This is a genomic window from Yoonia sp. SDW83-1, assembly GCF_046762885.1.
Lineage (GTDB): Bacteria > Pseudomonadota > Alphaproteobacteria > Rhodobacterales > Rhodobacteraceae > Yoonia.
Window position 1 is genome coordinate 1 of record NZ_JBKQXO010000009.1, and the last position, 57,090, is coordinate 57,090.

Genomic DNA, 57,090 nt, shown 5'->3' on the forward strand with positions numbered 1-57,090 from the left:
CGCCACTGTCGATGATCTGGCCACATACGATCCAAGCGCCCAACACCGCAGAAGCCTCCCAAACTCAGATAGTTTCCACACAGCCTCTCCGCAAAAGAGACTTTGGTACTGAGATTTACTTTGTGGCTCTCCCTTCTTTGCCGGTGGTCTATCATGGTTTCACCATTGATCCGGGGATATCCGCGTTTCACCGCTGTTGCGGGCTTGTGCCTTTCAGCCGCTCGACGAGTTCTGCGACCTGTGTTGCTGTCCAGCGCGAGTGGACCCGTTCTTTGCTGGCCGGGTTGTGCCCAAGCCCGAGGGTCAGGCCAGCGCGATGCGCCCCTTTGGGCCGGATCGGGCGCGGGGCAAAGCCGCCGCCGCAGGTGGGGCAGACATTGTGCAGGACGGTTTCGACGCAACGGGCGCAATAGGTGCATTCATAGCTGCAGATGCGCGCCTCTGTCGCGTCGGGCGGCAGGTCCTTGTCGCACCATTCGCAATTGGGGCGCAGTTCGAGCATTATTCGGCTGCGACCCTTTGTGTGTCATCGCGCCCGATCTCGGTCAGTTCGGCGATGACGCCGTTCAGCACCGCCCGGAATGGTTCGAAATCCGCATTTGGCTCCAGCGTGCGTTCGTTCATGTAAAGCGCGCGGTCAATCTCGATCTGGATGGCGTGTTGCTGGCGCGAGGGGCGGCCATAATGTTGGGCGATGAAGGCCCCAGCGAAGGGCATGTTGCGCGCAACCCGCAGGCCCGCGCTGGCGAAGGCTGCCTCGATCCGTTCCACGACTGACGCGGCGGCCGTCGCCCCGAACCGGTCCCCCAGCACGATATCAGGGCGGGCAGCACCGGGAGGGCCGACATTTTCTAGCGCCTCATGCGGCATGGAATGGCAGTCGATCAGGATCGCCTCGCCAAACTGATTGGCGCTTTCGTCCAGCAGGGTTTGCAGTTGGTCATGATAGGGACGCCAGCATTTCGCGATGCGCTGATGCGCCTCGGCCAGGGTCAGCTTGCCGCGATAGATCTGGCGGCCATTGGCCACGACCCGTGGGATCACCCCCAGACCGCTGGCGATGCGCGGATTATGGGCCGACCGGCGCACCCCTTCGATCAGGGCCGCGTCCAGTTCATCGGGCCCCCGGTTCAGGTCCAGATAGGCGCGCGGCGCGCAGGCGGTCAGCAGGGGCGCGCCATATTCCGGTGCGCTTTCGAACAACTGATCGACAAACGCATCCTCTGACGACCGGATCTCGCTGGCGTCCAGGACGATCTGGCGCAGAAATGACGCAGGGTAGTCGCGCCCGCTATGCGGTGAGGCGAAAACGACGCTGGTGGTGCGTGACGCTGGACGGGCAAGATGATAGGCTTGTTTCAGCAAAGACTGCTCCTTCTGCACCCTAGATAGCCTGTTTTCGGAAATTTCCAAAAGGCCTTGATCCCCCTGACGACTCCTTTTATAGACCGAGCGACTGACGTGGGGTGCCCCGCGTCCTATTTCGTTATAGGGCGGGGCTGACACATTGGACATGGATGATTAGCTCAGCGGTAGAGCACTTCGTTGACATCGAAGGGGTCACTGGTTCGATCCCAGTATCGTCCACCATGATATTCGCTGGCCCTTTCGGGCCGAACTGTAACCCAAGGCGCAATCCGCGCGCCGCGACATGAAGGAACGGACCATGAAGGTACGCAACTCCCTCCGCTCGCTCAAGCAGCGCCATCGCGATTGCCGCGTCGTGCGCCGCAAGGGCCGCGTCTATGTGATCAACAAGACGCAAGGCCGGTTCAAAGCCCGTCAGGGCTGAACCTGCCAGCAGCAGAAAAATGAAAAGGGTCGTGCCGGTGGCGCGGCCCTTTTTCTTTGGGCGAGAATGGCATGAACTGACGATACCGCCATGGCCCACGCCATTTCTGATATTCGCCTTAAGGCATCGGGCGGCAGACCAAATCCACCTCTGCGTCTGAGAAGCCAAATTCTGCAACCATCTGCCGGTGTGTATCTGTTCCGAGGAAATCACCAAGAACGGCGTTTATGTCCCGCAACAGCGCGGTGTCGCCCAATGAGAACGCGAAAGAGCCGAATGCAGGTGGCTTTTCGTCAGGGTCAACCAACACCATCTCGACAGCCCAATCAGGGTTTTGATTGATGAAGCCGCCATGCGCCCTGCCGACACTTGCGTAGGCGTCCGTAATACCGTCACGCACTGTGCGGGCGGCTTGCGTGTAGGTATCGAAGACAACAATGCGGCTTTCCGGAACGCCACCAGCGACGGCGGACCGGTGTTGAATTTGATCACGTATGACAGCCAGTCGAGCTGTCAAATGCGCGGCGATTGAACGGTAGCCGCTAAGTTTCAGCGGATTGCCTGCCTGCACAAGCAGCCCGTCTGGCAGCGCCCAGATCGGACGGCTGAATTGCGCAGTTCGTTGGCGTTCATGCGTGCTGAACAGGCCCGTGGTCATACGCCAAAGACCCCTGTTGAGACCGGGAAGCAGCTCAGCAAACTCGGTCTCGACCGGTTCGAACGCCGAAACCCCGAGTTCGCGGCAAACATGACGCGCCAATTCAACGTCGGGCCCTGTGACGTGACCATTTGCATCCACATAGTTGAAGGGCGGTTCGATCAGATACCCGAATTTCACCTCCCCTCCCCTTCTTCGCCAAGACCATAGCTGGCGATTTTGATGGCGAGGATGCTTTCGCATTTCTCCAGGACCGCACGTTTGGCTTTCAATGCATTGGCGTGGTCTGAAAGGATTTTCCGACGTTCGGCGATCCCGGCGTCGCCCGACTTTGCGAGTGTTGTAAAACGCCGCATCAGCCTTAAAGGCATTCCGGTCTCGCGCAGCCAATAAAGGAGTGTCAGCCACTCGATATCACGCGGCCCGAAGCGACGGTGCCCGTCTTGCCCACGTTCGATGTCCGGCAACATGCCTGATTTCTCGTAGAACCGGATTGTATGTGCCGACAGCCCGCAAGCGTCGGCAGCCTCTGCAATTCTCATGCTGGCTTTGCTCCTTTGGTCCCTCGATAGCGGATTAGAGTAACTCCAAGTCAATGCAGATTTGAAATATGCGCGCATTGATAGGGTTCGGCACACTATCCCAAGTCGCTCAGACGCATCGGTCGACACAAAGCCAGAGAATTCTGATGCCGGGACCGGTTAAGTCTGGTCAAGGTGCCGCCTGATTGCATAGCATGCCCGCAATCAGAACAAGACTGACAAAGGACAATTTTGAATGCCATTCCCAAAAACAAGATCAGCCGCTCTGGCCGTTGCCATGCTTGGCCTTGCCGCACCCGCCCTTGCCCAGGATGACCTGTGTGGCGGCTCTGGTGCGGGTGGCCAATGGATCGGCGGTGATGAGGCCGCCTCGGACATCGCCACTGCGGGCAGTTACCAGGAGCAGATGGCGCTGGTGCTGGGGGGCAATGAATATGTCTCTCTCTTCTCGCTCAGCGAAGGGGCCGATGTGCGGGTCGAGGCCGCAGGGCGCGGTGCTGGCGACCCGATCATTGACCTGTTGGACAGCACCGGCGGGGTGATCCTGTCGGATGACGATTCCGGTGGCAACGCGGCATCGCGTGCGGAAACCTATCTGGATGCGGGCACCTATTGCATGTCGGTTCGGAGCTATGATGGCGGACCGATGACCGCCTTTGTCCGTATCGGGCGGATGGATCAGGAGCCGCTGACCGACGGCATCATCGAAACCACGGGAGGTGGCGCAAGCGGTAGCTGTGACGAGGCCGTGCCGATGGGTGGGATCGGGTCCGTGGTCACCGCGTCCTCCAGCGAAACGCCTTACTGGAGCTTTACGCTGGACGCCCCGACCGCTGTCAGCATCACAGCCGAAAATGAAGATGCCGACCCGGTGCTGACCCTTTTTGGCCCGGGTGAGGAATATCTGGATGAGAATGACGATTATGATGGGCTGAATTCGCGACTGGATATGTCGGATCCGCTGTCGCCCGGCACCTATTGTATTGCGCTGGAATCCCTGTCGGATGACAGCGCCCCAATCACCGTCAGCCTGACGGCGTTTGACCCCGAAGCCGCCGCACTGGCGCTTTACAACCGGGGTGAGGCCGCACCCCCACTGGATGGCAGCATCCCTGTCACCGATCTGGGCCTTCTGGAAACCCGGGCGCGGCAGGACGTGCAGGCCAGCACCGACGTGACCTGGTTCTCGTTCAATGTGGAAGAACCCGGTCTGGTTCTGGTCGAGGCCATCGCGGCAGGCGACAGCGACCCGTGGCTGGTGGTCTATGACGATCTGGGCCGCGAGGTTGGCCAGAACGATGATTACGGCAATGGGCTGGACAGTCTGGTGACGGCAAAGGTCGAACGGGGGAACACTTATATCGTTGGTGTGCGCCAGTATGACGGCGGCCAGGGCCTCGTCCGGCTGGTCATGGAACGCTACGTGCGGGCGCAATAGGCACGTCCGCGTGTCAAAAACCTGCACCCCGGTCAGGGGTGCAGGTCACGGGTATCGCAGCCCCTCACTAAGGCTCGCGATCAAGCCCGGAGAAATTCCCGATCACCAGTTCGTCGGTGGTGCTGCCGGCAAAAGCACCAACGATCCCCGAATTGAAACTGCTTCTGCTGTTGCCAAAGACCTGCCCCTGTAGTTCAGCATCGATCCCGGCAAAGGTCGCACTGCCCGACATGGCACCATCGGATGACAACACCCCCTGCATGGCAAAGATAGGCGCACCGCTGTCGCCATCGGTCCCGGTGCCGACAAAATCCAGATTGTCAAAATCGACATCCACCGACAGTGACCCGCTCACCTCATCGACCTGGCCCGCCGAAAAGACGCCATTATCGTCAATACCGATCCCGGTCACATGATCAAGAAATACCCCGCCCCGATAATTCACAGTACCGGCGGTCGGGATGTCACCGACAATCGACTCGGTCGATGGTCCGAATACCGCAAGACCGACCACCTCTTGCGTGCCGGGTAATTGCCCGAAATTGCGCGCGGCGGTCCCGGCTGAAAACGCATGGACCGTGCGGTTGGTTGTTCCCTCGACCACACCCAGCGCGTTCGTCTGCGCAAAGGCATCGGTGATGCCGGTGGTTGTGCCGATGGTCGTTGTGATGACCTGATCTGTGCTGACATCCGGCTGCGGTCCGCTTGTCCCGCCGCAGGCGGCAAGCGACGCCAGACCGGCAAGGGCGGTCAATCTGATCATTGAAAAATGCATTCCTGTATCCTCTCGTTGGATGATGGACAGGCATCAAAGACCCGCCGCGCGTGTGTCCCTTTGATGCAGGGATCGACAGGTCTACGCGGCAGGCCGCCATCCTATTCTCGCCGGTGCGGATTTTTTTGAGGATGCAAGGCGTACCGCAATCATGGGACACCCTTGCCAGCCGCCCCATCCCTTGCTCTAACCGCTGAAAGCCCGGGGGAACTGATCATGGTCGATATCGCCACACGTGTCTGGAACCACAAATGGAAGATCGACCCGATCGTCCGGTCGCTCATCGACACCGATTTCTACAAACTGCTGATGTGCCAGTCGGTGTTCCGCAACCACCCGGACACGCAAGTCACCTTTTCCCTCATCAACCGGACCAAAACGATCCGGCTCGCCGATCTGGTGGACGAGGGGGAACTGCGCGAACAGCTTGACCATATCCGCTCGCTCCGGCTGACGCGCGGGGAATCCACCTGGCTGCGGGGCAACACCTTCTACGGCAAACGGCAGATGTTCACCCCCGCCTTCATGGAATGGTTCGAAAACCTGGCTCTGCCCCCCTACCATCTTGAGAAAAAGGACGGGCAGTTTGAACTGACCTTCGAAGGGACCTGGCCCGAGGTCATGCTGTGGGAAATCCCTGCCCTCGCGGTGATCATGGAACTGCGCAGCCGGGCGGTGCTCAAGGACATGGGGAAATTCGAACTGCAGGTGCTCTATGCACGCGCCATGACGAAACTCTGGGAAAAGGTCGAACATCTGCAACCGATCAGCGACCTGCGCGTCGCCGATTTCGGGACACGGCGGCGGCATTCCTACCTCTGGCAGGACTGGTGCGTGCAGGCGATGATGGAAGGGCTGGGGCGGAACTTCACCGGCACCTCCAACTGCCGGATCGCCATGATGCGCGAGATCGAGGCGATCGGAACCAACGCCCACGAACTGCCCATGGTCTACGCAGCCCTTGCGGACACGGACGAAGCCCTGCGGCAGGCGCCCTATGACGTGCTCGCCGACTGGCACGAGGAACATGACGGCAACCTGCGGATCATCCTGCCCGACACCTACGGGACCAAGGGGTTTCTGGACGGGGCGCCGGAATGGCTGGCCGGCTGGACCGGGATCAGGGTGGACAGCGGGGACCCGGCAGAGGGGGCGGAACGTGCCATCGCCTGGTGGAAGGCGCAAGGCGAGGATCCGCGCGAAAAGCTGGTCATCTTCTCCGACGGGCTGGACGTAGACAAGATCATCGAACTGCACACGCAATTCGCAGGAAGGGTGCGGGTGTCGTTCGGCTGGGGGACCATGCTGACCAACGACTTCAAAGGGCTGGTGGACGGCGACGCGCTCGCCCCCTTCTCACTGGTCTGCAAGGCGGTCGCGGCCAACGGGCAGCCGACAGTGAAACTGAGCGACAACCCCAACAAAGCCATGGGGCCAGAGGACGAGATCGCCCGGTACAAACGGGTGTTCGGGGTTGGGGAGCAGGTGGAGATGGAGGTTGTGGTTTAGATCACAAACTCAGCAATCTTTTCTCCATTCTTGAATAGTGAAAGCGGGCCGTCTTCGGACACCTTTATTGCTAACCCGAAGTAAGATGCCACTTGTGCTGCTTGGGTCCTGCCTCCACCCTCGTAGCGAATTGTTTTGTCGGTGGCTAAATCTAAGATGTCACCGCTAGAAACAACTTCACCGTCCATAGACACTGTTGTCATGCCGTCTGATGTTAAAATACCAAAGGCCGCGCCGCTCGAAACTATGTCGCTGATCTTTCGTTGTTCGTTCACTTTGAAAATGTGTGTACTCAAATCTGACTTATCGATCTTTCCAATAAAACTAGGGATATTACTGCCCGACAGTACAAGAACTAACGTTCCAAACCTTAAATCTGAACAAACCATGAGAGCCGACAAAAGAGCTTCAGTCTCGCCGTCACTCAAGTACGTTTCTGACTTCAGGATATCGTAAATCATATCCATGTCTACAATCTTCCATGATAGCTTGGACCACCGATACATGGCCTTACCTTTGGAATAGATAACTACATCCGCGTTTCTCCCTACGAATGCGGAGAACATTCTTCCATTTGTGGTATCTAGGATCCCATTCACATGTCGAAACATTGCTCGATCATACAAAGAAAAGTCACCTGGTCTTTTGACTGTGGCAATTCCGTATATCCGTCGGTGATTATCGACGATATAAAATGAGTTTCTACCATCTACGTATCGATGTGAAATAGTACTGCTGAAAAATCCCGGCTCCAAATGAACGTTCCCGTCGAAACGCTCAACCTGAAAACCAGCTTTTTCAATTTGTTCAAAGTGTTCTTGTGGTTGAGAATAAAAGATAAAGCCCGAGTTGCATCGTGACCCTTCATAACTTTGCAATGCCAAGCCTTGTAATTCGCTTAACAACAGAGCCGGAGTATAGATTCCGGTGGATGTCGGGCCAGCGAGACTGTGGGCAACCAGCATTCCACCAAGGGAATACCTCATGGAGTAGCGATTGATGTTGTTTTGAAGTGTCGCACTTAGGTTCTCTTGGTTTACTTCACGAGAGTTTATGAGTGCGGGGCCGATCTTTCGAAACGACATAAACGGCAGCCATTCCTTCTTTGAAATGGGTGGCGCAGTCCTAGTCACTTCAAGAGCAGAGTATTGACTATCTTCGAAAAACCATATGACAAATCCTTTACCTTTCATTCTGAACGAACCACAGGTGGCCCGGTCCGATTTAAATTTAGCACTTGGAAACTGTCTTGAGAACGCGTCTATGGATTGAAAGAAAAACCATTCCGTTTTCGCGCCTGAGACAAGATCTCGTACCACTTGATGTACAGATTCATGTCTGTGATTATGAGCTGGCAACTGAGTTTTCTCCAATACTGAAGGACAATAATAAGATAGTATTACAGCATTCAAATCCCATCCAATCAACCCGCCCTGGCAATGCTTTGAACTCCGGTGCTTTCGTCTGGGTAAACTGAATCGTATTGCTACAAGCCACCAACATCCATCCGCCGATGCAGCAAGCGTAGAGTTCGCGTTTATGCGCACCACACATCATCAACCATGGTGCGCGGAATCCGCACACCCTACGGGCTCACAAAACACCCGTAAGGCGGGGTTCTCTGCCGCCGCACCGCTACAGTCGCTGCACATCCATGCTCTGGTGAAGCACCCTTACGACCGTTACCGCCTCATCATCCTCGCGGAAGAACACCACATGGCGTCCGGTCAATATGCGCCGCAGGCCCGGGCCAGCCTCTTCGGCTGACCGCGACGCTACCTCACCGGCTGCGATCCCCAGTACCTGCGCCTCCAGTTTAGCGTCATATGCAACGGCCTGCGCATGGCCCCAGTGTTCTTCCGTGTAATCCCAAATATCAGCAATGTCGTTGATTGCGGCGCGGGCATACGCAAGCCGCTTCACTCAGCCACTTTCTGTTTGGCCTCATAAGCCGCACGCTTCTGCGCACGAAATTCGTCCCAGTCAAAGTCATCCGCAATGCCGCTTGCATCGCCTTCGTCGATCAAGGCCCGCAACCGCTCCAGCTTGGCCTCGCGCTCTTCCAACAACCGCAGCCCCGCGCGCACCACATCGCTGGCAGAGTTATAACGTCCGGTCTCAACGCGGCTTTCAATAAAACCCATAAAGTGATCCCCGAGGGAAACGGACGTGTTGCGTGGCATGATTGACCTCACTGTACCAAGATTAGGTACAATGTAGATTGGACTTTACCCCATCACAACCCCTCCAAACCTGACCAAAGCGTTAACGCACCCTCACCCAACCGCCCGTTGGGGTCCGACGCTTTGCCGACGCAAGTCCGACGCAAATCCGACAGCGGTTTTACGTCTTTTTCCGGTCATCCACGACGTTCATCCCCGCCAGCCCGCTTTGCCCCAGATCGACCGATGCAAACGGTCCCCCGTGACACATATGGCCGGGGTCCCGGGGGTCCAGCGCGCCTGTCTCCGCCAGCACCTTTTCCGCATACACCTCCGCGTTGTCCTGCGGCCGGTACCCCAGGAAACTGGCCTTGCTGTTATCCACCGGACACCGGTCATTATTGGACACCCCGTAGATCACCGAAAACCCGGTCACAGGCGTGTCTACCGCCCGCTGCACCAGCTGCACTAAGTCATTGTAAGACAAGTAAGAACCAAGCGCGCGGGCGTTGTTGACCTGGGCGCAGGACAGGATGCGCAGATGCACCGATTCCAGCCCCCGTTTCTCCCAATACATGCGCCCCAGATCCTCGGTAAAACACTTCGCCAGCCCATAGAATGTGTCGGGCCGGTGGGGCACTTCGGTGTCGATGCATTCATTCTTCGGATACATGCCCACGGTGTGAATCGAACTGGCATAAACCACCCGCCGCGCCCCGGTTTTACAGGCCGCCTCCCACACATTATAAGACCCGATGAAATTTGGCCCCAGCAACTGTTCAAACGGCCCCTCATCCACAAAGGCTCCGAAATGTATAACCATTTCAGCACCTTGGATGATCGCCGCCATGTCATCCATACTGGCCAGATCACCCTGCGCATAGGTCTCACCCGGATAAAGCGTGCCGATATCATCCACGATATCGGTCGACACCAGTTCATCGCACATCGCCGTCAGCGGCTCGCGCAGATAGGATCCCAGCCGCCCGGCGGCCCCTGTGAGGACGATTTTCTTCATGTTATGTCTCCCTTGATCTTGGCCAGCAGCGTATCCGCCGCGCGGGCCAGTAAAACAGTGTCGATCCCGCAGGCCACAAAGCTGAAACCGTTATTCAGCAGGTCGGTCGCGAAATCCGGGTCAGTGACCAATGTGCCCACCGGAATACCCTTTGCGATCAACCGCTTGGCCGCAGGTTTGATCAGCGCCCAGACATCCGGATGCAACGGCTGCCCCAACAGCCCGATATCGGCGGCAATGTCGGCAGGCCCAAAGAATATCCCGCTGACGCCATCGACCGCCGCGATGTCTTCAGCCTGCGCAATGGCCGCCGCACTTTCGAGCTGCAGCAGCACGGTCGTTTCCGCCTCCACCCGGTCCAGATAATCCGGCACCCGCCCAAACCTGTTGGCCCGCGTCGCCCCGGACACGCCACGTATCCCGTTGGGCGGATAGCGTGTGGCCGCGACGGCCTGTTCCGCCTCTGCCACCGATCCGATCATCGGGAAAAGCAGCCCCTGCACCCCGAGGTCCATCAGTCGTTTGACGACGACCGGATTGTTCCATTCGGGCCGCACGATGGTGGTGGTCTTGGTCGATGAGAACGCCTGCAACTGACCCAATACGGTCATGTAGTCGTTGGGCGTATGTTCCATGTCGATCAGCGCCCAGTCGAACCCGGCATAGGCGACCGTTTCGGCGGCAAAGGGGCTGCAAAGGCTGATCCAGAGGCCCAGTTGCCGTTCACCAGCCTTCAGCCCCTGTTCGAAGTGATTGTCCATCAGATCACGGCCCTTTCAAGAATGGGCGAGTTGGTCATGATCCGTTCAAAATGGAAAGGCCGCAGATCAAGGCTGCGGTATGCGCCATAGGTCAGCATCTCGGCCGTGCCGCGCCCCATGGCGGGGGATTGCTGCAGCCCGTGACCGGAAAAACCGTTGAGGAAGAAGAAATTGGTGACCTCCGGATGTGGGCCTGCAATCGCGTTGTGGTCGAACACATTGTAGGCGTAGTGGCCCGCCCATTCGGATTGCACCCTGATCGCCTCGAACTGTGGAATGCGCGTCGCCAGTACCGGCCAGACATGATTTTCCCACAGGCTATGATCCATGGCAAAATCGTCATAGGCCACAGCCGGATCGATGTCGGAATGCCCACCCGCCTGATAGGTGCCGCCGCCGTTTTCGCGCACATGCACGCCAGACGGGTCGATCGTTAGCGGCAGGTCCTGATCAAGCGGTTTTTCCGCCGAGAATACCCAAGAGTAGCGCTTGCGCGGCTCGACCGGAATCTCGACCCCGATCATCCGGCTGGTTTCAACTGCGCGCGGCCCGGAGGCGTTGACGACCTGACCGCAAGCAATAACCTCGCCCGATTTCAGGATCACGCTTTCCACGCGGGTGCCAGCAGCGTTCCGGTTCATCGCAATGACTTCGTTATGGATGTATTCCATGCCTCGTTCGCGGGACTGGCGGCGCCACCAGTCAAAAACGGCGCCGCCGTCCCAATACCCTTCGTCGACCCGATTGATCGAGCCGAGCACGATGTCATCAACGTTGTAGAACGGATAGGTGGCCTTGATCTGGTCTGCCGTCATCAGTTCGGTGGCAGCCCCGGCGGCGTGCTGCACCTTGATATTCTCGCGCAGGACATTGGCGAACTCTTCGGTATCGGCCAGATACATATAGCCGAAGGACCGGATGGACAGTTCCGGCACCCGGTCGTCGCCTCCCATATAGGTCCGCAAGTTTTTCACGAAATCGGCGGCGAATTGGGAGATCCGTACGTTCAATTCTTCCGAGAATTGTTGGCGCATGCAGCTGTTGGTGTGGGTGGTCGACGCGAATTGGTAGGTCGGGTCCCGTTCCACCACCAGAACCCGCCCATCGAAATCGGGGTTTTCTGTCAGAAACCACGCCGTGGATGCACCCATGATCCCGCCACCCACGATGATCACGTCATAGCTATCGTGTTTCGGCGCTGGCATCAGATGGCCTCCTCCTTGGCAACGGCAGCCTGCACGGCGGCAATTTCATCCGCGCTGAGCCCGTAATCATCGGCGGCAGTCTGGGCCGAGATATAGCCACGCGCAAGGTCGCGCCTGATCAGGTCTTTGGGCCGTTCGGACGGGTTGCCGTAGCCTGCCCCGCCGGGCAGCCCCAGCAGCACGCGCCGACCGTGGGGGACGAACTGTTTGCCCTTGCCTTGCATCGCGGTCCCGTCATCCTGCGCGATGGTTGTCGGCGCGCCGGGTTGCCCGCCACGCCGCCCCCGCGCCGGATGATGCACCCGGTCGAACATCGCCTGCATGTCGAACTCATGGCCCTCCCGCGAGCCCACCTCCATATATTGCCCCAGCCCGCCGCGCCGTTTGCCAGCGCCACCGCTGTCAGGCCTGAGTTCCTTGCGCCAGATGATGACAGGGCCTGCATGTTCGGTCGCTTCAACCGGCATGGTCATGACGCCAGAGGGGAAGGCCGTGGCGTTCAGCCCGTCATGCTTCGGGCGCGCGCCGGAGCCGCCGGAATTGAAGGTCAGCACCTCAGCCCGGCGTGCATTGGTAGGGGCTGGTGCATCGGTGCGGGGGCGCAGGCTGACCTGAAAATTGCACAGGCACCCGGCACCTTCGGCGGGTACGACACCCGGCAGGATCTTGTCGAGCGCGTCAAAGACCGTATCCGGCACGAAATGCCCGACGATGTGCCGCAGTGCGACCGGGGCAGGATGCAGCGCATGTACGATGGTGTTTTCGGGTGCAACAACTTCAAACGGCGCAAGGCTGGCGGCGTTATTGGGGATTTCCGGCGCGATAGCCACTTTCAGGGCATAGCAAGCATAGGCCTTTGTATAGACCAGCGGGCAGTTGATGCCCTTCTTATCGACACCCGATGTCCCGGCGAAATCGGTGATAATCCTGTCGGCCTCGATTGTCAGTTTGACCTTCAGCGTGATCGGCGCGCTGAACCCGTCCACCGTCATCTCGCCCGTCGCCGTCTCGCGCGGCAAGGCGGCGATCCGCTCCAGCGTCGCGCGGCGCGAATTGTCGAGGATGAAACCGGCGATCCCGTCCAGATCATCCAGCCCGAACTCCTCCATCATATCAATCAGGCGCCGATGGCCAATATCGTTGCTGGTGGCCAGCGCGTAGATGTCGCCGATCAGCTGATCCGGTTCGCGGACATTGCCCCGGATGATCCGGACCAGCGTTTCATCGACCTCGCCACCGGCGGCGAATTTCATGATGGGGATATAAAGCCCCTCTTCATAGACACTCGCAGCATCCGCCCCAAAACCGCGCCCGCCTATATCGACCACATGAGCGGTACAGGCAAAGAAGCCGACGAGTAGTCCGTTATGAAAGGACGGGGTGACCATTGTGATGTCATGCAGGTGGCCTGTCCCTTCCCAAGGGTCGTTGGTAATATAGACATCGCCCGCCATGATATTCTGCCGCCCGATCCGCCGGATGAAATGGGAAACGGCATCGGCCATGGCATTCACATGGCCGGGGGTGCCAGTGACCGCCTGGGCCAGCATGCGGCCATGGGTGTCGTAAACCCCGGCGGACAGATCCCCAGCCTCGCGCACTGAGGTGGAAAAGGCGGTGCGCACCAGCGCCTGCGCCTGTTCTTCGACCACCGAGATCAGCCGGTTCCACATGACCTGATAGGCGACATCGGAATGGGTCATCGGTTCAGCCTTTCACAGTGATGTCGATACAGCCATCCGGCTGGCGGATGGCACGGCGCGAGATCGGGATGATGATCGTCGTCTCATCCTCGGTGATAGCGGCAGGGCCTTCGGCCGTGGCCCCGGCCTCCATAGCATCGCGCTGGATGATTGCAGCGTTTTGGTAGAGGCCCAGCGCAGGGTCAAAGATTTGGCGGTGGCTGGTGACCGGCGCGCTGCCCGTGGTTCGGCTCACCGCGATGGGCGCGACCGCCTCGGGCGGCGTGGTCGCGTTGACAGCCCAGACGGTGATTTCGATATCGAGGCCAGCGACGGTGCGGCTGAAAAGCTTGGTATATTCTTCCTCGAACAACCGCTGGAATGTGGCCGCGTCGGGGTTCATTGCCTGCGCTTCGGTCAGGGTGATAGGGATTTCCCAACCCTGGCCGGTATAGCGCATGTAGACCTTGAATTCGCTCAGGATATCAGCCTTTGCATCGCAATTGCGCACGAACCCTGTTGCTTCGGATTGCAGGTCGGTCAGAAGGGTCTTGATCTGCTCACCATCAAAATCCGACAGACGCATATAGACGGACCTGTTCGCCTCAAAACTGAAGGGCGCGCGCAGAAAACCAATGGCAGAGCCGACCCCGGCACCGGGCGGCACCAGCAGACGATCAACGCCAAGTTTCTCGCACAACCGCCCGGCATGCAGCGGCGCTGCGCCGCCAAAGGCGATCATGGTGTAATCCGACAGGTCTTCGCCGTTTTCGACCGCGTGGACGCGGGCGGCGTTGGCCATGTTTTCATCCACGACCTCGGCCAGTCCAAAGGCGGATGTGGCGGCGTCCATGTCCAGAATGTCCCCCAGATGCGTGGTCAGTGCAGCCTCAGAAATACCCTCTGATAGGGTAATACTGCCGCCCGCAAAATTATCCGGGTCCAGCTTGCCCAGCACCAGATCGGCGTCCGTCACAGCGGGCCTGTCGCCTCCGCGCCCATAGCAGGCAGGCCCGGGTTCGGACCCCGCACTTTCCGGCCCCACCCGTATCTGGCGCATCGCATCCACATGGGCGAGCGAGCCGCCACCGGCCCCGATTTCAACCATGTCGATCACCGGGATCGAAATCGGCATGCCCGACCCTTTCTTGAAGCGATAGGTGCGCGCAACCTCGAACACGCGGGATGTCTTGGGCGTCTGGTTCTTGATCAGGCAGATTTTGGCGGTGGTGCCGCCCATATCGAAGGACAGCACCTTGTCCAGCCCATAGCGGGCGGCAATATGGGCCGCGAAAACGGCACCACCTGCAGGGCCGGATTCAACCAGCCGCACAGGAAATTCCGCCGCACTTTCGATGGAGATGATCCCGCCACCGGAATGCATCAGAAAGATATTGCAAGCGGCCCCTTCATCGCGCAACCGCCCCGCCAGCCGCCCCAGATAGGATTTCATCAGCGGCTTGATATAGGCGTTGGCGACGGTGGTATTGAACCGTTCGTATTCGCGCATCTGTGGGGACACTTCGCAGGAGATCGACACCATCGCGTCCGGCATCCTGTCGGCCAGCACATCGCGCACCAGCCGTTCATGGGCGTCGTTCAGATAGGAATGGATCAGACCAACCGCGACGCTTTCATACCCCGCCACAGCGATCTGATCGACCACCGCCTCGACAGCGGCGCGGGACAGCGGCACCAGTTCTGCACCCGTCGCATCAATGCGGCCTGGCACAGTGTAACGCATCTGGCGCGGCAGCAGCGGTTCGGGCAGCTCAAGGTTCAGGTCATATTGCTCAAATCGGCTTTCGGTGCGCATTTCGATCACGTCACGAAAGCCTTCGGTCGTGATCAGCGCCGTCTTCGCCCCGCGCCGTTCAATAAGGGCGTTGGTGGCCAGCGTCGTGCCGTGAATGATCTGGCTGATCTGATCGGGTCCGATCCCGGCCTTGCCACAAACCTGATGCATCCCGTCGATGATGGCGTTTTCGGGGGCTGCATAGGTCGTCAGCACCTTGGTCGAAAACGACGCTGCACCGGTTTCCAGCACGACATCGGTAAAGGTCCCCCCGATATCTACGCCAAGCCGCACCGCATTCGCTGTCATGTCCGATCATCCCCTTTCACTCGGTCCAGTTTTGACCGGTCCGACAGATAGCTGCAAATTATTATTATTGATCAGAGTGATCGCTTATTTTTATCCTCTGGCCTTCTGATAATCCGCCAGCGCATCAATCGCCAGTGCCGCGCAACGCGCCACATATGGCGCGACCCGTTCCGCCTGATAGCGTGCGGCGAACCGCAGCGGTGATGGGTGCCAATCGACATCCGCCACCTGCAACGATCCTTCCGCGATCTCGTTTTCCACCAATGCCAGCGGCAACAAGGCCACACCCATATCGTCCTGCGCCATCTGAACACAGGACGCCATGCTGTTTGAGGGCGCGATGCGCGCCATTGACAGGCCGTTGGCGGCAGCATGGTCGGTCAATTCCTGATAAGCCTGCGTGTGCCGGGCATGGGTCAGGACGCTGTGCGGCAACAGATCCGCGACCACAGGGCAATCCGGCAATCCCGACAGGATTGCCTTGGTGCCAACCCAGACATAGGGAAAATCACCCAGTTCGACGACCCCGCTGGCGGGCGACGCAAAGGGCGCCGTCTGCACGGTCAGGTCCAGCGCGCGACCGCTGAGTTCCTTGTCCAGATTGCGCGACAGATCGACCGTAAGTTCGACAGTGACGCCGGGATAGGCCGATTTCAGGGCGCGCAGATAGGCGTGCAGCCATGTGCAGGCGACCAGTTCGGTCACGCCCAGCCGCAACCGGTCGGCGATCAGGTCAGGGCGGTCGACAACCGTGACCAGTTGTTCGGCCTGACGCAGTGTTTCGCGCGCGGCTGCCAGTATCTCGCGCCCTTTGTCGGTCAGACGGACAGCCCCTGCATCGCGCTGCATCAGGACAACGCCCAGCGTTTCCTCCAACCCCGCGATGCGGGATGAAATATTCGGCTGGGTCGTGTTCAGATGTGCGGCGGCTTTGCGGAAACTGCCAAGGTCGGCGACCCAGACCAGCGCCTCCAACTGTTTGAGGGTGAAGGCGTGCCCGATCATAGATCGTAGCGCTTGCGCACCCGGTCTACGACAGTGCCGTCGCGCAGCGGGATCGCAACAAGGCGGTCGTAATCCACAAACCCCAGCCCGCTGTAATAACGCAGACCGGGCACGTTGTCGGCGCGGATCGTGGCGTCGATGGTTTTGACACCTGCCTTGATGGCCACCGCTTTTGTGGCCGCAAACAGGTGTTGTCCCACACCCTTGCCCGCCGCAGACGACGCAACAAAGCTGGCAATGATGGCCCAACCTTCTGGCATTGGATCGTCTGGATCGTCGGCCCAGGCCAGGTACTGAAAGCCAAGCACGGCCCCATCCAGTTCAGCAACCTGAGACGAAACAAGGCCGGACCGAGCGATACAGTGGTGCAGCATACGGTCGGTATCAAAGGGGGTTTGATACGCCGTCGGGCCACCCATCGCGATGATCTCATTCAGGAGATCGGTCATTTGGGCAGCATCGGCGGCAGTTGCATCGCGAATGATCATAAGGCCTCCATCAGGGTCTGGTGCAGTTTCGTGAAATCGTCCCGCACCTCGGTCGGGGCGCGCAGGCGAATGGTCAGGCTTTCAGTCAGGGCGGGGTCCTGTTTGCCAAAGAATTTATCCGCCTCGGCGCGGGTGAACCCGGCGATCTGCACGGCCTCCAACCAGGCCGACAATTTGTCGGCCCGCTTGATCTGGCGTTTCACCGTTGCGGGGATCTGGGCAGGCAAGCCAAAGCGCAGATGGATCGCCGCCGTCAGCCGATCATCCAGCGCGCCATAACCGGGGCCGACCGCGGCCTTGACCGGGCTGATCATGTCACCGATCACGTATTCGGGCGCGTCGTGCAGCAGGGCGGCCAACTGCCATTTGACCGGCGCGTTCGGTTGCTGACGACGAAAGATATCGACCACCAGCAGGGAATGTTCGGCGACGGAATAGGCAAAATCACCCTTGGTCTGCCCGTTCCAGCGGGCGACAAAGGCAAGGCCATGGGCGATATCCGCAATCTCAATATCCACCGGGGTCGGGTCCAGCAGGTCCAACCGGCGCCCCGAAAGCATGCGTTGCCACGCGCGTGGTTGTTTCATTGTCGGACCGCCTTAAGACTATCTAGAACATTCCAATTAATACGAGGCATCGGATTGTAGCAAGCGGGGCGCGATGCTATGGCAGCGCCGACCCACTCAGGAGAATGAAACATGTCGCAAGACTATATCGTCAAAGACATCAACCTTGCCGCTTTTGGCCGCAAAGAGCTTGATATCGCTGAAACCGAAATGCCCGGCCTGATGGCGCTGCGCGAGGAATATGGTGAGAAGAAACCGTTGAAGGGCGCGCGCATTGTCGGCTCGCTGCATATGACGATCCAGACGGCCGTTCTGATTGAAACACTGGTGGCCCTTGGCGCGGATGTGCGGTGGGCCTCTTGCAACATCTTTTCCACGCAGGACCACGCGGCGGCAGCGATTGCGGCAGGCGGCACGCCGGTCTTTGCGATCAAGGGTCAGACACTGGAAGAACACTGGGATTACCTTGATAAATCCTTCCTGTTCCCTGAAGGCGCCAACATGATCCTGGATGATGGCGGTGACGCGACCCTTTACGTTCTGCTGGGTGCCCGTATCGAGGCAGGTGAGGAATTTGGCGTGCCAACCTCGGAAGAGGAAGAGGTCATTCAGGCCCAGATCAAGAAACGGATGGCCGCAAGCCCCGGCTGGTTCACCAAAACCCGCGATGCGATCAAGGGCGTGTCAGAAGAAACGACGACTGGTGTTCATCGCCTCTATGACCTGCACAAGAAAGGCCAACTGCCTTTCCCCGCGATCAACGTCAATGACAGCGTGACGAAGTCCAAGTTCGACAACAAATATGGCTGCAAGGAATCGCTGGTTGACGGGATCCGCCGCGCCACCGACACGATGATGGCCGGCAAGGTCGCCGTGGTTTGCGGTTACGGCGATGTGGGCAAAGGGTCTGCCGCGTCGCTGGCCGGGGCCGGTGCCCGCGTGAAGGTGACCGAGGTCGACCCGATCTGTGCATTGCAGGCCGCCATGGACGGGTTTGAGGTTGTGCTGTTGGAAGATGAGTTGGCGAGCGCTGACATCTTCATCACCACCACTGGCAACAAGGACGTGATCCGGATCGAGCATATGCGCGAGATGAAGGATATGGCGATCGTCGGCAATATCGGCCATTTCGACAATGAAATACAGGTCGCCGCCCTGAAGAACCACAAATGGACCAACATCAAGGAACAGGTGGACATGATCGAGATGCCGTCCGGCAATCGTCTGATCCTGCTGTCCGAGGGCCGTTTGCTGAATCTCGGCAACGCGACCGGTCATCCTTCATTTGTCATGTCAGCGTCTTTCACCAATCAGGTCCTGGCGCAGATGGAGTTGTGGAACAATGGCGGTGAATACGAAAACCAGGTCTACATCCTGCCCAAGCATCTGGACGAAAAGGTCGCGCGCCTGCACCTGAAGCGGATCGGCGTGAAGCTGACCGAACTAAAGAAAGAGCAGGCCGATTATATCGGTGTCACTGTCGACGGGCCGTTCAAGCCCGAACACTACCGCTACTGATCGGCGATGCGGCACGCCAAACGTCAGGCAATGGCGCAGGACGCCGCAAAGAAAGACGAAGATCGCAAATCCCGTGGCCGTCCCCTTTTGCGGGGGGCGGTCACTTTGGTTTTTCTGGGGCTCATGGGGTTTGGCGGCTGGCAGGCGTTGATGCATCCCGACACACCACTGCCAGAGGCGTGGAACCCGACCAAACCCTTGCGCATCAGTGATCCGGTGACACCCCTGACGGGGTGGAAGCTGAACCGCACGGCGGCCGTTGGCGCGGCCTGCCTGGCAGCACTCGATGGGCACGCAGCCCTGCAATCTATGGCTGACCTTGAGGCGACCAGCCAATGCCATATCCGCGACCGCATTGATCTGCGCGGTGTCGGTCAGGCCCGCCTTGCCGGCGTCGAAACCCGCTGCGCTATCGCCCTGCGCATGGCGATGTGGGAACGGCACAGCCTGCAACCCGCCGCGCGGAACTTGCTGGGCACCGACCTGACCGGGATCGACCATTTCGGCAGCTATAGCTGCCGGGCCATGCGGACGGGTGCAGGCCCGTCATCGCGGATGAGCACACATGCCACCGCAGACGCCATCGACATCGCGGGATTCCGGTTTGCCGATGGGCGGTCCGTGCGTCTGTTATCGGGATGGGATGGGGACAGTGCCGAAGCCGCATTTCTGCGCGCCGCCCGTGACGGGGCCTGCGACTGGTTTAATCTGACGCTGTCGCCTGATTACAACCGGCTGCATGCCGATCATTTTCACCTGCAATCGACGGGTTGGGGGTTGTGCCGGTAACCAGGTGATGGCGCGGGATATCCGGCCCGCGCCATCAGGGAATGCGGCAGTAACTCTAGAAGTTAAAGCCCACGCGCGCCTTGATCGTGGTGACACCCACATCAAGATCGCTGTCGTTATAATCTTCGAACTGGTGCTGCAGCAGTTCTGCACCAACGAAGATGTTTTCGGACACGGGGAAGTCATACCCGAGGCCGAATAGATAGCCATTGTCGTCGCCCAGACCCGGGGATGTCGCCGCAACAAAACCGGCAACGCCATAAGCCAGACCACCGCCCAGTTCGGTGCCGATGCGGCCTTTCAGACGTGTGGTTGAATCAACCTCCTGCGCACCATCGGCGATTTCGTAGTCGGTGGTGTCATAATCAATCTCTGCCCCATAGACGAGGCCACCATTGGACACGTTGAAGCCCGCAAAGATACCAACCGATGTGCCGTCGCCTTCCAACTCTGCGGCGCCATCGACATCAATATCGGCAGAACCAAGCTGCACACCGACATAGCCGCCATCCCAGCTTTGCGCCGTTGCCGCGATGGGTGCGGTCGCGATCAGAGCAGCCAGCAAGTATTTGTTCATAGTCATTACCATTTCCTTTATTGTGGTGACCTACGGTTTACGGCGTGCTTCACGGACTGGATCATTCACGGATGCGTGCTTTACGGTCATCCGTTCATCCTCGGTTCATCCCGGACCGTTGCAAGGCGGATCATTGCCGCTTATCCGGTTTTTTCTTTACGAATTGTGATCTGTCCCTTTAACGTGCGGCCATCGCCGCCACTCCAAGGCGTCGTGCAATCCTGCAAAAACAATGACTGGGGACAAATCCAATGGGTAAAAGAGACGATTTAATCGCAAAGTATGCTGATGACCTGAAGAATAAATGCGGCATGACGCCAGATATGGATCTGCTGACAAAGGTCACCATCGGATGCGGCCCAGCGATTTACAATGCAGACGCCTCGACCGTTGCCGCAAGCCAGCCCGCTGAGATTGAAACCGTCAAAAACAACTTTCTGATCAAGAAGCTTGGCCTGAAAGACGGCCCCGAACTCGACTCGGCCATTGACGCGGTTCTTGATACATATGGCAAATCCGAGCGGAACAAGTACCGCGCGGTTGTCTATTACATGCTGACCAAGCATTTCAAGAAAGAGGCCGTTTACGGCTGATTAAGGTCAGGAATAGACCACGAACGCCTGCCGGTCCGGCGGGCGTTCTGCGTTTTGTTCCCTCATCTTTCAGTTTTTTTGACTCGATTTTTCAGGTCAATTCATTTGCTTGAATTAGGCTTTTTCGGTTAGACCCAATACACGGCCAGAATGGTCCGGACCTAGAGATTCAGTTGCGTGTGGTGGCTTAGGAGCACGCGGGGTGAAAAGAGGGTCCGACCTATGTCCGGACCCTCTTTTTTTTATCAAAACAGCTTCAGGATCGTGCCGCAGATCGCCCCGGTGGCCACCGCATATCCGCTGTCGATGATGGCCAGTTTCCACGGGCGGTTCGAATAGCCGGTGTTCAGGAAAATCCATGGCGCGATGAAAAACAGACCGATGCCCAGCCCGGACACCAACCCTTTGCCCGCCGTGTCGATCCCCGACAGCGCAAAACTGTGCCGCATCATGCCCGCCACCAGCAGGATGCAGATGAACGACACGATGTAAGGCGTCGGGTTGCTGGCGTTCAGCGGCTTGCCATCCTCGCCCAATGGCACGCCCGACGCCTCCATCCACGGTTTCGAAAGCGCTCCGTAATAGAACGCCCCAAAAGCGAAACTCGCCACTGTCGCCACCAAAACTGCCAGAAATCCCATTTGTCCCCTCCATCCTTGGTGGGGCAAAGTATGACCTGACAGAATGTCGCAGGCCAGGGCTTTGTGCAGAGCACATCACAGGAATTCCTGTCCGCAATTCAAAAAATCACCATCTGCAAGAATAGAACCCTTCGCTGCTGCGTAGATCGCACAGGGCTCGCGTTCACCACCCGGATACACGCGGTCTACCAGAGGTCAACGCAGATTTCGAAAAGGAGAAATTATGAAACACTCTCGCATTGGTACATTCTTGATTGTCACGACACTTTGCGCACAAACCGCGCAGGCGGACGAGTTGCGTCTGAGGGGCGGGATCACCGCGACGCTGGACAGCGAATACACATATGCCACCATTAACGATACCACCGATCAAATCACTACCGATTACGGCACCGGCGGCATGGTCGCGCTGAACTACATGATCGATGATCTTTATGGCGGCGTCGGTCTTGATCTGGGTCTGCAGTTCAGCACCGTATCAGGTGGCGATCTATTCGCGCCGGATGGTTGCGATGCCCAGACCTTCCTCGGGCTCATTTCAGACTGTCAGGACAGCGCAGAGGTCGACAACCGCACAAGCTTTGCCGATATCCACGCGTTGGCCAGTTATTCGCTCGGGTCGGGCCAGACACAGCTTTTGGCCGGCGTATCGGCTTTGGGGTTCCGCAATGAACTCAATTCAGAGCATCTGTTTCCCGGCGGGTTCGAAAACTTCGTTGATCGCGACACGGAGTTTCGTGGCCTCGGCGTCAAACTCGGCGCACGGCACCAGATCGCCCTGCCCCGCGATCTGACGTTCAACATCGAAGGTTTTGTCGGTCAGTATCGCGGCGACCGTGAGATGACGATCACCGATCTGGAAACGGATGTCGGGGAATTCAATCAGCTTCAGGAAGAAACATTCGAAGACAAGATCGACGTGACCACCATCGAAATCACTCCCTCAATCCTGATGCCCGCCGCTTGGGCCGGTGACGGCGCGTCGATGGAATTCGGCATCAGCTACAGGCTGTTTCAGGGCGTCGTCGATACCCGCAACGTCGTGGCGCACGGGGAATTCGATGCCTTCGAAGCGGGTCGTGAAAACGACGACATTGCGACGACCTCGCTCTTTGCCGGTCTGACTATCCCGCTTTACTGATCGTGACACACCGGGCCGGTCATCAACTGGCCCGGTTGCCAGATCGTCTAATCTGAGTCGGTCTCTCCCAACGCACAGACGATTTTCCATTCCTCGTCCGTCACTGGCTGCACAGACAGGCGGGAATTGTTGACCAGCACCATGTCCTTCAAGCGCCCATCCGCCTTGATGTCTTCCAAGGTGACGGGCTTGGCAAAGGGCCGCACCGCCTTGATATCCACGCAGTCCCAACGTTCGTCATCTGTGGTGCTGTCGGGGTGGGCTTCGGCGCAAACTTCGACAATGCCCACGATCTCAAGACCGGAGCGCGAGTGATAGAAGAAGCCCCTTTCGCCCAGCTTCATCGCGCGCATGTTATTGCGGGCCTGATAGTTGCGCACGCCGTCCCATTCTTCGCCAGCCTCACCCTTGGCGACCTGTTTGTCCCATCCCCAGACATCGGGTTCGGATTTGAACAACCAATACGCCATCAGCCGATCACCTTTTTCCAGGCGCGCAGTGTCACGCTTTCGAACAGTCCTGCCTTGGCGTAGGGGTCGTTGTCGGCCCAGGCCTGTGCTGCGGCCATATCATCCATATCAAGCACAATCAGCGATCCGCACATCTGCCCGTCATCATCCAGCATCGGCCCCGCCATTTCGACGACGCCAGTGTCGGCGATATAGGCCAGATGCGCGTCGCGGTTATCCATACGGGTCTGGACCGCGCCGGGTTTGTCTTGGGTCATCAGGGCAAAGCGCATTTATTCCTCCTTCAATGGACGCGACAGCAGGGCGTTGAGTGCTGCGGGCACATCCGTATTTCCTTCGATCAGATCGGCCACCACCGTGCAGATTGGCAGGTCAATGTCCAGATCAACAGCCATCTGGCGCACAGCGCGGGCGGTTGCCGCCCCCTCAACCGTAGTGCCGCTGTCGAAATCCTCGCCCCGGCCCAGCGCCAGCCCATAGCGATAGTTGCGCGATTGATCGGATGTGCAGGTCAGCACCAGATCGCCAAAGCCGGACAGACCCAGCAAGGTCGCCCTGTCGGCCCCCAGTTCCAGCGCCAGCCGCTGCATTTCAGGGAAGCCGCGTGTGATCAACGCCGCACGCGCGCTGTCGCCCAGGCCAGCCCCAATCGTCACACCCGATGCAATCGCCATGACGTTTTTCAGCGCGCCACCCAGTTCGGCCCCGATCGTATCGGTCGACCGGTAAAGGCGCAGCGCGGTCGTCGAAAGCGCGGTTTGCAGGATGGCACCCATCGCATCATCGGCACAGGCAAGCGTCAGTGCGGTGGGCAACCCCCGCGCAATATCGGCAGCAAAGCTGGGGCCGGTCAGCACGGCGGCAGTGGCATCGGGCACCAGATCGGAGATGGTGCTGGCGGGACCGGTCATCCGGGTCAGGTCGATGCCCTTGCAACATGCGACCAGTTGTTTGCCGTCCAGATGCGCGCGATGGGTGGTCAGGAAATCCCGCAAGGTCTGGGCCGGGATCGCCAGAAGGATGATATCGCGGGTGAATAGATCATCGGTGGTGGCGGTGAACGCCATGTTGTCCGGCAGGGTGACGCCGGGCAGTTTGGGGTTGGTCCGCCCGCTTTGCATCCGATCCACCGCATCAGGGTTGCGCGCCCAAAGCAGGATATCATTGCCATCAAGCGCAAGTGCCACGCCCAGTGCGGTTCCAAAGGCACCGCCACCCGCCACTCCGATCTTCATGCCTTGGCCCCCTTCTTGCCTGATCCCAGCATAGGTGCGGCCTGATCATCCAATGGCCAGCGTGGGCGGGCCGATAAGGTCAGATCGTCCGCTTCGCCATGCATCATCCGTTCGATCCCGGCGTAGGCGATCATCGCCGCGTTGTCGGTGCAAAGCGCCAGTGGCGGTGCCACAAATGTCGTGCCGGTATCGGTACACAGACCCTGCAGGGCCGCCCGGATCGGCCCGTTCGCCGCGACACCACCGGCGATGGCAAAGGTTTTGGTTTCGGGTGACAGGGCCAGATAGGTCTCTAGCGCGCGTCGCGTCTTTTCGGTCAGAATTGCTGTGACGGCATCCTGAAATCCCGCACTCAGATCGGCCTGATCCTGACGTGTCAGCCCACCTGCCTTTTCGACCACCCCATCACGCGCGCGCAAGATTGCCGTCTTGAGACCGGAATAGGACATATCGCACCCCGGCTGGTTCAGCAGCGGGCGCGGCATGACGAAACGTTTTGAATTCCCCTTTGCCGCCGCCTTTTCAACCGATGGCCCGCCGGGCTGCGGCAGGCCCAGAATGCGGGCGGTCTTATCAAACGCCTCGCCCGGCGCGTCGTCGATTGTCCCGCCGATCCGGCGATAGCTGTCATGCCCCTCAACAATCAGAAACTGGCAATGGCCGCCAGAAACCAGCAGCATCAGATAGGGGTACGGCACCTGATCCGTCAGGCGCGGGGTCAGGGCGTGCCCGGCCAGATGGTTGACCCCGATCAGGGGCAGACCGGTTGCCGCCGCAATCCCCTTGGCACACATCACCCCGGACAGGACACCGCCGATCAGGCCGGGGCCGGCGGTCACGGCGATCCCGTCGAGATCGGTCAGCTGCACCTTGGCAATCTCCAACGCCTCTTCGATACAATGATCCAGCTTTTCAGCATGGGCGCGGGCCGCGATTTCGGGGACGACGCCGCCGAATTCCATATGCAGGGATGTCTGCCCATAGACGACCGATGACAGGATCGTGGTGCCACGCACGACAGCGGCAGCCGTATCATCACAGCTGCTTTCGATCCCCAGCAGTGTCAGGTCCTTGGTCATTGGCGTTCCGGTTGCGTGTCGCTGCGACGCAGGTAACACTGCGGCGATGCTCAAACAATGGTCACCGACGCTCATCATCACCCGACCGCTGCCGCAAGGCAAGGCGTTTGCCCAGGCGTTGCGTGCGGCATGGGATGGTGACTTGCAGATCATCCTGTCACCGCTTGTGCAGATTGTGCCCTTGCCGGTTGAGGTCCCACAAGTGTCCGGCCTGATATTCACCTCTGCCAACGGGGTCGCGCAGGCCGCCCGGCTGAACCTGCCTGCCGGCCTACCCGCATGGTGTGTCGGGGACCGGACGGCGGAGGCAGCGACCGAAGCCGGGTTTGCCGCGAAAGCGGGACCGGGCAATGCCGCAGAATTGATCACGACCATTGTCGCCGCCTGTCCGACCGGGCCGCTTGCCCATATCCGTGGGCGACACGCCCGGGGCGACGTGGCGGCGAAACTGACCAAGGCGGGCATCGCTTGCGCTGATCTTGTCGCCTATGATCAGGCCCCCCAACCATTGAGCGCGGCAGCGATGCGGGCCCTGTCGGGTGAAAAACCTGTGGTTCTTCCCCTGTTCTCGCCGCGCACGGTCACCATATTGTCTGATCAAGGGCCATTCACGGCACCGCTGCATATTGTGGCGATCAGTGATGCGGCCTTGCCGGATTTGTCCGCCGCCAGCGTTCATATCGCCGCTGGACCGACGGGTGATGCGATGCTGGCTGCAACCATTGCAGCGCTTTCTGCGTTGGTGGGTGACAACCGCTAGCCGTACCCGCGCTTGAGGGTCCGGCAGAGGCGGGATAATGTAGACCATCACCTGCGCGTTTCGTGGGTGGGGGCGCGGAAAGGGTGATAAACGTGGCAAAACAGCCATCCAATGGTCGTAAAACAACGACGAAATCGAAAAAACCGGCCGCAAACGCGAAAAAGCCCGACGAATCGATCAAGGCCGAAACGCTCGTCGACGCGATCCCGCCAGAGGTGCATGAGCCCGCAAAGGCGCAAACAGCCCCGGCCAAGCCCGAACCGAAAGAGGCAAAGCCGACCAAGCCAACGCCAACGCCACCCAAGGCCGAGGAGCCGAAACCGAAAGTTGGGCAGTCAGCGCCAGAGAAGGTGCCAGCCGCGTCACCGGCAACGGCTCCGGCCCCTGCACAAAGGTCTGGTGGTTTCTTTCCGCTGCTGCTGGGCGGGCTTATTGCCGGCATTCTTGGGTTTGGCGCGGCCACACTTCTCAGCACACAAACTGACACATCCCTCGCCGATCAGATCGCCGCACAATCGGCGAGCATTGATGCGTTGCAAAACCAAGTCGCCAGCATCCCCGAGGTGGATCTGAGCGGGATCGAGGCCGCACAGGCCGAACTGGCAACGAACCTCGACAACCTGCAAGCACAGGTGACGGAGGATCTGAACGCGCTCGACAGCCGGATCGCCGATCTGGAAAGTCTGCCAACCGGCGAAGGCACAGTTTCGGATCGGGCCATCGCTGCCTATGAGGCCGAGTTGGAAAACCTGCGTGCCGAGATGGAACAACTGACCGGCACAGCACGCGCTCAACTGGACGAGGCCCGCGCAGAGGCCGCCGCGATTGAAGAAAATGCAGCGGCGGCTGCCCGTGCCGCCGCCGGTCGCGCCGCACTGGCCCGCATTCAAACCTCGCTGGACAGTGGTGAACCGCTTGGGGCCGCGCTGGGCGATCTTGAGGATGCCATTCAGGGATCCGCCCCTGATGCCCTGCTTGCAGCGGAAAGTGGCGTGCCAACCCTGGTGTCGCTGCAGGAAGAATTCCCCGAGGTCGCCGGTGCGGCCCTTGCCGCAGCCCGTGGTGCAGGCGTCGCTGGCGAAGAAACCACTGGCGTCGGCGCATTCCTGAGAAACCAGTTCGAAGTCCGGTCAACCGTGCCGCGCGAGGGCAATGATGTTGACGCCATCCTGTCGCGGGCCGAAGCGGCCGTAAAAGCTGGGCGGCTATCCGATGCGTTGGCCGAAATCGCAGCCCTCCCAGAAGAAGCGCGCGTTGAAATGACCGATTGGCTGGGCCGGGCCGAAACACGCGCCGCCGCGATCAATGCGGTCGATACCCTGTCCACCACCCTGAATGATAACTGAAGGCGAAACCCATGCTCTGGTCCTTGATTAAAATCCTGGTTTTCGTCGCAGCCGTCATCGCGCTGACTTATGGCGGCACGATGCTGATGGATGTGGAAGGGGGCGCCACGATCTCGGTCGGCGGCATCGCCTTTACCCTTAGTCCAATCGAACTGGTCTTCGGCTTTGTCGCCGTTGTCGTGGCGGTCTGGCTAGGGTTGAAATTGCTGGCGTTGATGGTGGCCACGTTCAAGTTCCTCAATGGCGACGAAACCGCGATCTCGCGCTATTTCGACCGCAACCGGGAACGCAAAGGATACGAGGCGCTGTCAGAAGGCATGATGGCCTTGGCATCCGGCGAGGGGCATCTGGCCATGACCAAGGCGGCCCGGGCCGAAAAGTACCTCAAGCAACCGCAACTGACCAACCTGCTGACCGCGCAGGCCGCCGAGTTGACAGGCGACAGGCGCAAGGCCGAAGCGACCTATAAACAGCTTCTGGCGGATGACAAAACACGCTTTGTCGGTGTGCGCGGGATCATGAAGCAGAAGCTGTCCGAAGGGGATACCGATCTGGCGCTGGCGCTGGCGAAAAAGGCGTTTGCACTAAAGCCCAAGCATGAGGAAACCCAAGACGTTCTGCTGAAACTGCAGGCGGAAAAGGCGGATTGGACCGGCGCACGTCAGACACTGAATGCAAAGCTGAAATCCGGCAGCCTGCCGCGTGACGTGCACAAGCGACGCGATGCGGTACTGGCCCTGTCAGAGGCGCGCGACATTCTGGACACCGGCAAAACCATCGAAAGCCGCGAGGCCGCGATTGAGGCGAACCGGCTGTCGCCTGACCTGATCCCGGCTGCCGTGATGGCTGCGCGCGGCTATATCGCCGATGGCAATGCCCGCTATGCGACCCGTGTGCTGACCAAAGCATGGAGCGTGCAACCCCATCCGGAGCTCGCCGCCGCCTTTGCGGAAATCGTCCCGGATGAAACAGCCGATGCGCGGCTGAAACGCTTTCAAAGCTTCATCAAACGTACCGAGGATCATCCCGAGACAAAGATGCTGCTGGCCGAATTGAACATCTCGGCCGAGGATTTCCCGGCGGCCAAACGTGCCCTTGGCGATCTGGTCGAAAAGGACCCGACAGCGCGCAACCTGACCCTGATGGCCGCGATCGAACGGGGCGAAGGGGCAGACGACTCCGTCGTGCGAGGCTGGCTGACACGGGCGCTGACTGCCCCGCGCGGGCCGCAATGGATCTGCGACAATTGCCAGCATATCCACGCCAACTGGGGTGCGACCTGCAGCAACTGCAAATCCTTCGACACATTGTCGTGGAAAACACCACCCGCCGGCGACGTGGCGATGCCAGCGGGCACCGAAATGCTGCCTTTGATCGTTGGACAGAAACAGGACAGCGCGCCACCCGCCCCGGTCGAAGTGGTCGAGGCCGAGGTGGTGACGCCGAGCTTGGAAAAATAATGCTTCCCGGGGCAAAGGCAGAGTGCTAACAGACGCCCCGATACGCCGCTGTAGCTCAGATGGTAGAGCACGTCATTCGTAATGATGGGGTCGGGGGTTCGAGTCCCTTCAGCGGCACCAGTTCTCATACAAAAGTTGGCCCGACCGCGCTCATGAACCAGTGCGCTGATGCCACTATGTCGACCCGCGATCGGGTTGCCCGAGCACCGTGCGGTGGTGTTGCGTGACCCCCACCGTGCGGTGGGTTTTGCCGCTCAGCGCGAATCGGGGGTTAATGGCTTGTTTTGCCGGGATTTGGGCGATCGGCGGAGCTTCGGATTTGCGTCGGCAAAGCGTATGGCAACTTGGCGGCGATTGAGTGGGTATAAGGGGCGTGCGGGGGTGGAGGGTTAATGAGTATTGGGGTTTAGGGATAAAAAAAGGATGGCTAAGTATTCCAAACTACACTTCCTTACCATTGGTGCCCAACAACTTCACAGCAACGGTTACCACGCTTGCTAAGAACCCCATGCGATGGGCAAGGTGCAAATCCATTCGAGATTTTGGCCCTTGGTTCCATGTTCTACGAAGCCAAAAATCAGGATGCCAAAGTTGCCACGCGTAGTTACATCTATGCTTCGCCTTGATGATTGGGTCGCGTCTTGCCACTCGCAAATCAATGTTGTCCGAAAAGCAGCATAGCTGCGAAGTTGACCGACATCTAAGTTTGGTGTCTGCGATATGATTTCTCGCATTTCATGTTCAAAAAGCAATAACTCGGCATTTGGATCGCTGGGAAGGACAACAAAGAAGTAGTCACTCGCATCGAATTGCTTTCCATCTATCGAAAAGTTCTTTTGAAATTCATAGCTATAATCTGGATACCCAAGACCAGCAGAGATCGCACCTGTGCCAAAAAATGCCAACGTCAACATCGTGGCGCAGCCTGCAGCTAGCTTGTAAACGTTTTTCATCTCGGCCCATCTCCTATCGAGTTGTTGTCTAAGTAATCTATAATAACTGCGACAGGATTTGAGTGTTGAGATAGCCATTTATGGAAAGCTTCATTTTGATTTGTTAGATAAACGTAACCGATTGAACCAGGCTCAAAACCGCCATGGAAATACGTCTGATTTCGCCCGCCTGCATTGTGACCATTCGGCTCAATCAAAGTTCGAACATTTCCCATACGGACTCTGGCCCCCAATTTCGGTTAAAATATCCATGATCATTGAAGAAATTGCGTCGATTCGTCTTATTTGGATCGACCGAGTAACTTCTTTCAGGGATCGGGCTTTCATTGATTTTATCTGTGTCGTCCGAGCATTGACAAGTTTCCGGGTGACTAGACACAGCCGGGAATGACTGCTGCAATTGCCCAGCACCGTTTTAGACCTTGACGCTGCCGCCATCAAATATAACTAATTGCTCGCCCCTGGGATCGACATACCTCCCCGGGTTCTGTAGCGCGTAGCCGTAGATGCTCGCTCCATAAACCAACGCCAGCGGGTCGGCCTGCAGGTACCGCCCCAAGGTGGGGTCATAGTCCCGCATCCAGTTTTGGTGCAGGCCGGTTTTGCTTTGGAACCATTGGCGGGGGAAGCGCGGGTTGGGGTTTGGCCTCGTGGCGGTGTGCACGCCGCCGAAGGGGAGGTAGGTGGCCGCCCACACCTTTAGTTCCGCTTCGTCTGTCGCGAAGACGGGCCGTCCGTTGTGGCCGGTGCGGATCTGGAAATCATTGGCAAGTCTGCCGCCGTCAGAACTCTCAGAGCTCAGGCTATGGTTCTTCCCTTCCCTCAAGAACCGCCGCGACCTTCAGTATAACAGCCAACGACATCATGACAACCACGCCAAGCCATTGGCCGCCCTCAACATTGAAATACTGCCAAACCAGGGCTGCGATCAGGACCGCTTAAGGTCCCAGATAAACTCGCCAAGAACACGAGAAGTAGCCAAGATACACAATCGCAACCATGGATATCAACATCGATGAGTATATCATCAGGCTCCCAGTTCCTATCGATTGGCCTTCAGTCAATCTGAAAGACCCGTCTCGCTCTCGCCCTCTGATATCGCATAACACACCGCATCACCCCTAGCTTTCCCTTGTCCGACCCGGCACGATGATCCGGTAAGGACAGGAGATACCGATGACGATCTATTACGACGATCTGGAAACACGCGACCCCGCAGAGCGAGAGGCGGCGCAACTGGCAGCCCTGGCAGCACAGGTTGCGATCGTCCGCGAAAGTGAGACGTCTTGCCTGCCGGATGTCGAGATCAACGCGCTTTCTGATCTGACCAGGTTTCCGGTCCTGCGCAAATCGGACCTGACCGGCTGGCAAAAGGAACACCCCCCCTTTGGCGGGATCCACACCAGCAACATCACCCATATCTTTCAGTCCCCCGGCCCGATCTATGAACCGGGCGGGTCCAGCCATGACTGGTGGCGTTTTGGCCGGTTCCTGCAGGCCTGCGGGATCGGCAAGGATGACATTGTCCAGAACTGTTTTGGCTATCACCTGACCCCTGCGGGCACCATGTTTGAAAGCGGGGCCCGCGCCGTGGGGGCCAAGGTTTTGCCCGCTGGCACCGGCCAGACAGAGCTGCAAGTGCGGGCTGCCGCCGATATCGGCACGACTGCCTATGCAGGCACGCCTGATTACCTCAAGGTGATCCTTGAGAAAGCCGATGAGATGGGTGTGACGTTACAGATAACCAAGGCTGCCGTATCGGGTGGGGCGCTTTTCCCGCAACTGCGCCAGTATTACGCCGACCGGGGCATCACTTGCATGCAATGCTATGCCACTGCCGATCTGGGGCATCTGGCCTATGAAACCGTGCCGGGCGAAGGCATGATTGTCGACGAAGGGGTGATCATCGAAATCGTCACCCCCGGCACCGGTAATCCTGTGCCCGAAGGCGAGGTGGGTGAGGTCGTCGTGACCTCGCTGAACCCCGATTACCCGCTGATCCGCTTTGCCACCGGCGACATGAGCGCCGTAATGGCCGGCCCCAGCCCCTGTGGCCGCACCAATATGCGCATCAAGGGCTGGATGGGACGCGCCGACCAGACCACCAAGATCAAGGGCATGTTCGTCCGTCCCGAGCAGGTGGCCGCACTGGTCGCCAAGACAGGTGTGGACCGGGCCCGGGTGATTGCCGACCGCGACGGTGACGCCGACAAGATGATCGTGCAGGTGGAAGGCGAAGGGCTGGATCAGGCCGCCATCGCTGCCGCCGTGCAGGATGTGCTGAAACTGAAGGGTGAAGTGGCCTGCATGGCCCCTGGCACCCTGCCGCGCGATGGCCTCGTGATCGAGGACAGGCGCACCTATGAAACATGAAAGACCAAGGAGACGCATAATGCGTAGATTGTTCCTGAGTACCGCGCTGTCAGCGCTTGCCCTGCCTGCCATGGCCGAAGATGCCGCCCTGTTGCTGGGGGTCGAACGCTATCAGGAGTTTCGGCGGGTCTCCGGCGCCGATGATCTGGCGCGGGCCGAGGATGATCTGCGCGATGCCGGTTATGCGGTCGAGGTTGCCACCAACGAATCCGGTCGCGACATGCTGCCGGAACTGAACCGCTTCGTGGCCGAGGTTGCGGATGCTGACCGGCTGATCGTGGCCTTGTCGGGCCGGTTCTATTCAGATGGTGACCGCGCCTGGCTGATGGCATCCGATGCGCGCGATCCGTCGCTGTTTGGCATGGGTGATACGGCCGTTTCGGTGGATAGCCTGATGCATGTGTTGGCCCAGACGCCCGGTCAGGCCTTGCTGGTTCTGGGCATTGATGAAGGTGACGATGGCAGCCTTGGGCAAGGGCTGAGCCAAGGGGTGGGTCGGCTTGATATCCCGCAAGGGGTCAGCGTGATCGTCAGCGCGCCCGGGTCTGTCGATGATGTGCTGACCGAGGCTGCGCGCGATGGCGCTGATCTGGTGGCTTATGTCGATGACAGCCGCCGTTTGCGCATGGAAGGATTCCGGCCCGCCAGTCTGGTGATGCAACCGGACGCCGACGGGCCTGCGCCGCGCCCTGCCGGCGACCCGACAGTCGCCGCATGGCGCGATGCACAGACCCAGGATACCGCCGACAGCTATCGCGATTTCCTGTTTCAGTATCCCGACAGCCCCTATGCCGCCGAGGCGCGGCGCAAGCTGGATGAGATCGAAAACGATCCCGTCCGCCTGGACCGGCTGTCCGAAGAAAGCCTGAACCTGAACCGGAATGCCCGTCGCGCGATCCAGCGTAATCTGACCTTGCTGGGTTACAACACCCGCGGTGTTGACGGCATCTTTGGCCCCGGCAGCCGCAACGCGATCCGCAACTGGCAGCAGACGAACGGGTTTCAGCAGACATCGTTCCTGACCCGCGAACAGATCGACCGGATTGATGCTCAGGCGCGTCGCCGCGCAGCCGAGATCGAGGCGGAAGAAGAGCGTGAGCGCGAAGAGGCATTGCGCCTTGACCGCGCCTATTGGGAAGAAACCGGGGCACGCGGCGATATCGCAGGCTACCGCGCCTATCTGGAGCGTTATCCGGAGGGTGCCTTTGCCGAAGAGGCGACCCAGAAGCTGAACGAATTGACAGGGCGCGACCGCGAGGAAGACCAACGCGTCGAAGATGCGCAGGAACAGGAACGCCGGTTGAACGTGAACCCGATCTTGGCCCGGCTGATCGAAAGCCGACTGGCCCAGCTTGGGTTCAACCCCGGTAATGTGGACGGGCGGTTTGACCGGGACACGCGCCGGGCCATCGCGCGCTACCAGACCAGCCGGAACCTGCCCTCGACCGGATATCTGAGCGAACCGACACTGGCGCGTCTGTTGGCCGATACATTCCGCTGACTGGCGCTGAGAAGGCGCATTGCGCGCCTTCTCTTTCCGCGCTGCCCGTCCCCCGGATGTTGACCTTGACCTCTGCAGTTCAGCGCCACTAAGGTAAAGTCGAAAAATTGCGCGCGCAAAGTATTGACTGTCTTCCGGCAAATTCTAATCGCGAAGACGGATCGCGTTGCGCGGCAGAATTAGGGGCGCGCATATGGGTGAACGCAAGATCCGGAATATGGAAGAGTTTGCGGGCGCGATTGGCATATCCCGCCCTACGGTGTCGAAATATTTCAACGACCCGGCCAGTGTCAGGGCTACGACACGCGCACGCATCGAAGAAGCGTTGGAGCAGTTTGACTATCGTCCCAATGTTTATGCCATCAATCAGAACCGGCAACTGACTAAGAATATCGGGATCGTTGTCCCCTACCTTGCTGACCCTTTCTTTGCAGAGATCGTACGACGGATTGAGCGGCGTTGTATTGACGCTGGGTATTCGCCGACGCTTTTCAGTTCACATGGCGAACAGGCGCTGGAAAACCAGATCCTGGATGGGCTGCGGTCACTGAAACCGGCCGGGGTGCTTTTGGCTGCGCTGGGGCGGGCGTCGGACAAAAAGGAAATTGAAAAATTCTGCCGGGATGTGCCGACAATTCTGTTCGACAGCAACTTGGATGGCATTGGCGAAGCTTTTGTTGGGTCGGACAATTTCAGCTTTGTCAGCCAAAGCGTCGATTACCTGACCCGGTCCGGTGAACCGCCGATATTCGTAGAGATGGCGACGCCGGCCAACCCGAATGCCCGCAAGCGGCGCACGGCCTATGTGACAAAGATGGAGGGGTTGGGGCTTGAGCCGCATATCGTCCAATTGCCGGGCGAAGGCTGGGCATTTGAAGAAATCGGCTATCAGGGCACAATGAAGTTGTTGAAGGATGGCAATCTGCCGACAAATACGATCCTTTGCAGCAATGACCGTCTTGCGATTGGCGTGCTGTCGGCCTGCTACGAATCGGGCCTGAAAGTTGGACAGGATCCGTCCTGTGACCTGCGCGTAGCAGGACATGATGATCATCCTTTTGCCCGCTATACCTGTCCATCACTGACTACAGTCGCCCACGACTACGATTCGGTCTCGAACCGGTCTGTGGAGTTGCTTTTCGAGTTGATCAACAACGGTGGGCGGTTTGAACAGCGGTCAGAGGTACTCTTTGCGTCCCGCCTGATCTTGCGTGGGTCGGCCTGACTGGCATTTTCTTTACGCGAGTAAAAATTTTATTGACCTCGCGTCACATTTTCGCCTAACTTCGTTTCCAGCAATCTGTTTTGCGTAATGGGAGGAAATTCAATGATTAGGAAAACGTCTTTGGGCGTTGCAAGCGTGCTTGCATTGGCGGCGGGCACGTCGGCTTTTGCAGACGCGCATAGTGCGACGCTGACGATCGCCACAGTCAACAACGGCGACATGATCCGCATGCAGGGTTATACGGATCAGTTCACCGAACAGACGGGTATCGCCGTCGAATGGGTCACGCTGGAAGAAAACGTTCTGCGCCAGCGTGTCACGACGGACATCACCACTAAGGGTGGCCAGTTCGACATCATGACCATCGGCATGTACGAAACACCCATCTGGGGCGCGAATGACTGGTTGGTGCCATTGGACGACCTGTCCGCTGAATATGACGTGGACGATATCCTGCCTGCCATGCGCAATGGCCTGAGCCATGACGGCACACTTTATGCAGCACCTTTCTACGGCGAAAGCTCTATGGTGATGTATCGCACGGACCTGATGGAAGCCGCCGGTCTGGAAATGCCAACTGACCCATCATGGCAGTTCATCCGCGAAGCGGCTGCCGCCATGGATGATCCTGCGAATGACATCAACGGTATCTGCCTGCGCGGCAAGGCCGGTTGGGGCGAAGGTGGTGCCTTCATCACGGTCACTGGTAACTCTTTCGGTGCACGCTGGTTCGACGAAGACTGGAACGCGCAGTTCGATCAGCCAGAATGGGCTGAGGCGCTGAATTTCTATGTCAACCTGATGAACGATTACGGCCCAGAAGGTTATGCCACCAACGGGTTCAACGAAAACCTGTCGCTGTTCAATCAGGGCAAATGCGGCATGTGGATTGACGCGACGGTTGCGGCGTCCTTTGTCACTGGTGACGATTCAACTGTTGCAGACAGCGTTGGTTTTGCACTGGCACCAAACAACGAAGGCGTTGAAAAGCGCGCGAACTGGCTCTGGGCTTGGGCGCTGGCAATCCCTGCCGGCACACAGCAGGAAGCCGAAGCCAAACAGTTCATCGAATGGGCCACATCCAAGGACTATATCGCATTGGTGGCAGCAAACGAAGGCTGGGCCAATGTACCCCCCGGCGCCCGGACTTCGCTGTACGAAACACCTGAATATCAGGAAGTGCCTTTCGCGCAGATGACGCTGGATTCCATCAACGCAGCGGACCCAAACAACCCGACTGTTGACCCCGTGCCATATGTCGGCATCCAGTTCGTCGCGATCCCGGAATTTGCGGGTATGGCGACCGAAGTCAGCCAGGAATTCTCTGCCGCCTACGCCGGTCAACAGACCGTCGAAGAAGCGCTTGAGAAGGCCCAGGCCATCACCAACGAAGTCATGGAAGCTGCTGGCTACCAATAAGCCAAGGCACCTTTCACCGGAGGGCGACAGACCCGCCCTCCGGATACGAGTACAAACCCTTTTCGCGCAATGTCATCTATGATGGGTCCGCAAGACGTGCCGCCCGTCGACAGAGGAGATGCATCCAATGGCTACCAAAGCGTCGCGATCCGCCGCCCGACTGATGATGGCACCCGCCGTCGTTCTGCTCCTCGGGTGGATGTTGGTTCCACTGATCATGACATTGTGGTTTTCCTTTCGGACCTATCTGCCGCTGCGCGGCGGCGACCAGGGCTGGACGGGCTTTGATAACTACGTTCGGTTCGTTACCTCCAGCGCGTTCTGGCCTGCGGTCCAGACCACACTGATCATCGTGGTCGGCGTGTTGATCATCACCGTTGTTCTTGGTGTGTTGCTCGCCATGCTTCTGGACCAACCGATGTGGGGCCAAGGCGTTGTACGCATCCTTGTCATCGCCCCCTTCTTTGTGATGCCGACCGTCTCTGCGTTGGTCTGGAAGAACATGTTTATGGATCCGGTGAACGGGCTTTTCGCCCATCTCTGGCGCTTTTTCGGTGCCGAACCGATAAGTTGGCTATCAGATGCTGCCATGCCGTCGATCATCATGATCGTCAGCTGGCAGTGGCTGCCCTTTGCGACACTGATCCTGCTGACCGCGATCCAGTCGCTGGACAGCGAACAGCTGGAAGCTGCCGAAATGGATGGCGCGCCAAAGCTGAAGCAATTCTATCATATCATTCTGCCGCATCTTGGCCGGGCGATCACCATCGTGATCCTGATCCAGACGATTTTTCTGCTGGCCATCTTCGCTGAGATTTTCGTGACCACGGGCGGCGCCTTCGGGACCCGCACACTGTCTTACCTGATCTTCCAGCGGGTGCTGGAAAGCCAGAATGTCGGTCTCGGCTCCGCCGGTGGTGTCTACGCCATCATCCTTGCAAACATTGTTGCGATCTTCCTGATGCGGATCGTCGGCAAGAATCTGGATAACTGATCATGGCACGTGCTGTCACACCCCGCCGTAAGCTGATCAATACAGGCGCCGCCTGGGCCGTTGGTTTGCTGATCTTCTTCCCGATCCTCTGGACAATCCTGACCAGCTTCAAATCCGAAGCACAGGCCATCGCAAGCCCGCCGATTTTGTTCAACTTCGACTGGACGCTGGAAAACTACGGCGTGGTGATGGAGCGGTCCAACTATGCGCGGTTCCTGTGGAACTCGATCATCATTGCGGGTGGGTCAACCATCCTTGGTCTGATCGTCGCAGTGCCTGCCGCCTGGTCCATGGCCTTTGTGCCATCGCGACGGACAAAGGACATTCTGCTTTGGATGCTGTCGACCAAGATGCTGCCAGCGGTGGGTGTGCTGTACCCAATCTACCTGCTGTTCATCCAGATGGGTCTGCTTGATAGCCGCGCGGGTCTGGTCATTGTGATGATGCTGATCAATCTGCCGATCATCATCTGGATGCTTTACACCTATTTCCGCGAAATTCCGGTTGAAATCCTTGAGGCCGCGCGGATGGACGGCGCCACTCTGAGAGAAGAGGTGCTTTATATCCTCACCCCCATGGCGATTCCTGGCATCGCGTCGACCATGCTGTTGAACTTCATCCTCGCCTGGAACGAGGCCTTCTGGACGCTGAATCTGACGGCCGTTGATGCAGCACCGCTGACCGCGTTCATCGCCAGCTATTCATCGCCCGAAGGTCTGTTCTTTGCAAAACTCAGTGCTGCCTCAACCATGGCGATTGCACCGATCCTCATCCTTGGCTGGTTCAGCCAGAAACAACTTGTCCGCGGCCTGACCTTTGGCGCGGTGAAATAAGGAACCTGACCGATGGGACAAATCCAACTGAAACAGGTCACCAAAAGCTTTGGCGACGTACAGGTCATCCCGCCGCTGGACCTGACCATTGAAGACGGCGAATTCACCGTCTTTGTCGGTCCCTCCGGCTGCGGTAAATCCACGCTGCTGCGGTTGATTGCCGGGCTTGAGGATATCACAACCGGCCATATCGAGATCGACGGCACGGACGCGACCGCCCTTGTCCCGGCCAAGCGCGGTCTGGCCATGGTGTTCCAATCCTACGCGCTTTATCCGCATATGACGGTGCGCAAGAACATCGCCTTCCCGCTGCGGATGGCGAAAATGGATCAGGCGGAAATCGACAAGCGTGTCGAAGGTGCGGCCTCGGTCCTGAACCTCACCGACTATCTGGACCGACGGCCGGGGCAGTTGTCTGGCGGACAGCGGCAGCGGGTCGCAATCGGTCGCGCGATTGTACGTGAGCCATCAGCGTTCCTGTTCGACGAACCGCTTTCTAACCTGGACGCGGCCCTGCGTGTCGGCATGCGCATGGAGATCAGCGAACTCCACAAGAAACTTGATACCACCATGATCTACGTCACCCACGACCAGGTGGAGGCGATGACCATGGCCGACAAGATCGTCGTGCTTCAGGCCGGTGTGATCGAACAGGTTGGCAGCCCCTTGGAGCTGTATCGCAACCCGCGCAATATCTTTGTCGCCGGGTTCATCGGCTCACCCAGAATGAACTTTATCGAAGGGCCAGAGGCGGCCGGTCACAATGCGCATACCATTGGCATCCGCCCCGAGCATATTGAGGTGTCCACAACCGCAGGCCATTGGGAAGGCACCGTTGGTGTGGCAGAGCGTCTTGGATCCGATACATTTATCCATATCCACGGCGTTCCCGGCTGTGACCCTATGACTGTGCGGGCCGGCGGTGATGTTGCCGTAAAACACGGCGACACCGTCTATCTGACACCCGATGTGACCCAAATTCACAAATTTGATGCAGAGGGATTGCGCATCGCATGAAACGCCTTGACGGAAAGGTGGCGCTTGTGACCGGTGGCGCGCGCGGTATCGGGCGTGCGATTTGCGAGGCTTACGCGAACGCGGGCGCAAAGGTCGCTGTGGCCGATCTGCTGCAAGATGACGCGAATGCGACCGCAACAGCCATCGGTGGCATGTCTGTCGCGATGGATGTCACCGATCTGTCGTCCATCTCTTCTGGCGTTGCGAGCGTGACAGAAACATGGGGCGGAATCGACATCCTTGTGAACAACGCGGGCATCTTCAACATGGCGTCCATCGACAGGATTACGCCTGACGACTTTCGCCGCCAGTATGATGTGAATGTGGCTGGTACCATCTTTGCGATACAGGCGGTCGTGCCCAGCATGAAGAAACGCGGCGGCGGCGCAATCATCAACTTTGCCAGCCAGGCCGGGCGACGCGGAGAGCCAAACATCACTGTCTACTGTTCGACCAAGGCTGCGGTCATCTCAGTTACGCAAAGCCTCGCGCTGGAACTGGCAGGTGCCAATATCCGGGTCAACGCCATCGCGCCCGGCGTGATCGACACGCCCATGTGGGACATTGTTGATGCACAATTCGCGGAGTACGAAAATAAGCCGCAAGGCCAAAAAAAGCGCGAGGTCGGTAAAGCCGTTCCGCTTGGCCGCATGGGCGACCCGCGCGATGTGGCAGACCCTTGCGTATTTCTAGCCTCGGACGAGGCGCGCTATATTACAGCCCAGACGCTCAACGTCGATGGCGGCAATTGGATGAGCTGACGTGAAGCTGTCGAATGCAACCCTTTCGCAACTGCCGCAGCATGTAGATCGGCCGACCTATGACCGGTCTGCGATCACACCGGGGATCGTGCATATCGGCCTTGGTAATTTCCATCGCGCCCATCAGGCATGGTACCTGCATCGCTTGATGCAGCAGGGCGAAGCGCTGGATTGGGGCATCATCGGTGCCGGGGTGCGGCCCGGTGATGCGGTACAGCGCGACCGGCTGGCCGCGCAGGATTACCTGACCACCTTGATAGAGCTGGACCCGAATGGCCGCTCTGCCGAAGTCACCGGCGTCATGATCGGCTTTGTCCCTGTCGAAGCAGACAACGCCGCCCTGATCGCGCAAATGGCCGATCCTGCCATTCGGATCGTGTCGCTGACCGTGACCGAAGGTGGGTATTATATGGATCCCGTCACCAAGGGGTTTGATGCGGGCCATGTGGATATCCAGCATGATACCGCGAACCCCGATGCACCGCGCACAGCCTTCGGCGCCATCGTGGCTGCGCTGAAGCACAGGCGCGCCAAAGGCATCGGCCCGTTCACCGTGCAAAGCTGCGACAATCTGCAAGGCAACGGGGAAATCCTGCGCCAGACGGTTGTGTCGCTGGCGCGGCTGTCGGACCCCGATCTCGCCCATTGGATCGACACGCACTGCACCTTTCCCAATGCGATGGTCGACTGTATCGTCCCGGCGACCGGCCCGAAAGAACTGGAACTGGCCAGGACGTTTGACATCGAAGACGCGAGCCCCGTGACCCATGAGAATTTCCGCCAGTGGGTGATGGAAGATTCATTCTGCGCGGGACGTCCTGATTGGGACAAGGTTGGCGCAACCTTCACATCTGATGTACACGCATACGAGTCGATGAAAATCCGCATTCTGAACGGCGGGCATCAGTTGATCGCAAACCCGGCAGAGGTGTTGTCGATCGCGACAATCTCTGAATGCATGGAACATCCGCTGATCCGGGCCTATTTCCACAAGGTGGTCGGGTCGGAAATTGCCCCGCATGTGGCCTCGGTCCCCGGGATGACACCAGCGGATTACGCAAAGCTGGTCGAGCGCCGTTTTTCCAACCCCGAAATCCTCGACACGGTGCGTCGCGTGGCATTCGACGGGTCGTCCCGGCACACGGGTTTCGTCATTCCCGTCATTCGCGATGCTTTGACGAGTGGTGGGCAAATCGAAGGACTGGCCTTGTCCCAAGCGATTTGGGCAAGGATGTGCGAGGGAACCCGCGAAGACGGCTCTGTCATCGCGGCCAACGATCCGACTTGGGGCACGCTGACGGATGTGGCGACGGCCGCGCGATCCAATCCCGCTTTGTGGTTAGAACAACATGCGCTTTACGGCGACTTGGCAGGCAACACTGCTTTTCGCGAAGCATTCACGCGCTGGCTAGGCCTGATTTGGTCCGACGGGGTAGAGGCAGCGCTGCGGTCTTACATAGAGGCATAGTCAGCCGAACGCAGTTTTCTACGGTCGACGATGCCCTTGCTGCGGGGTGAGATAGACGCTCTCTGAACTGCGCAGACTAGGCAACAACGCACTGTTCGCCCCTCTACGCCAACCACCTCTTCCGTCGCCGGTAACTGCGCACGTCGCGGAAGCTTTTGCGCCCTTCGTCGGACATGCCAAGGTAGAACTCCTTGACGTCCGGGTTCTCGCGCAGTTCGGCGGCAGGGCCTTCCATCACGACCCGTCCGCTTTCGAGGATGTAACCCTGATGGGCGAACCGCAGGGCCACATTGGTATTCTGTTCGGCAAGCAGGAAGGACACGCCTTCTTTCTCGTTCAAATTCTTCACGATTGTGAAGATCTCTTCGACCAGTTGCGGGGCCAAACCCATTGAGGGCTCATCCAGTAGGATCGTCTCGGGCCGTGACATCAGCGCGCGCCCGATGGCGCACATCTGCTGTTCCCCGCCAGAGGTATACCCGGCCTGCGACTTGCGCCGCTCTTTCAGTCGGGGGAAATAGCTGTAAACGAGGTCCAGATCGGCGCTGATTGCCCCGCCACCATCGCGGCGGGTATAGGCACCGGTCATCAGGTTTTCCTCGACCGTCAGATGTTCAAAGCAGTGGCGGCCTTCCATCACCTGAATAACGCCCATCTTGACCAGCGCTTCTGGCGACAGGTCCTGCACGCGGGTGCCACGATAGCTGACCGAGCCTTTAGTCACCTCACCCCGTTCGGAATGCAGCAGGTTCGAAATCGCCTTGAGCGTGGTTGTCTTGCCCGCGCCATTCCCGCCAAGCAGCGCCGTGATGCCGCCCTTTGGCACATTCAGCGACACGCCTTTGAGCACGAGGATCACGTGATTATAGATCACCTCGATATTGTTGACCTCTAGCAGGGTCTCAACGTCTGATTTGGCGGTGTCCAGCATGGGGTGTCTCCGGTTGGGAACGGGCGGCCCGAAGGCCACCCGCATTTGTTCAGATCACAGGCAACCCGGTGTGATGTTGTTCTCGGCTGCAAACGCGGCAGAGTCCTCGGCCACCAGCGGCGAAATCACGGCATCATCGGGCGAGATGAAGTCCGTCAGCGGCTCCCACACGCCATCAGCGGCGTTCCACTGCTGGACAAGGCCCTGACCGGCGCCACCATGGTCCTGACAGGATACGGAAAACTCTGGTCCGATGCCTTCCATGCCCAGTTCAGCCATCCGCGCATTGGTGATCTCCAACGCTTCCATGCCGTCGCGAACCATCGCAGGGGTCACGTCGGACACGCCATGGATCTCTTGGCCCTTGGCAATGGCTTCGGCGGCCAGCATGGCGGCATACATACCCCGCACATAGAGCACCTTGCCGATATTGCTGCCATCACCGGCGGCGTTACCTGCATCATGCACCTGCGCCTGGATCTCTTCCAGCACGGGATAGTCGACAACGCGGTTCATGTTCAGCGACTTGTAGCCATTGGCCGCCATGCCCGCAGGGGTCACATCATGCTCGGCACCAGCCCACCAGTTGCCGATGAAGTTTTCCATCGGGAAACCGATATTGGCGGCCTCCTGCACGGCAACTTGGTTCATCACGCCCCAGCCCCACATCAGGACATAATCGGGCCGTTCGCGGCGGATCTGCAGCCATTGCGATTTCTGCTCCTGCCCGGGGTGGTCGACCGCCAGTTGCGTCAGCTCAAACCCATGCATGGATGACAGTTCTTCCAACGTGCGGATCGGCTCCTTGCCATAGGCCGAGTTGTGATAGACCAGCGCGATCTTCTTGCCGCTTAAGTCTCCGCCGTTTTCATCCAACAGGTAGTTTACGGCAACGGACGCAGCATCCCAATAGTTGGCCGGGTAGTTGAAGACCCAGTTGAAAACCTCACCATTGGCGGCAGATGTCCGGCCATAGCCCATGGTGTGAAGCGGGATACCGTCTGCGGTGGCCTTGGGAATCAACTGATAGGTAATCCCGGTGGACAGCGGCTGATAAATCAACGCGCCTTCGCCTTTGGTGCTTTCATAGCATTCCACACCCTTCTCGGTGTTATAACCGGTTTCGCATTCCAGGATGCGAACAGGTTCGCCGCCAATCCCGCCATCACGCGCATTCAGCAGGGCGAAATAGTCCTGAAACCCGTCAGAAAACGGCGTGCCACCCGCCGCATAAGGGCCGGTCCGGTAACTCAGATCCGGAATAACTAGTTCTGCCATTGCAGGCCCCGCGGCCATCGCCCCGGCCAGGGCCATCGCGGCCAGTGTCTTTATCTTCATCGGTTCTTTCCTCCCATTGGTTGATCCGACTTCTTGTTGTCGCAACGCTGTCCCGGACCTGATCCGGGACCTCTACGTCACGTTAATATGGAAACGGCCACAGCCGCAGTTTTTCTTTCGCCAACCGCCATATCTGCGCCAGCCCGTGTGGTTCCTTGATCAGGAAAAACATGATCAACGCACCTACGATGACCAGATTGAGATGCGACACGATATCAGTCGGCCAGCCCAATACATCCACGCCGATCACCTTCAGCGCGACAGGCAACAGCACCAGAAACGCCGCGCCTGCGAAACACCCGAAAATACTGCCAAGCCCGCCGATGATGATCATGAACAGCACCAGGAATGATTTCTGGATGCCGAACGCCTCACCCACCTCAACCGCGCCCAGATAGACCGAAAAGAACAGCGCGCCTGAAATGCCGATAAAGAACGATGACACTGCAAAGGCGGTCAGTTTGGCCTTCAGCGGGTTCACCCCGATGATCTCGGCCGCGATGTCCATGTCACGGATCGCCATCCACGACCGGCCGACCGTGCCGCGGGTCAGGTTGCGCGCAATCAGGGCGCAGACCACCACAAAGATCAGACAGACCATGTACTGCGCCCAAGGGGCGGTATTGGGGCCGGTGACTGCAAACTCGCTCACAAACCGTTCGGGCGCATTGATCTGCCCAGAGGCGGAGTAGTTGTAAAACCACGAGATTTTGTTGAAAAGCCAGACGAGGAAGAACTGTGCAGCAAGCGTGGCGACAGCCAGATAGAACCCCTTGATCCGCAAGGACGGCAGACCGAAAAGGACCCCCACGGCAGCGGTGACAAAGCCCGCGAGGATGACCGCAATCACAGGGTTGATCTGGGTCAGGATGTAGACGGTCCATTCGGCATTCTGGGCGATGGTAAAGAACAGGAACTGCCCGGTGACCTCAAAACTCTCACCACCCTTTGAGATCATCTCTCCCCCGGCCGACACGAACCCTTCGGAGGCAAAGTAGATATCAAGCCCTGTCATCAGCTTGTAGCAGGCATAGGCCCCCACCGCCATGAACCCCCCGGTGCCAAGGCTCACCTGCCCGCAATAGCCCGTCAAAATATTCAGCCCGATGGCCGCGATGGCATAGATCAGGAAAGGCACAAGGATCGCATTAGCCCAGTAATCATTGATCACAAACGGGATCACGGCAAAGGCAATGACCATCGTGATCCAGAACCCGATCCGGTCGAACCTGATCGGAAAGGTCTGGTTGTCAGCGTGGTAAGAGGTTTTGAAATCTCCGGCTTCACGGTAAAGCATTTACCAACCACCCCCTGCTTCTTCCGAGCCTAAGTATCCCCGCCGGAGGCAAGATTTCTCTGCAGAGCAGTCCACCAACTCAAACGCGCTCAATGATCTTCTCCCCAAACAGGCCCTGCGGACGGAACACCAGAAAGATCAGCGCCAGCATATAGGCAAACCAGTTCTCGGTCGCACCACCCAGATAGGGCGCGCCAATCGTGTATTCGAACAGCTTTTCCCCAACGCCGATGATCAACCCGCCGACGATGGCACCGGGGATGGATGTAAACCCACCCAGCATCAGGACCGGCAGCGCCTTTAGCGCGATCAGCGACAGCGAAAACTGCACGCCCGACTTCGCCCCCCACATCACACCCGCGACCAGCGCCACGATCCCGGCCAGCGACCAGACCAGCACCCAGATATAGTTCAGCGAGATACCCACCGATAATGCCGCCTGGTGGTCATCGGCCACAGCCCGCATGGCGCGGCCCTGTTTGGTGTATTGGGCAAAGGCAATCAGGCTGACGACAAGGATCGCCGCGACGACAGTCGCCACCATATCCAGCTTGTCGATGAAAAAGCCGTAGAAATCATCGCCGCCCAACCCGTTGGTCAAATTCTCGACCCAAAGCGAGCCACCCTGCGGCAGGCCCAGCGCCAGCGTCTTGATATCTGACCCCCACATCAGGTCGCCAACCCCTTCGAGGAAGTAGGCAAGGCCGATGGTGGCCATGAAAAGAATGATGGGCTCCTGCCCCACAAGATGGCGAAACACGAACCTTTGAACGGCCCAGGCGAAGGCAATCATGATCAGCACGGTAAAGGCGATGGCCAGCAGCGCCGGGACCTCCCACCCGAAATGATGCACCTCAGTCCCGAAAATCGCGTTGATCAGATGGCTGAACGGCACCTGTCCTTCCATGATGCCCACAAGGGTCAGGGCGGCAAACAGGGCCATGACCCCTTGGGCATAATTGAAAATACCCGACGCCTTGAAAATCAGAACAAAACCCAGCGCGACAAGGGCATATAGCACTCCGGCCATCAGGCCGTTGATGACCACTTCGATACCATAAAGAAAGTCAGCGGACATAAGCGCCTCCGCAGCCCCGAACCTGATCCGGGGCCTCTGTGTTGGGTTTGAGGTCCCGGGTCAGGCCCGGGACGGCGTTGCACCTAGTCATGCGCCACCCCTAAATAAGCATCGATCACCTGTTCATTGTTGCGCACCTCGTCGGGTGTGCCGTCCCCGATCTTGCGCCCATAATCCATCACGACAACGCGGTCGGACAGGTCCATGACCACACCCATATCGTGTTCGATCAACGCAATCGTGGTGCCGAATTCATCATTCACATCAAGGATAAAGCGGCTCATGTCCTCTTTCTCCTCCACGTTCATGCCCGCCATCGGCTCATCCAGCAGCAACAGCTTTGGTTCGGCAGCCAAGGCGCGGGCCAGTTCGACCCGCTTCTTCAAGCCATAAGGCAAGCGGCCCACCGGCGTCTTGCGGATCGCCTGAATCTCCAGGAAATCGATGATCCGTTCGACAATCTCGCGATTATGCACCTCTTCGGTCTCGGCACGGCCTGCCCAGATCGCCTGCCAGAACATGCCTGATTTCATGTGGGTCAGCCGACCGGTCATGATGTTGTCCAGCACGGTCATCCCCTCAAACAGGGCGATGTTCTGAAAGGTCCGGGCAATGCCCAGCCGTGCGACCTGATAAGGTTTCATCGGTGGGCGCTTTTCGCCACGAAACCAGACCTCTCCCTCCTGCGGATTATAAAATCCCGAAATGACGTTCAGCATTGAGGATTTGCCGGCCCCGTTCGGGCCAATAATCGCCCGGATCTCACCCTCGCGGATATCAAGAGAGATATCCTTGATCGCCTCCACCCCGCCAAAGCGCAGGGTAATATTGCGCATATCCATTAGGACACCGCCGATGGTGCGGCCGTCCGGGGTCACATAAGGCTCGATGATATCCTTCACGTCACCCACCTCATCATTTTACCGAAAATACACCTACCGGAGGCATCACGGGATGGCGGGCGGGGCGACCGCGCAGCGGAGCGTCGCACCGTCATTCCGCCGCAACCTTCTGCTGTTCAGCTGTCACTGCGGCATCGCGCAACTCCAGCGTCGCCTTGATCTTGCCCTTGCGGCCATCCTCATAGGTCACTTCGGTCTCCGTATAGATCTCGCCCTTATCCGAATACAGCGCTGCAATCAGATCGCTGAACTTCTCGGCAATCACCGCGCGGCGCACCTTGCGTGTGCGCGTCATCTCGCCATCATCGGCATCCAGTTCCTTGTGCAGCACCAGGAACCGATGCACCTGACAGCCCGCCAGCATTTCATCGGCGGCGACCGATTTGTTGACCTCCGCTACATGGGCCTGGATCGTGTCCAAGACGCGGGGATGCTGCGACAATTCCTGATAGCTGGAATAGGCGATATTGTTGCGCTCGGCCCAGTTGCCGACCGCCGTCAGGTCGATATTGATAAAGGCCGTGCAATAATCACGGCCCGCCCCGAACACCACGGCCTCCAGAATGTCGGGATAGAATTTCAGCTTGTTTTCCACATATTTTGGTGCGAACAGACGGCCATCAGCCATCTTTCCCACATCCTTGGCGCGGTCGATGATGCGCAGATGGCCGGTGCCTTCCTCGATGAACCCGGCATCGCCCGTGGCGACCCAGCCTTCGGCATCCTTGGTCGAGGCTGTGCTTTCCGCGTTCTTGTAGTACTCCACAAACACACCGGGCGAGCGATAGAATACCTCGCCATTCTCGGCGATCTTCAGTTCCACACCGGGGCTCGGCACACCCACGGTATCTGACCGGACCTCACCATCGGGCTGCTGGGTAATGAACACCGTCGCCTCGGTCTGGCCGTAAAGCTGTTTGAGGTTGATGCCCAGCGCCCGGTAGAAATCGAAAATCTCGGGGCCAATCGCCTCGCCGGCGGTATAGCCGACCCGCACCCGGCTCAGGCCCAGCGTGTTTTTCAGCGGACCAATCGCGAACCAATCCGCCAGACGATAGCGGAACCGATCCATCTGACTGACCGGTTCACCATCCAATAGCGCGGGACCCACGCGGCGGCCCACCGCCATGCAGCGGTCAAACAACCATTTCTTGAACCGGCCTGCGTCTTCCATGCGGATCATGACGTTGGTCAATTGCTGTTCGAACACACGCGGCGGGGCAAAGAAATAGGTCGGCCCGATCTCGCGCAGATCGGTATGCATCGTCTCGGCGCTTTCCGGGCAGTTGACACAGAACCCGGTCCACATGGCTTGCCCGATGGAAAAGATGAAATCACCGACCCAGGCCATCGGCAGATAGGCCAGCACCTCATCCCCCGGTTGGAGATGGTCAAATTCCGACGAATTTTTCGAGGTTTCGATCACATTGCGGTTCGAAAGCACCACGCCCTTAGGCCGCCCTGTCGTGCCCGAGGTATAAAGCATCACGCTGGTATCATCATAGGTCCGCGCGGCGCTGCGATCATTCACCTCACCAATCCGGCCCGACTTGCGCCCAGCCTCCTGCAGATTAGCGTAAGACGTCATATGGGAATGGTCATATTTGCGCAGACCGCGCCCATCCAGATAGACCACATGCTGCAGCGCGTGCAGGCCGTCGCGGACATCCGCGATCTTGTCCACCTGCTCCTGATCGCCAGCCACGACATAGCGGGCACCGCAATGATCCAGCGCATAGGCGATTTCCTCAGCCGCGGCATCGGCATAAAGCGGCACTGGCACGCAGCCAATCCGTTGCGCGGCGACCATCGCCCAATAAAGCGCCGGACGATTGCGCCCGGCAATCGCGATATGATCGCCCACATCGGCCCCAAGGGTCAGAAACCCCATCGCCAACGCATCGATTTCGGCGGCAGCCTCGGCCCAGGTCCAGCTTTGCCAGATCCCGAATTCCTTTTCGCGATAGGCCGCCTTGGTCCCGTGCTTGGCCACATTCCGGGCCAACAGGTCGGGAACAGATTTCAGGCCGCTGGGCGCGGATGCGGTCATTCCAGATGTCCTCCCTCGCTGGTCACCGCCAGCGTTACAATCGACTCGCCTCCTCGCGACGCGACGTAACAATATACTGCGGGGCCACCCTCAATCCGTCAAATAGTTTTTTGAACAAGCGTTCATTTAATTGCGATCAGACGCGAAAGCGCGTTGCAAGATCACTCCGCCGCGACCTGACTCTCTGCCTTTTCCACCTTCACGGCAGCGAATTTGAACTCCGGGATCTTCCCATACGGGTCCACAGCAGGGTTGGTCAGGATATTCGCGGCCGCCTCCACGTAAGCGAAGGGGACGAACACCATATCGGGTGACACGGCGCGGTCGGCGCGCGCCATGATGTCGATACTGCCCCGCCGGGTTGTCAGACGCACCATGCCGCCCGGCTCCACACCCAGCTTGCGCAAGGTCGACGGGTGCAGTGAACAGTTGGCCTCGGGCTCGACCGCATCCAACACCTTGGACCGGCGGGTCATCGACCCTGTATGCCAATGTTCCAGCTGCCGCCCGGTGGTCAGGATCATCGGATACTCCGTATCCGGCACCTCATCCGGCGCGATCACGCTGGCCGGCGTGAACCGGGCCCGACCATTCTCGCGCGGGAACCCATCGGCAAAGACAATCGGCTGGCCCGGATCCTCTGGCGAAAGCGATGGATAGGTGACGACATTCTGCGCCTCCAGCCGGTCCCATGTGATGTTGTTGAGCGATTTCATCGACTTCGTCATCTCGCCAAACACCTCTGACGGGTGGGCATAGGTCCAAGGCAGGCCCAGCCGCTTTGCCAATTCGGTCGTGATCCACCAATCCTCTTTCGCCTCACCCGGCGGGGGCACGGCAGGGCGGCCCATCTGCACCTGACGGTTGGTGTTGGTCACCGTCCCGGTCTTTTCGGCAAAGGCGCTGGCAGGCAGGATCACATCGGCGAAATTCGCTGTTTCGGTGATGAAGATATCCTGCACCACCAGGTGTTTCAGCTTGGCCAGCGCATCGCGGGCATGTTCCACATCCGGGTCGGACATCGCCGGATTTTCGCCCAGAATATACATGCCGTGAATATCGCCTGCATGGACCGCATCGAGGATTTCGGTGACGGTCAGACCGCGTTTGGGGTCAATTGTGCCTTCTTGCCAGATCTCCTGAAACGCAGATCGCACACCATCATCCCCCACCGGCTGATAATCCGGCAGGAACATCGGGATCAGGCCAGCATCCGACGCGCCCTGCACATTGTTCTGCCCCCGCAACGGATGCAGACCGGCACCGGGGCGACCCACCTGCCCGGTCATCAGCGCCAACGAAATCAGGCAACGCGAGTTGTCGGTTCCGTGGATATGCTGGCTGACACCCATCCCCCAGAAAATCATCGCCGATTTCGCCCCGGCAAAGGTGCGGGCCACATCGCGCAATGTCTCTGCCAGGATGCCGCAGATGCCTTCCATCTTCTCGGGTGAGAAATCAGCCAGATGCGCCTTCTCGGCCTCCCAATTCTCGGTATAGGCCTCGATATATTGCTGGTCGTAGAGCTTTTCTTCCACGATCACATGCATGATCGCGTTCAGCATCGACACATCCGCGCCGGGCCGAAACTGCAGCATATGCGACGCAAACCGGCGCAGACCCACACCGCGCGGGTCCATCACGATCAGCTTGCCACCGCGCTTGGCGAACTGCTTGAAGTAGGTCGCCGCAACCGGATGGTTTTCGACCGGGTTGGCGCCGATCACAATCGCCACATCGGCATTCTCGATCTCGTTAAAGGTCGCGGTCACCGCACCGGACCCCACATTCTCCATCAATGCCGCAACCGATGACGCGTGGCAAAGGCGCGTACAATGATCGACATTGTTATGGCCAAAACCCTGGCGGATCAGCTTCTGAAACAGATACGCCTCTTCATTGGTGCACTTGGCCGACCCGAACCCGGCCACACCCCGCCCGCCGATCTCCTTCAGGCCGTTTGCAGCCACATCCAGCGCCTCTTCCCACGATGCCTCGCGGAAATGGGTGCGCCAGTTGGCGGGGTCCACATTTAGGCCCTTGGCCGGCGCATCATCGCGCCGGATCAGCGGCTTGGTCAGGCGGTGATCATGATGAATGTAATCGAACCCGAAACGACCTTTCACACAAAGCCGACCTTCATTGGCGGGGCCGTTGATCCCCTCGACAAACTTGACCTTGTTGTCCTTGACCTTCAGCGACACCTGACAGCCCACGCCGCAGAACGGACAGACCGAACTGACCTCGCGGTCGTAATCCTTGGTGTCACCGACCTGATGATCGTCCGTGACCGTCGCAGGCAGCAGCGCCCCTGTCGGGCAGGCCTGCACACATTCGCCGCAGGCGACGCAGGATGACGCGCCCATCGGGTCATCCATGTCGAAGACCGGATAGGAGTCATGGCCCCGGCCCGCCATGCCGATCACATCATTGACCTGCACCTCGCGGCAGGCACGCACGCAAAGGCCGCATTGAATGCAGGCATCCAGATTGACCGACATCGCGACATGGCTGTCATCCAACAGCGGAATGTGATCGGCATCCATGGTTGGAAAGCGGCTTTCACTCACATCCTGCTTTGCCGCCATATCCCAAAGATGGCTGGATTTGTCATGTGCAACGGCCTGTTCCGGCTGATCAGCAACCAGCAGTTCCATCACCATCTTGCGGGCCTGCACCTCGCGCGGTTGATCGGTGGTCACGACCATCCCCTCAGACGGTTCGCGAATGCAGGACGCGGCCAGCGTCCGCTCACCCTCGATCGCAACCACGCAGGCACGGCAATTGCCATCGGACCGATAACCAGGGCTGGGTTTGTGGCACAGATGCGGGATCACCAGACCGCGGCCGTGAGCGACCTCCCAAATGGTTTCGCCCGGTTCGGCAGTGACGGTCTGGCCATCAAGCGTAAAGGTGATCTGGTCCGACATCTGGATTCTCCGCCTCTTTGGAGCAGACTACACCATGAGGACAGCATCGACGAAAGGCCATCCGCGACCCCGGCGGCCGTTTTTGCGCCACCAGGAATTTCCGATAGAGAACCCGGGGGCCGATCTGCCTCACCTCCATTCGCTAGCAAATCCTCTCCGAGGATTTGAACACGGACTTTCGGGGAAAGTCTGTTCTGTGCCACATTGAATGCAGGGGGTTCGATCTACCGGGGCTCGTCCGGTTCCCGCATCGACCCGGCAAAACTCTCTTGGCGTTCGACCTCAGCGAGACGCGGCGATTGATTACTCATTCTAAGTCGGAGTGACGCGTCATACGCTGATAACGCACCCGTTCCTCGATCATCGTGAACCAGTGGGAATTGTGGTCATGGATCAGAGCATGCACCTCTTCACCATCAGCGCCAGATACGACCTTGATTTCGACCCGGTACCAGATTCCGCTTGCGCCCTGCACGTCTTCTTCGAGCGACCTGTCGGCACAATACGTGACGAACAAATCGATATGCTTTCGCAAAATGTCGTAGGCTTCAACGCGGTTCATGAAAGAAGCCCGGCGGGGATGCCGCCGGGCCGTTGTTGTTTCTTGTTTCGCACCCTTGCGTCAATCGGCGGTCAGCAACGGCGGCTTGTCACCCTTGTCGGTTATCTTGCCTTGCTCGGGCTCCAGATATTTCAGCTCAAGCGCGCCCTTCTTGACGCCAACCTTGACGATTCCGCCTTTGACAAGCTTGCCGAACAGCAGTTCTTCGGCCAGCGGCTTCTTGATGTGCTCTTGGATGACGCGGCCCAGTGGACGCGCACCCATTTTCTCATCATAGCCCTTGTCGGCCAGCCACTCGGCGGCTCCAGGTGTCAGTTCGATATGCACATTCCGGTCGATCAACTGCGCTTCAAGCTGCAGCACAAACTTCTCGACCACCTGCATGATCACCGGTTTCGGCAAAGCACCAAAGCTAATGATCGCATCGAGACGGTTCCGGAATTCCGGTGTGAATGTGCGTTCGATCGCCGCCGTATCTTCACCCGTCCGTGCCTCACGGCCAAAGCCCATGGCGTTTTTCGACATTTCAGCCGCACCCGCGTTGGATGTCATGATGATGATTACATTGCGGAAATCGGTCGTCCGACCGTTATGGTCGGTCAGCTTCCCGTGATCCATCACCTGCAGCAGGATGTTGTAGACATCCGGGTGCGCCTTTTCCATCTCATCCAGCAGCAGCACGCAATGCGGGTTCTGATCGACCCCATCGGTCAGCATGCCACCCTGATCAAATCCGACATAGCCGGGAGGCGCACCAATAAGACGGCTGACCGCGTGCTTTTCCATATATTCGGACATGTCAAAGCGCAGTAGTTCCACACCCAGTGTGCTGGCCAACTGCTTGGCCACCTCGGTTTTACCCACACCGGTCGGACCCGCGAACAGGTAGTTGCCAATAGGCTTTTCGGGCTCACGCAGACCAGCCCGCGCCAGCTTGATCGCCGATGACAGCGCCTCGATCGCCGTATCCTGACCAAAGACCACGCGCTTCAGCGTCTTCTCCAGATCTTTCAGCACCTCGGCATCATCTTTCGACACATTCTTGGGCGGAATGCGGGCGATCTTGGCGACCACATTCTCGATCTCCTTGGTGCCAATCGTCTTACGACGCTTCGATTCCGCAACCAGATGCTGGGCCGCACCCGCCTCATCAATCACGTCAATCGCCTTGTCGGGCAATTTGCGGTCGTTGATATAGCGCGCCGACAGTTCCACAGCCGTCTTGATCGCATCAGCGGTGTATTTGATGCTGTGATGCTCTTCGAAATAGGGTTTCAACCCCTGCAGAATCTTGATCGAATCCGGCACCGAAGGTTCAGTCACATCAATCTTCTGGAACCGGCGGGACAATGCGCGATCCTTTTCGAAATGCTGGCGGAATTCCTTGTAGGTGGTCGACCCCATGCAGCGCAGCTTGCCGCCCTGCAACGCAGGTTTCAGCAGGTTCGATGCATCCATGGCCCCGCCAGAGGTCGCACCCGCACCGATTACGGTGTGGATTTCATCAATGAACAGCACCGCATCCGGGTGGTTTTCCATCTCCGACATCACGGCCTTCAACCGTTCCTCGAAATCACCACGATAGCGGGTTCCGGCCAGCAGCGCGCCCATATCAAGGCTATAGATCGTGGCAGAGGCCAACACCTCCGGCGTTTCGCCATTCACGATCTTGAAGGCCAAACCTTCCGCAATCGCCGTCTTGCCGACGCCAGGGTCACCCACCAAAAGCGGGTTGTTCTTGCGACGACGACACAGCACCTGAATGCAGCGCTCTACCTCATGCGCTCGGCCGATCAACGGATCAACATCGCCTTTTGTGGCCTTGGCGTTCAGGTCAACGCAGTACTTCGCCAATGCGCTTTCCTTTTCATCGCCATCGGCACCAACCGACACTGTCTCACCTTCTTCAGCCGAACCCGTCACAGGGCGCGATTCCCCGAATGCAGGGTCCTTGGCCACACCATGGGCGATGAAATTCACCGCGTCATAGCGGGTCATATCCTGCTCCTGCAGGAAATAGGCGGCATTGCTTTCGCGCTCGGCAAAAATAGCGACCAGCACATTGGCGCCTGTCACCTCGTTCCGGCCGGAGGATTGCACATGAATGGCGGCACGCTGAATGACCCGCTGGAAGGCGGCGGTCGGTACCGCCTCTGACCCTTCGACATCGGTGATCAGGGTCGACAGATCATCCTCGATGAACTGTTCAAGATCCTTGCGCAACTCATCCAGATTGACCGAACAGGCACGCATCACACGGGCCGCGTCAGGTTCATCAATCAGCGCCAGCAGCAAATGCTCCAGCGTGGCGAGTTCGTGCTTGCGTGCATTTGCCAGGGCAAGGGCCCCATGAATGGACTGCTCAAGTGTTGTCGAAAATGATGGCACGATCTGTGCTCCTTGACATCGGGGGTCGGCATATACTGCACACGCCAACCGTGGCCTCTTATCCTTAAGGTTTGGTTTTATCCGCGAACCTTCAAGGACTTTTTTATCATTCGGCTTCACAAATAACGTGAAGTCCAGAAATTCATCTGCTTTGGGTCACGATGTCACATCATCGTGGTTAAAATTTGTCTTTGCGTGCCCTGATCTCGGCAAAAACATCCACATCGGTTGAATCTGCCATGCCCAGCACAGCCTTGAACGCAGGGTCATCGGCCCGCAAAAACGGGTTCGTGCGCATTTCTTCATCAAGTGCGGAAGGCACAGTCGGGCGTCCGGCAGCGCGCGCGGCCTCAATCCCTTCGACACGAGAGATAAGGTCGTTATTGTCAGCGTCAAGGGACAGGGCAAAACGGGCATTGGTTTCGGTATATTCATGACCCGAACAAATGATCGTGTCTTCCGGTAATGAACGCAGTTTTTGCAGGCTTTCCCACATCTGGGCCGCCGTCCCTTCGAACAGGCGACCACAGCCCAGCGCCATCAGGCTGTCGGCGGTAAAGGCCAGTTCCGGCTCGGGCATATGATAAGCGATATGGCCAATCGTGTGGCCGGATACATCCAGCACATGCGTATCGACGCCACATATCTCGATCACATCTCCATCGGCGACCTGAACGTCCAGCGGTGGCAACCGGTGCGCATCGCGCGCCGCCCCGATAACGCGCGCCCCTTCACGCAGCTCCGACACTCCATCGATATGATCGCCGTGGTGATGGGTGATCAGAATATCGGTCAGGGTCCAACCCTTGGCCTTCAACGCGGCCTGAATGGGCTTCGCCTCGGGGGCGTCGACCAGCGCGGTTTCGCCAGTATCACGGTTATGGACCAGAAACGCATAGTTGTCGGACAGGCACGGCACAACCACCATATCAATCGGGGCAAAATCGTTTGGCATGGTAAATCGGCCTCCTGTTGGTATTCTTGCCCCAGCTTCGCCCAAGGGGACCCAAACCGCAATGCATCTCGACGTGCTTGATCTGCGAAATTTCTACTACCGCAGCGCGTTGGGGCGGGCTGCGCAAAAGGTGATCCGGGATGAACTGGTGAACCTCTGGCCAGAGGCCAAGGGACAGATGGTCGTGGGCTTCGGCTTTGCGGTCCCCCTGCTGCGGCCCTATCTGAAAGACGCGCGGCGGGTGATCGGGCTGATGCCCGGCCCGCAAGGCGTCATGCCATGGCCGCCCGATGCGCAGAATGTCAGCGTGCTGTGCGAAGACACGCTCTGGCCGCTGGAAACCGGGCATGTGGACAAACTGGTGCTGATGCACGGGCTGGAAACATCCGAAACGCCATCGTCGCTGCTGGACGAGGCCTGGCGGGTCCTCGGCCCTGGCGGGCGGGCAATATTCATCGTGCCCAACCGGGGCGGGCTCTGGTCACGATCAGACGCCACACCGTTCGGCTACGGGCGACCCTATTCGCTGGGCCAGCTTGAGGCGCAGTTGCGCAAGCATCGCTTTGTCACCGAACACACCTTATCGGCGCTCTACCAACCGCCGTCTTCAGCCAAGCTCTGGCGCAAATCAGCAGGGCTGCTTGAAAAGGTCGGTCACAACATGCCTTTCGTCGTGGCCGGTGGGGTTCTGATCGTCGAAGTCAGCAAGCAAATGGCCGCGCCGACCCGCCCGGGACTGGGCGAGGCGGTCAAGCGGCCACTCAGGGCCTTGGAAGAGATCACCAAGCCGAAACCGAAACC

Annotated in this window: 54 protein-coding genes and 2 tRNA genes (1 of these 56 only partly in view); 22 read left to right on the forward strand and 34 right to left on the reverse strand. The window is 58.8% G+C overall.

The window, feature by feature from the left end:
• Positions 1-187 precede the first annotated feature (187 nt).
• Together ACFWW4_RS12645 and ACFWW4_RS12650 are read right to left on the reverse strand one after the other, a co-directional pair.
• Entirely contained in the window at positions 188-502 is a 315-nt protein-coding gene (locus ACFWW4_RS12645) for a DUF1272 domain-containing protein (RefSeq protein ID WP_411891187.1), read from the reverse strand.
• Positions 502-1,365, reverse strand: a complete 864-nt coding sequence (locus ACFWW4_RS12650) for an N-formylglutamate amidohydrolase (RefSeq protein ID WP_411891188.1) — start codon at positions 1,363-1,365, stop codon at positions 502-504. The genes ACFWW4_RS12645 and ACFWW4_RS12650 overlap by 1 nt, the downstream gene beginning before the upstream one ends.
• A 150-nt stretch (positions 1,366-1,515) precedes the next feature.
• On the opposite strand from ACFWW4_RS12650, the gene ACFWW4_RS12655 reads away from it, so the two are divergent.
• Positions 1,516-1,590, forward strand: a tRNA-Val gene (locus ACFWW4_RS12655).
• 76 nt (positions 1,591-1,666) lie between these two features.
• Positions 1,667-1,792, forward strand: a complete 126-nt coding sequence (gene ykgO, locus ACFWW4_RS12660) for a type B 50S ribosomal protein L36 (RefSeq protein WP_393925786.1) — start codon at positions 1,667-1,669, stop codon at positions 1,790-1,792.
• Positions 1,793-1,910: 118 nt separating this feature from the next.
• Here ykgO and ACFWW4_RS12665 read toward each other — a convergent pair whose 3' ends face one another.
• Positions 1,911-2,630 (reverse strand): transporter substrate-binding domain-containing protein, encoded by a 720-nt coding sequence (locus tag ACFWW4_RS12665; protein WP_411891189.1) that lies wholly within the window; start codon positions 2,628-2,630, stop codon positions 1,911-1,913.
• Positions 2,627-2,992: a MerR family transcriptional regulator gene (locus tag ACFWW4_RS12670; protein WP_411891190.1), complete on the reverse strand. Its 366-nt coding sequence runs from the start codon at positions 2,990-2,992 to the stop codon at positions 2,627-2,629. Before ACFWW4_RS12670 ends, ACFWW4_RS12665 begins: the two co-directional genes overlap by 4 nt.
• A 235-nt stretch (positions 2,993-3,227) precedes the next feature.
• Between ACFWW4_RS12670 and ACFWW4_RS12675 the strand changes: the two genes are divergently transcribed.
• On the forward strand, positions 3,228-4,430 hold the full coding sequence (locus ACFWW4_RS12675; RefSeq protein WP_411891191.1) for a PPC domain-containing protein: 1,203 nt from the start codon (positions 3,228-3,230) through the stop codon (positions 4,428-4,430).
• Positions 4,431-4,497: 67 nt separating this feature from the next.
• Here ACFWW4_RS12675 and ACFWW4_RS12680 read toward each other — a convergent pair whose 3' ends face one another.
• The gene (locus ACFWW4_RS12680) at positions 4,498-5,193 is read right to left on the reverse strand and encodes a hypothetical protein (protein ID WP_411891192.1); all 696 of its coding nucleotides are present in this window, start codon (positions 5,191-5,193) and stop codon (positions 4,498-4,500) included.
• A 228-nt stretch (positions 5,194-5,421) separates the two neighbouring features.
• Between ACFWW4_RS12680 and pncB the strand changes: the two genes are divergently transcribed.
• On the forward strand, positions 5,422-6,714 hold the full coding sequence (gene pncB / locus ACFWW4_RS12685; protein WP_411891364.1) for a nicotinate phosphoribosyltransferase: 1,293 nt from the start codon (positions 5,422-5,424) through the stop codon (positions 6,712-6,714).
• Here the strand turns inward: pncB and ACFWW4_RS12690 are convergent.
• The 11 genes from ACFWW4_RS12690 to ACFWW4_RS12740 all read right to left on the reverse strand — a co-directional run bounded on the left by ACFWW4_RS12690 (position 6,711) and on the right by ACFWW4_RS12740 (position 17,726).
• A complete protein-coding gene (locus ACFWW4_RS12690) occupies positions 6,711-7,907 on the reverse strand; it encodes a hypothetical protein (RefSeq protein ID WP_411891193.1) in 1,197 nt (398 codons plus the stop codon). The genes pncB and ACFWW4_RS12690 overlap by 4 nt on opposite strands.
• Positions 7,908-8,349: 442 nt before the next feature.
• Entirely contained in the window at positions 8,350-8,637 is a 288-nt protein-coding gene (locus tag ACFWW4_RS12695; RefSeq protein ID WP_411891194.1) for a type II toxin-antitoxin system RelE/ParE family toxin, read from the reverse strand.
• Positions 8,634-8,897 carry a type II toxin-antitoxin system ParD family antitoxin gene (locus tag ACFWW4_RS12700; RefSeq protein WP_411891195.1) on the reverse strand — a complete coding sequence of 88 codons (264 nt, stop codon included), beginning with the start codon at positions 8,895-8,897 and terminating at the stop codon, positions 8,634-8,636. Before ACFWW4_RS12700 ends, ACFWW4_RS12695 begins: the two co-directional genes overlap by 4 nt.
• Before the next feature lie 160 nt (positions 8,898-9,057).
• Positions 9,058-9,894 (reverse strand): NAD-dependent epimerase/dehydratase family protein, encoded by an 837-nt coding sequence (locus tag ACFWW4_RS12705; protein ID WP_411891196.1) that lies wholly within the window; start codon positions 9,892-9,894, stop codon positions 9,058-9,060.
• The gene (locus ACFWW4_RS12710; protein WP_411891197.1) at positions 9,891-10,655 is read right to left on the reverse strand and encodes an HpcH/HpaI aldolase family protein; all 765 of its coding nucleotides are present in this window, start codon (positions 10,653-10,655) and stop codon (positions 9,891-9,893) included. Before ACFWW4_RS12710 ends, ACFWW4_RS12705 begins: the two co-directional genes overlap by 4 nt.
• On the reverse strand, positions 10,655-11,860 hold the full coding sequence (locus ACFWW4_RS12715; RefSeq protein WP_411891198.1) for an NAD(P)/FAD-dependent oxidoreductase: 1,206 nt from the start codon (positions 11,858-11,860) through the stop codon (positions 10,655-10,657). Before ACFWW4_RS12715 ends, ACFWW4_RS12710 begins: the two co-directional genes overlap by 1 nt.
• Positions 11,860-13,563, reverse strand: a complete 1,704-nt coding sequence (locus tag ACFWW4_RS12720) for a hydantoinase B/oxoprolinase family protein (protein ID WP_411891199.1) — start codon at positions 13,561-13,563, stop codon at positions 11,860-11,862. The genes ACFWW4_RS12715 and ACFWW4_RS12720 overlap by 1 nt, the downstream gene beginning before the upstream one ends.
• A 4-nt stretch (positions 13,564-13,567) precedes the next feature.
• Complete coding sequence (locus tag ACFWW4_RS12725; RefSeq protein WP_411891200.1) at positions 13,568-15,646, reverse strand: hydantoinase/oxoprolinase family protein; 2,079 nt, start codon at positions 15,644-15,646, stop codon at positions 13,568-13,570.
• A gap of 90 nt (positions 15,647-15,736) precedes the next feature.
• Positions 15,737-16,651: a LysR family transcriptional regulator gene (locus ACFWW4_RS12730; RefSeq protein WP_411891201.1), complete on the reverse strand. Its 915-nt coding sequence runs from the start codon at positions 16,649-16,651 to the stop codon at positions 15,737-15,739.
• On the reverse strand, positions 16,648-17,139 hold the full coding sequence (locus tag ACFWW4_RS12735; RefSeq protein ID WP_411891202.1) for an N-acetyltransferase family protein: 492 nt from the start codon (positions 17,137-17,139) through the stop codon (positions 16,648-16,650). Before ACFWW4_RS12735 ends, ACFWW4_RS12730 begins: the two co-directional genes overlap by 4 nt.
• A complete protein-coding gene (locus ACFWW4_RS12740) occupies positions 17,136-17,726 on the reverse strand; it encodes an HD domain-containing protein (protein ID WP_411891203.1) in 591 nt (196 codons plus the stop codon). The genes ACFWW4_RS12735 and ACFWW4_RS12740 overlap by 4 nt, the downstream gene beginning before the upstream one ends.
• Before the next feature lie 111 nt (positions 17,727-17,837).
• On the opposite strand from ACFWW4_RS12740, the gene ahcY reads away from it, so the two are divergent.
• Both ahcY and ACFWW4_RS12750 read left to right on the forward strand, forming a co-directional pair.
• Entirely contained in the window at positions 17,838-19,223 is a 1,386-nt protein-coding gene (gene ahcY / locus ACFWW4_RS12745) for an adenosylhomocysteinase (RefSeq protein ID WP_393925759.1), read from the forward strand.
• 6 nt (positions 19,224-19,229) lie between these two features.
• Positions 19,230-20,012 (forward strand): extensin family protein, encoded by a 783-nt coding sequence (locus tag ACFWW4_RS12750; protein ID WP_411891204.1) that lies wholly within the window; start codon positions 19,230-19,232, stop codon positions 20,010-20,012.
• A 55-nt stretch (positions 20,013-20,067) separates the two neighbouring features.
• On the opposite strand, the gene ACFWW4_RS12755 is transcribed toward ACFWW4_RS12750, so the two are convergent.
• Entirely contained in the window at positions 20,068-20,595 is a 528-nt protein-coding gene (locus tag ACFWW4_RS12755; RefSeq protein ID WP_411891205.1) for an outer membrane protein, read from the reverse strand.
• Between the two features lie 245 nt (positions 20,596-20,840).
• Here ACFWW4_RS12755 and ACFWW4_RS12760 point away from each other — a divergent pair, with 245 nt between their 5' ends.
• Entirely contained in the window at positions 20,841-21,182 is a 342-nt protein-coding gene (locus ACFWW4_RS12760; protein WP_393925753.1) for a DUF2853 family protein, read from the forward strand.
• A 245-nt stretch (positions 21,183-21,427) separates the two neighbouring features.
• On the opposite strand, the gene ACFWW4_RS12765 is transcribed toward ACFWW4_RS12760, so the two are convergent.
• Positions 21,428-21,823, reverse strand: coding sequence for a DUF1761 domain-containing protein (locus tag ACFWW4_RS12765; RefSeq protein WP_411891206.1), 396 nt, complete (start codon positions 21,821-21,823; stop codon positions 21,428-21,430).
• A gap of 223 nt (positions 21,824-22,046) precedes the next feature.
• Between ACFWW4_RS12765 and ACFWW4_RS12770 the strand changes: the two genes are divergently transcribed.
• Positions 22,047-22,964, forward strand: coding sequence for a hypothetical protein (locus ACFWW4_RS12770; RefSeq protein WP_411891207.1), 918 nt, complete (start codon positions 22,047-22,049; stop codon positions 22,962-22,964).
• A 47-nt stretch (positions 22,965-23,011) separates the two neighbouring features.
• On the opposite strand, the gene ACFWW4_RS12775 is transcribed toward ACFWW4_RS12770, so the two are convergent.
• Genes ACFWW4_RS12775 through tsaD form a run of 4 tightly spaced genes read right to left on the reverse strand, consistent with a single transcriptional unit; the run spans position 23,012 to position 25,748 of the window.
• Positions 23,012-23,434 (reverse strand): EVE domain-containing protein, encoded by a 423-nt coding sequence (locus ACFWW4_RS12775; protein WP_411891208.1) that lies wholly within the window; start codon positions 23,432-23,434, stop codon positions 23,012-23,014.
• The gene (locus tag ACFWW4_RS12780; protein WP_411891209.1) at positions 23,434-23,706 is read right to left on the reverse strand and encodes a YciI family protein; all 273 of its coding nucleotides are present in this window, start codon (positions 23,704-23,706) and stop codon (positions 23,434-23,436) included. Before ACFWW4_RS12780 ends, ACFWW4_RS12775 begins: the two co-directional genes overlap by 1 nt.
• Positions 23,707-24,669 carry an NAD(P)H-dependent glycerol-3-phosphate dehydrogenase gene (locus ACFWW4_RS12785; protein WP_411891210.1) on the reverse strand — a complete coding sequence of 321 codons (963 nt, stop codon included), beginning with the start codon at positions 24,667-24,669 and terminating at the stop codon, positions 23,707-23,709.
• Positions 24,666-25,748: a tRNA (adenosine(37)-N6)-threonylcarbamoyltransferase complex transferase subunit TsaD gene (gene tsaD, locus ACFWW4_RS12790; RefSeq protein WP_411891211.1), complete on the reverse strand. Its 1,083-nt coding sequence runs from the start codon at positions 25,746-25,748 to the stop codon at positions 24,666-24,668. Before tsaD ends, ACFWW4_RS12785 begins: the two co-directional genes overlap by 4 nt.
• Before the next feature lie 46 nt (positions 25,749-25,794).
• Between tsaD and ACFWW4_RS12795 the strand changes: the two genes are divergently transcribed.
• The 4 genes from ACFWW4_RS12795 (at position 25,795) to ACFWW4_RS12810 (ending at position 29,434) form a co-directional block, all read left to right on the forward strand.
• The gene (locus ACFWW4_RS12795) at positions 25,795-26,508 is read left to right on the forward strand and encodes a uroporphyrinogen-III synthase (RefSeq protein ID WP_411891212.1); all 714 of its coding nucleotides are present in this window, start codon (positions 25,795-25,797) and stop codon (positions 26,506-26,508) included.
• Positions 26,509-26,600: 92 nt separating this feature from the next.
• Positions 26,601-27,854, forward strand: coding sequence for a mitofilin family membrane protein (locus ACFWW4_RS12800; RefSeq protein ID WP_411891213.1), 1,254 nt, complete (start codon positions 26,601-26,603; stop codon positions 27,852-27,854).
• Positions 27,855-27,865: 11 nt separating this feature from the next.
• The gene (locus ACFWW4_RS12805) at positions 27,866-29,314 is read left to right on the forward strand and encodes a heme biosynthesis protein HemY (RefSeq protein ID WP_411891214.1); all 1,449 of its coding nucleotides are present in this window, start codon (positions 27,866-27,868) and stop codon (positions 29,312-29,314) included.
• A gap of 44 nt (positions 29,315-29,358) precedes the next feature.
• Positions 29,359-29,434, forward strand: a tRNA-Thr gene (locus tag ACFWW4_RS12810).
• A gap of 377 nt (positions 29,435-29,811) precedes the next feature.
• Here the strand turns inward: ACFWW4_RS12810 and ACFWW4_RS12815 are convergent.
• Together ACFWW4_RS12815 and ACFWW4_RS12820 are read right to left on the reverse strand one after the other, a co-directional pair.
• A complete protein-coding gene (locus tag ACFWW4_RS12815; protein ID WP_411891215.1) occupies positions 29,812-30,267 on the reverse strand; it encodes a hypothetical protein in 456 nt (151 codons plus the stop codon).
• Between the two features lie 415 nt (positions 30,268-30,682).
• Complete coding sequence (locus ACFWW4_RS12820; RefSeq protein WP_411891216.1) at positions 30,683-31,093, reverse strand: RHS repeat-associated core domain-containing protein; 411 nt, start codon at positions 31,091-31,093, stop codon at positions 30,683-30,685.
• A 350-nt stretch (positions 31,094-31,443) separates the two neighbouring features.
• Here ACFWW4_RS12820 and ACFWW4_RS12825 point away from each other — a divergent pair, with 350 nt between their 5' ends.
• From ACFWW4_RS12825 to ACFWW4_RS12865, 9 genes are all read left to right on the forward strand, one after another.
• Positions 31,444-32,640: a phenylacetate--CoA ligase family protein gene (locus ACFWW4_RS12825; protein WP_411891217.1), complete on the forward strand. Its 1,197-nt coding sequence runs from the start codon at positions 31,444-31,446 to the stop codon at positions 32,638-32,640.
• Positions 32,641-32,659: 19 nt separating this feature from the next.
• Complete coding sequence (locus ACFWW4_RS12830; RefSeq protein WP_411891218.1) at positions 32,660-34,141, forward strand: peptidoglycan-binding protein; 1,482 nt, start codon at positions 32,660-32,662, stop codon at positions 34,139-34,141.
• Between the two features lie 193 nt (positions 34,142-34,334).
• Positions 34,335-35,366: a LacI family DNA-binding transcriptional regulator gene (locus ACFWW4_RS12835; RefSeq protein WP_411891219.1), complete on the forward strand. Its 1,032-nt coding sequence runs from the start codon at positions 34,335-34,337 to the stop codon at positions 35,364-35,366.
• Between the two features lie 102 nt (positions 35,367-35,468).
• Positions 35,469-36,785 carry an ABC transporter substrate-binding protein gene (locus tag ACFWW4_RS12840; RefSeq protein ID WP_411891220.1) on the forward strand — a complete coding sequence of 439 codons (1,317 nt, stop codon included), beginning with the start codon at positions 35,469-35,471 and terminating at the stop codon, positions 36,783-36,785.
• Positions 36,786-36,912: 127 nt separating this feature from the next.
• Positions 36,913-37,779, forward strand: a complete 867-nt coding sequence (locus ACFWW4_RS12845) for a carbohydrate ABC transporter permease (RefSeq protein WP_411891221.1) — start codon at positions 36,913-36,915, stop codon at positions 37,777-37,779.
• Positions 37,780-37,781: 2 nt separating this feature from the next.
• Positions 37,782-38,612, forward strand: a complete 831-nt coding sequence (locus tag ACFWW4_RS12850; RefSeq protein WP_393931295.1) for a carbohydrate ABC transporter permease — start codon at positions 37,782-37,784, stop codon at positions 38,610-38,612.
• Between the two features lie 12 nt (positions 38,613-38,624).
• Positions 38,625-39,629 (forward strand): ABC transporter ATP-binding protein, encoded by a 1,005-nt coding sequence (locus ACFWW4_RS12855; protein WP_411891222.1) that lies wholly within the window; start codon positions 38,625-38,627, stop codon positions 39,627-39,629.
• Complete coding sequence (locus tag ACFWW4_RS12860; protein WP_411891223.1) at positions 39,626-40,390, forward strand: L-iditol 2-dehydrogenase; 765 nt, start codon at positions 39,626-39,628, stop codon at positions 40,388-40,390. Before ACFWW4_RS12855 ends, ACFWW4_RS12860 begins: the two co-directional genes overlap by 4 nt.
• A gap of 1 nt (position 40,391) precedes the next feature.
• The gene (locus tag ACFWW4_RS12865) at positions 40,392-41,858 is read left to right on the forward strand and encodes a mannitol dehydrogenase family protein (protein WP_411891224.1); all 1,467 of its coding nucleotides are present in this window, start codon (positions 40,392-40,394) and stop codon (positions 41,856-41,858) included.
• 103 nt (positions 41,859-41,961) lie between these two features.
• Here ACFWW4_RS12865 and ACFWW4_RS12870 read toward each other — a convergent pair whose 3' ends face one another.
• The 10 genes from ACFWW4_RS12870 to gloB all read right to left on the reverse strand — a co-directional run bounded on the left by ACFWW4_RS12870 (position 41,962) and on the right by gloB (position 56,289).
• The gene (locus ACFWW4_RS12870) at positions 41,962-42,789 is read right to left on the reverse strand and encodes an ABC transporter ATP-binding protein (RefSeq protein WP_411891225.1); all 828 of its coding nucleotides are present in this window, start codon (positions 42,787-42,789) and stop codon (positions 41,962-41,964) included.
• A 54-nt stretch (positions 42,790-42,843) separates the two neighbouring features.
• Positions 42,844-44,127, reverse strand: a complete 1,284-nt coding sequence (locus ACFWW4_RS12875; RefSeq protein WP_393929898.1) for an ABC transporter substrate-binding protein — start codon at positions 44,125-44,127, stop codon at positions 42,844-42,846.
• A gap of 82 nt (positions 44,128-44,209) precedes the next feature.
• Entirely contained in the window at positions 44,210-45,424 is a 1,215-nt protein-coding gene (locus ACFWW4_RS12880) for a branched-chain amino acid ABC transporter permease (protein ID WP_411891226.1), read from the reverse strand.
• 79 nt (positions 45,425-45,503) lie between these two features.
• A complete protein-coding gene (locus ACFWW4_RS12885) occupies positions 45,504-46,502 on the reverse strand; it encodes a branched-chain amino acid ABC transporter permease (RefSeq protein WP_393929902.1) in 999 nt (332 codons plus the stop codon).
• 83 nt (positions 46,503-46,585) lie between these two features.
• Complete coding sequence (locus ACFWW4_RS12890; protein WP_411891365.1) at positions 46,586-47,344, reverse strand: ABC transporter ATP-binding protein; 759 nt, start codon at positions 47,342-47,344, stop codon at positions 46,586-46,588.
• Between the two features lie 151 nt (positions 47,345-47,495).
• On the reverse strand, positions 47,496-49,454 hold the full coding sequence (locus tag ACFWW4_RS12895; protein WP_411891227.1) for an AMP-binding protein: 1,959 nt from the start codon (positions 49,452-49,454) through the stop codon (positions 47,496-47,498).
• A 161-nt stretch (positions 49,455-49,615) separates the two neighbouring features.
• Positions 49,616-52,384 (reverse strand): formate dehydrogenase subunit alpha, encoded by a 2,769-nt coding sequence (fdhF, locus tag ACFWW4_RS12900; RefSeq protein ID WP_411891228.1) that lies wholly within the window; start codon positions 52,382-52,384, stop codon positions 49,616-49,618.
• Between the two features lie 307 nt (positions 52,385-52,691).
• Positions 52,692-52,946, reverse strand: a complete 255-nt coding sequence (locus tag ACFWW4_RS12905) for a hypothetical protein (protein ID WP_411891229.1) — start codon at positions 52,944-52,946, stop codon at positions 52,692-52,694.
• 60 nt (positions 52,947-53,006) lie between these two features.
• Positions 53,007-55,334 (reverse strand): ATP-dependent Clp protease ATP-binding subunit ClpA, encoded by a 2,328-nt coding sequence (gene clpA / locus ACFWW4_RS12910; RefSeq protein WP_411891230.1) that lies wholly within the window; start codon positions 55,332-55,334, stop codon positions 53,007-53,009.
• A 178-nt stretch (positions 55,335-55,512) separates the two neighbouring features.
• The gene (gene gloB / locus ACFWW4_RS12915) at positions 55,513-56,289 is read right to left on the reverse strand and encodes a hydroxyacylglutathione hydrolase (RefSeq protein ID WP_411891231.1); all 777 of its coding nucleotides are present in this window, start codon (positions 56,287-56,289) and stop codon (positions 55,513-55,515) included.
• A gap of 61 nt (positions 56,290-56,350) precedes the next feature.
• On the opposite strand from gloB, the gene ACFWW4_RS12920 reads away from it, so the two are divergent.
• On the forward strand, positions 56,351-57,090 hold the 5' portion of the coding sequence (locus ACFWW4_RS12920) for a class I SAM-dependent methyltransferase (protein ID WP_411891232.1). The gene runs 31 nt beyond the window's last position; only the first 740 of its 771 coding nucleotides appear in the window; its start codon is at positions 56,351-56,353; its stop codon lies off the right edge, out of view.

Excerpts from the sequence above, each read along its gene's own strand:
- ACFWW4_RS12645 (WP_411891187.1), bottom strand. The coding sequence starts at position 502 with ATGCTCGAACTGCGCCCCAATTGCGAATGGTGCGACAAGGACCTGCCG.
- ACFWW4_RS12735 (WP_411891202.1), bottom strand. The coding sequence starts at position 17,139 with ATGATCATTCGCGATGCAACTGCCGCCGATGCTGCCCAAATGACCGAT.
- ACFWW4_RS12710 (WP_411891197.1), bottom strand. The coding sequence starts at position 10,655 with ATGGACAATCACTTCGAACAGGGGCTGAAGGCTGGTGAACGGCAACTG.
- ACFWW4_RS12855 (WP_411891222.1), top strand. The coding sequence starts at position 38,625 with ATGGGACAAATCCAACTGAAACAGGTCACCAAAAGCTTTGGCGACGTA.
- ACFWW4_RS12725 (WP_411891200.1), bottom strand. The coding sequence starts at position 15,646 with ATGACAGCGAATGCGGTGCGGCTTGGCGTAGATATCGGGGGGACCTTT.
- ACFWW4_RS12680 (WP_411891192.1), bottom strand. The coding sequence starts at position 5,193 with ATGATCAGATTGACCGCCCTTGCCGGTCTGGCGTCGCTTGCCGCCTGC.
- gloB (WP_411891231.1), bottom strand. The coding sequence starts at position 56,289 with ATGCCAAACGATTTTGCCCCGATTGATATGGTGGTTGTGCCGTGCCTG.
- pncB (WP_411891364.1), top strand. The coding sequence starts at position 5,422 with ATGGTCGATATCGCCACACGTGTCTGGAACCACAAATGGAAGATCGAC.
- ACFWW4_RS12785 (WP_411891210.1), bottom strand. The coding sequence starts at position 24,669 with ATGAAGATCGGAGTGGCGGGTGGCGGTGCCTTTGGAACCGCACTGGGC.
- tsaD (WP_411891211.1), bottom strand. The coding sequence starts at position 25,748 with ATGACCAAGGACCTGACACTGCTGGGGATCGAAAGCAGCTGTGATGAT.
- ACFWW4_RS12705 (WP_411891196.1), bottom strand. The coding sequence starts at position 9,894 with ATGAAGAAAATCGTCCTCACAGGGGCCGCCGGGCGGCTGGGATCCTAT.
- ACFWW4_RS12775 (WP_411891208.1), bottom strand. The coding sequence starts at position 23,434 with ATGGCGTATTGGTTGTTCAAATCCGAACCCGATGTCTGGGGATGGGAC.
- ACFWW4_RS12870 (WP_411891225.1), bottom strand. The coding sequence starts at position 42,789 with ATGCTGGACACCGCCAAATCAGACGTTGAGACCCTGCTAGAGGTCAAC.
- ACFWW4_RS12795 (WP_411891212.1), top strand. The coding sequence starts at position 25,795 with ATGCTCAAACAATGGTCACCGACGCTCATCATCACCCGACCGCTGCCG.
- ACFWW4_RS12880 (WP_411891226.1), bottom strand. The coding sequence starts at position 45,424 with ATGCTTTACCGTGAAGCCGGAGATTTCAAAACCTCTTACCACGCTGAC.
- ACFWW4_RS12875 (WP_393929898.1), bottom strand. The coding sequence starts at position 44,127 with ATGAAGATAAAGACACTGGCCGCGATGGCCCTGGCCGGGGCGATGGCC.
- ACFWW4_RS12750 (WP_411891204.1), top strand. The coding sequence starts at position 19,230 with ATGCGGCACGCCAAACGTCAGGCAATGGCGCAGGACGCCGCAAAGAAA.
- ACFWW4_RS12760 (WP_393925753.1), top strand. The coding sequence starts at position 20,841 with ATGGGTAAAAGAGACGATTTAATCGCAAAGTATGCTGATGACCTGAAG.
- ACFWW4_RS12890 (WP_411891365.1), bottom strand. The coding sequence starts at position 47,344 with ATGGATATGCGCAATATTACCCTGCGCTTTGGCGGGGTGGAGGCGATC.
- ACFWW4_RS12895 (WP_411891227.1), bottom strand. The coding sequence starts at position 49,454 with ATGACCGCATCCGCGCCCAGCGGCCTGAAATCTGTTCCCGACCTGTTG.
- ACFWW4_RS12740 (WP_411891203.1), bottom strand. The coding sequence starts at position 17,726 with ATGAAACAACCACGCGCGTGGCAACGCATGCTTTCGGGGCGCCGGTTG.
- ACFWW4_RS12825 (WP_411891217.1), top strand. The coding sequence starts at position 31,444 with ATGACGATCTATTACGACGATCTGGAAACACGCGACCCCGCAGAGCGA.
- ACFWW4_RS12905 (WP_411891229.1), bottom strand. The coding sequence starts at position 52,946 with ATGAACCGCGTTGAAGCCTACGACATTTTGCGAAAGCATATCGATTTG.
- ACFWW4_RS12720 (WP_411891199.1), bottom strand. The coding sequence starts at position 13,563 with ATGACCCATTCCGATGTCGCCTATCAGGTCATGTGGAACCGGCTGATC.
- ACFWW4_RS12730 (WP_411891201.1), bottom strand. The coding sequence starts at position 16,651 with ATGATCGGGCACGCCTTCACCCTCAAACAGTTGGAGGCGCTGGTCTGG.
- ACFWW4_RS12755 (WP_411891205.1), bottom strand. The coding sequence starts at position 20,595 with ATGACTATGAACAAATACTTGCTGGCTGCTCTGATCGCGACCGCACCC.
- ACFWW4_RS12770 (WP_411891207.1), top strand. The coding sequence starts at position 22,047 with ATGAAACACTCTCGCATTGGTACATTCTTGATTGTCACGACACTTTGC.
- ACFWW4_RS12815 (WP_411891215.1), bottom strand. The coding sequence starts at position 30,267 with ATGAAAAACGTTTACAAGCTAGCTGCAGGCTGCGCCACGATGTTGACG.
- ahcY (WP_393925759.1), top strand. The coding sequence starts at position 17,838 with ATGTCGCAAGACTATATCGTCAAAGACATCAACCTTGCCGCTTTTGGC.
- ACFWW4_RS12840 (WP_411891220.1), top strand. The coding sequence starts at position 35,469 with ATGATTAGGAAAACGTCTTTGGGCGTTGCAAGCGTGCTTGCATTGGCG.
- ACFWW4_RS12765 (WP_411891206.1), bottom strand. The coding sequence starts at position 21,823 with ATGGGATTTCTGGCAGTTTTGGTGGCGACAGTGGCGAGTTTCGCTTTT.
- ACFWW4_RS12690 (WP_411891193.1), bottom strand. The coding sequence starts at position 7,907 with ATGAAAGGTAAAGGATTTGTCATATGGTTTTTCGAAGATAGTCAATAC.
- ACFWW4_RS12835 (WP_411891219.1), top strand. The coding sequence starts at position 34,335 with ATGGGTGAACGCAAGATCCGGAATATGGAAGAGTTTGCGGGCGCGATT.
- ACFWW4_RS12845 (WP_411891221.1), top strand. The coding sequence starts at position 36,913 with ATGGCTACCAAAGCGTCGCGATCCGCCGCCCGACTGATGATGGCACCC.
- ACFWW4_RS12780 (WP_411891209.1), bottom strand. The coding sequence starts at position 23,706 with ATGCGCTTTGCCCTGATGACCCAAGACAAACCCGGCGCGGTCCAGACC.
- ACFWW4_RS12670 (WP_411891190.1), bottom strand. The coding sequence starts at position 2,992 with ATGAGAATTGCAGAGGCTGCCGACGCTTGCGGGCTGTCGGCACATACA.
- ACFWW4_RS12850 (WP_393931295.1), top strand. The coding sequence starts at position 37,782 with ATGGCACGTGCTGTCACACCCCGCCGTAAGCTGATCAATACAGGCGCC.
- ACFWW4_RS12700 (WP_411891195.1), bottom strand. The coding sequence starts at position 8,897 with ATGCCACGCAACACGTCCGTTTCCCTCGGGGATCACTTTATGGGTTTT.
- ACFWW4_RS12860 (WP_411891223.1), top strand. The coding sequence starts at position 39,626 with ATGAAACGCCTTGACGGAAAGGTGGCGCTTGTGACCGGTGGCGCGCGC.
- ACFWW4_RS12885 (WP_393929902.1), bottom strand. The coding sequence starts at position 46,502 with ATGTCCGCTGACTTTCTTTATGGTATCGAAGTGGTCATCAACGGCCTG.
- ACFWW4_RS12805 (WP_411891214.1), top strand. The coding sequence starts at position 27,866 with ATGCTCTGGTCCTTGATTAAAATCCTGGTTTTCGTCGCAGCCGTCATC.
- ykgO (WP_393925786.1), top strand. The coding sequence starts at position 1,667 with ATGAAGGTACGCAACTCCCTCCGCTCGCTCAAGCAGCGCCATCGCGAT.
- fdhF (WP_411891228.1), bottom strand. The coding sequence starts at position 52,384 with ATGTCGGACCAGATCACCTTTACGCTTGATGGCCAGACCGTCACTGCC.
- ACFWW4_RS12675 (WP_411891191.1), top strand. The coding sequence starts at position 3,228 with ATGCCATTCCCAAAAACAAGATCAGCCGCTCTGGCCGTTGCCATGCTT.
- ACFWW4_RS12830 (WP_411891218.1), top strand. The coding sequence starts at position 32,660 with ATGCGTAGATTGTTCCTGAGTACCGCGCTGTCAGCGCTTGCCCTGCCT.
- ACFWW4_RS12715 (WP_411891198.1), bottom strand. The coding sequence starts at position 11,860 with ATGCCAGCGCCGAAACACGATAGCTATGACGTGATCATCGTGGGTGGC.